The organism is Paenibacillus ginsengarvi, from assembly GCF_003626695.1.
GTDB classification, from domain to species: Bacteria; Bacillota; Bacilli; order Paenibacillales; family NBRC-103111; genus Paenibacillus_AB; species Paenibacillus_AB ginsengarvi.
On record NZ_RBAH01000002.1, the window covers coordinates 403,701 to 446,938 of the forward strand.

Annotated in this window: 29 protein-coding genes and 3 pseudogenes (1 of these 32 only partly in view); 25 read left to right on the forward strand and 7 right to left on the reverse strand. The window is 52.3% G+C overall.

The window, feature by feature from the left end; all coding sequences use genetic code 11:
- Positions 1-319 carry the start of a Delta(5) desaturase DesA gene (gene desA, locus D7M11_RS04870; protein WP_120746040.1) on the reverse strand. Its footprint begins 710 nt before the window's first position, so only the first 319 of its 1,029 coding nucleotides appear in the window; its start codon is at positions 317-319; the stop codon falls past the left edge of the window.
- A 510-nt stretch (positions 320-829) separates the two neighbouring features.
- Between desA and D7M11_RS04875 the strand changes: the two genes are divergently transcribed.
- The 10 genes and pseudogenes from D7M11_RS04875 (at position 830) to D7M11_RS04920 (ending at position 16,468) form a co-directional block, all read left to right on the forward strand.
- Positions 830-2,275, forward strand: a complete 1,446-nt coding sequence (locus D7M11_RS04875; RefSeq protein ID WP_158606438.1) for an extracellular solute-binding protein — start codon at positions 830-832, stop codon at positions 2,273-2,275.
- Between the two features lie 202 nt (positions 2,276-2,477).
- Positions 2,478-3,815 (forward strand): ABC transporter substrate-binding protein, encoded by a 1,338-nt coding sequence (locus D7M11_RS04880; RefSeq protein ID WP_158606439.1) that lies wholly within the window; start codon positions 2,478-2,480, stop codon positions 3,813-3,815.
- A 132-nt stretch (positions 3,816-3,947) separates the two neighbouring features.
- Positions 3,948-5,828, forward strand: coding sequence for a histidine kinase (locus tag D7M11_RS04885; RefSeq protein ID WP_147433398.1), 1,881 nt, complete (start codon positions 3,948-3,950; stop codon positions 5,826-5,828).
- A complete protein-coding gene (locus tag D7M11_RS04890) occupies positions 5,825-7,438 on the forward strand; it encodes a response regulator (protein ID WP_120746044.1) in 1,614 nt (537 codons plus the stop codon). Before D7M11_RS04885 ends, D7M11_RS04890 begins: the two co-directional genes overlap by 4 nt.
- Positions 7,439-7,591: 153 nt before the next feature.
- Positions 7,592-8,614 carry an alpha/beta hydrolase family protein gene (locus D7M11_RS04895; RefSeq protein WP_120746045.1) on the forward strand — a complete coding sequence of 341 codons (1,023 nt, stop codon included), beginning with the start codon at positions 7,592-7,594 and terminating at the stop codon, positions 8,612-8,614.
- A 63-nt stretch (positions 8,615-8,677) separates the two neighbouring features.
- Positions 8,678-11,746, forward strand: coding sequence for a DUF4838 domain-containing protein (locus D7M11_RS04900; RefSeq protein ID WP_120746046.1), 3,069 nt, complete (start codon positions 8,678-8,680; stop codon positions 11,744-11,746).
- A gap of 128 nt (positions 11,747-11,874) precedes the next feature.
- A pseudogene (locus D7M11_RS04905) lies at positions 11,875-12,081 on the forward strand (hypothetical protein); the annotation flags it as partial.
- 40 nt (positions 12,082-12,121) lie between these two features.
- A complete protein-coding gene (locus tag D7M11_RS04910; protein WP_120746048.1) occupies positions 12,122-12,385 on the forward strand; it encodes a hypothetical protein in 264 nt (87 codons plus the stop codon).
- Positions 12,386-12,851: 466 nt separating this feature from the next.
- Positions 12,852-13,964, forward strand: a complete 1,113-nt coding sequence (locus D7M11_RS04915; protein ID WP_193556112.1) for an ABC transporter substrate-binding protein — start codon at positions 12,852-12,854, stop codon at positions 13,962-13,964.
- 77 nt (positions 13,965-14,041) lie between these two features.
- Positions 14,042-16,468 (forward strand): family 78 glycoside hydrolase catalytic domain, encoded by a 2,427-nt coding sequence (locus tag D7M11_RS04920; RefSeq protein ID WP_158606440.1) that lies wholly within the window; start codon positions 14,042-14,044, stop codon positions 16,466-16,468.
- Between the two features lie 191 nt (positions 16,469-16,659).
- Here the strand turns inward: D7M11_RS04920 and D7M11_RS04925 are convergent, their stop codons facing one another.
- Positions 16,660-17,442: a helix-turn-helix domain-containing protein gene (locus D7M11_RS04925; protein ID WP_193556113.1), complete on the reverse strand. Its 783-nt coding sequence runs from the start codon at positions 17,440-17,442 to the stop codon at positions 16,660-16,662.
- A gap of 863 nt (positions 17,443-18,305) precedes the next feature.
- On the opposite strand from D7M11_RS04925, the gene D7M11_RS36295 reads away from it, so the two are divergent.
- A complete protein-coding gene (locus D7M11_RS36295; protein WP_158606442.1) occupies positions 18,306-18,482 on the forward strand; it encodes a hypothetical protein in 177 nt (58 codons plus the stop codon).
- Between the two features lie 268 nt (positions 18,483-18,750).
- Complete coding sequence (locus D7M11_RS04930; RefSeq protein ID WP_193556114.1) at positions 18,751-22,029, forward strand: DUF4838 domain-containing protein; 3,279 nt, start codon at positions 18,751-18,753, stop codon at positions 22,027-22,029.
- A gap of 148 nt (positions 22,030-22,177) precedes the next feature.
- Here D7M11_RS04930 and D7M11_RS04935 read toward each other — a convergent pair whose 3' ends face one another.
- Both D7M11_RS04935 and D7M11_RS38010 read right to left on the reverse strand, forming a co-directional pair.
- Positions 22,178-22,444 (reverse strand): S-layer homology domain-containing protein, encoded by a 267-nt coding sequence (locus D7M11_RS04935; RefSeq protein ID WP_120746053.1) that lies wholly within the window; start codon positions 22,442-22,444, stop codon positions 22,178-22,180.
- Positions 22,445-22,450: 6 nt separating this feature from the next.
- Positions 22,451-22,513, reverse strand: a pseudogene (locus tag D7M11_RS38010) (S-layer homology domain-containing protein); the annotation flags it as partial.
- Between the two features lie 235 nt (positions 22,514-22,748).
- Between D7M11_RS38010 and D7M11_RS04945 the strand changes: the two are divergent.
- Positions 22,749-23,177, forward strand: coding sequence for an SRPBCC family protein (locus tag D7M11_RS04945; protein WP_120746054.1), 429 nt, complete (start codon positions 22,749-22,751; stop codon positions 23,175-23,177).
- A 213-nt stretch (positions 23,178-23,390) separates the two neighbouring features.
- Here D7M11_RS04945 and D7M11_RS04950 read toward each other — a convergent pair whose 3' ends face one another.
- On the reverse strand, positions 23,391-24,710 hold the full coding sequence (locus D7M11_RS04950) for an ABC transporter substrate-binding protein (RefSeq protein WP_120746055.1): 1,320 nt from the start codon (positions 24,708-24,710) through the stop codon (positions 23,391-23,393).
- Positions 24,711-24,870: 160 nt separating this feature from the next.
- Here D7M11_RS04950 and D7M11_RS04955 point away from each other — a divergent pair, with 160 nt between their 5' ends.
- Together D7M11_RS04955 and D7M11_RS04960 are read left to right on the forward strand one after the other, a co-directional pair.
- Positions 24,871-25,926 (forward strand): LacI family DNA-binding transcriptional regulator, encoded by a 1,056-nt coding sequence (locus D7M11_RS04955; protein ID WP_158606443.1) that lies wholly within the window; start codon positions 24,871-24,873, stop codon positions 25,924-25,926.
- A 281-nt stretch (positions 25,927-26,207) separates the two neighbouring features.
- Positions 26,208-26,849, forward strand: coding sequence for an HAD family hydrolase (locus D7M11_RS04960; RefSeq protein ID WP_120746057.1), 642 nt, complete (start codon positions 26,208-26,210; stop codon positions 26,847-26,849).
- Positions 26,850-26,950: 101 nt separating this feature from the next.
- Here the strand turns inward: D7M11_RS04960 and D7M11_RS04965 are convergent, their stop codons facing one another.
- Positions 26,951-28,339, reverse strand: coding sequence for a carboxylesterase/lipase family protein (locus D7M11_RS04965; RefSeq protein ID WP_158606444.1), 1,389 nt, complete (start codon positions 28,337-28,339; stop codon positions 26,951-26,953).
- Between the two features lie 132 nt (positions 28,340-28,471).
- On the opposite strand from D7M11_RS04965, the gene D7M11_RS04970 reads away from it, so the two are divergent.
- The 10 genes and pseudogenes from D7M11_RS04970 (at position 28,472) to D7M11_RS05015 (ending at position 42,980) form a co-directional block, all read left to right on the forward strand.
- Positions 28,472-29,563, forward strand: coding sequence for a GntR family transcriptional regulator (locus D7M11_RS04970; RefSeq protein WP_120746059.1), 1,092 nt, complete (start codon positions 28,472-28,474; stop codon positions 29,561-29,563).
- A 112-nt stretch (positions 29,564-29,675) separates the two neighbouring features.
- On the forward strand, positions 29,676-30,998 hold the full coding sequence (locus tag D7M11_RS04975; RefSeq protein ID WP_158606445.1) for an ABC transporter substrate-binding protein: 1,323 nt from the start codon (positions 29,676-29,678) through the stop codon (positions 30,996-30,998).
- Positions 30,999-31,058: 60 nt separating this feature from the next.
- Positions 31,059-33,620: a family 43 glycosylhydrolase gene (locus D7M11_RS04980; protein WP_158606446.1), complete on the forward strand. Its 2,562-nt coding sequence runs from the start codon at positions 31,059-31,061 to the stop codon at positions 33,618-33,620.
- A gap of 84 nt (positions 33,621-33,704) precedes the next feature.
- Complete coding sequence (locus D7M11_RS04985; RefSeq protein WP_120746081.1) at positions 33,705-35,720, forward strand: alpha-L-arabinofuranosidase C-terminal domain-containing protein; 2,016 nt, start codon at positions 33,705-33,707, stop codon at positions 35,718-35,720.
- Positions 35,721-35,782: 62 nt separating this feature from the next.
- Positions 35,783-37,546, forward strand: coding sequence for a glycoside hydrolase family 2 protein (locus D7M11_RS04990; protein WP_120746062.1), 1,764 nt, complete (start codon positions 35,783-35,785; stop codon positions 37,544-37,546).
- Entirely contained in the window at positions 37,539-39,074 is a 1,536-nt protein-coding gene (locus D7M11_RS04995; RefSeq protein ID WP_120746063.1) for a sulfatase family protein, read from the forward strand. Before D7M11_RS04990 ends, D7M11_RS04995 begins: the two co-directional genes overlap by 8 nt.
- Positions 39,075-39,254: 180 nt before the next feature.
- Positions 39,255-40,112, forward strand: a complete 858-nt coding sequence (locus D7M11_RS05000) for an alpha/beta fold hydrolase (protein ID WP_240040953.1) — start codon at positions 39,255-39,257, stop codon at positions 40,110-40,112.
- A 901-nt stretch (positions 40,113-41,013) separates the two neighbouring features.
- Positions 41,014-41,934 (forward strand): Gmad2 immunoglobulin-like domain-containing protein, encoded by a 921-nt coding sequence (locus D7M11_RS05005; RefSeq protein ID WP_158606447.1) that lies wholly within the window; start codon positions 41,014-41,016, stop codon positions 41,932-41,934.
- Between the two features lie 223 nt (positions 41,935-42,157).
- Positions 42,158-42,343 (forward strand): annotated as a pseudogene (locus D7M11_RS37230) (LysR substrate-binding domain-containing protein); the annotation flags it as partial.
- Between the two features lie 88 nt (positions 42,344-42,431).
- Entirely contained in the window at positions 42,432-42,980 is a 549-nt protein-coding gene (locus tag D7M11_RS05015; RefSeq protein ID WP_120746066.1) for a tail fiber domain-containing protein, read from the forward strand.
- A 176-nt stretch (positions 42,981-43,156) separates the two neighbouring features.
- Here the strand turns inward: D7M11_RS05015 and D7M11_RS38015 are convergent, their stop codons facing one another.
- Positions 43,157-43,237, reverse strand: coding sequence for an IS3 family transposase (locus D7M11_RS38015; protein ID WP_420817643.1), 81 nt, complete (start codon positions 43,235-43,237; stop codon positions 43,157-43,159).
- Position 43,238 lies beyond the last annotated feature (1 nt).

Here is a 43,238-nt window from a genome sequence, read left to right on the forward strand (position 1 = left end):
TGTGGCGCCATTGGTAGAACGGACAAAAAGTCAGTATGCCGGTTATCGTCCCGACAATCTCATTGGCCAGCTTATTTTTGAAAAAAGATTTGTGGCAGCAATCATGAAAAATAATAAATATCCGTACGAGAAATAATCCTGCAACGATGGTTAGCGGCAACGAAAGCCAATAGGAAATCGATAAACTCGCATAGGCAAAGTACCAAAGCAATAAAAAAGGGATAACCGTATTCGTAATCTGCCACATACTATGCCTCAGATGTGGTCTTTCGTAAGGTGCGATGTCTTTCCGCCAACCGCTTGTCTGCTCATGGGGCATTTCTTAGAACTTCCTCTCCGGATCATCTCGCAATCTAATTTTCACATCCATGGTAATACGTTTAAAAATGAAAAAGGTTCCTGCTACTTCGGAAAATGTTGCGAAAATAGGCTCTCCAAATAATGGATCTCCCGTTCTGAACAAAACAGCATCCTCGGAAGCTCGAGTGATTGTTCCAGCCCGGGGATCGTCCCGCTTTCCCCGACATACCCCGGAGGTGGACGAGATGGCTACGAAAGACTTCCGCACCGTCAACCTGTCATGAAAGTCCATGATGATGTCATATCGGTCATATGGCGGCCGCTTACCCGCTCTTCTACAATTATGTTATCCGGCGACATATGCCAAATTTGCGGCACACTGATATAGTAAGGGCATACGGCAAAGGGAGATGATCGGCATATGGATGCTTTCGTTCGACGCATGACAGAGATTCGGAGAGCTTCGGCACTCGTGACCCTGCTAGGAACATGTCTGGTAGCGGGATGCCGCGCGGAGGGGGATGCTGGATTGGCGGGAGGGAAGGCGACGGGACCTGGAAATGAGGGGCGCCCGATGGTACGCATCGTCACCAACGGCCTGAACGCCATATATCCCGAAGGAATGGATATCAACAGCAATCCGTATATCGAGAGCATCCGCAAGCACACGAACCTCGACATTCGGTTCACGATTCCGCCGAGCGAAGGGTTCGATACGAAGCTTAACGTCATTATGGCATCCGACGACATTCCCGATCTGATCAGCACCAGCAACACGAACTGGTTCGTCCATTATGTGAACCGGCAAGCGCTCATGCCGCTGGACGAGTTGATCGACCGGCACGCTCCCGGTCTACGCAAACGTTTCCCGCAAGAGGCGTGGGACCAAGTAACGGTGGACGGGCGCATCTACGCGATACCGAGCCTGAACGAAGCACCCGGCGGATATTTGATGTACGCGCGCAAAGATTGGCTGGACCGTCTCGGTCTACAGCCCCCTACGACGCTTGACGAATACTATGCGGTCATGAAGGCGTTCGCGGAACAAGATCCGGACGGCAATGGAAAAGACGACACGGCCGGCATATCGATCCGCGAAAATATGGGAGGAGCGTCGCCACTGTTCGGCGCATTCGGAACGCAAGTGTCGATCTTGGCGTGGCACGAACGGGACGGCCGGCTTGTAAACGGAACCGTGCTGCCGGAGACGAAGGAAGCTCTCGCTTTCATGGCCAAGCTATACAAGGAGAAGCTGCTGGACCAGCAGTTCATGCTGAATAAGACGGCCGTATTCAACGAGAAAATCGCCAATGGCAAAATCGGGCTGTACGCCGCATCATGGTCCGATACGCGCGGACCGATCTTGGATAACCGTCTGAACGATCCGAAGGCGGAATGGATTCCGCTCGATTACCCTGTCGGCAAGGACGGCCGCAAAGGCACGAGCGCTTCCCAGCCGGTGCGCTATTACAGCGTCGTTCCGGCAGCCGCCGTCAATGCGGCAGGCGCGATGAAGCTGCTCGATTTTTTGTCCGGAGAAGGATACCGCGACATCAAGCTGGGCTTCGAGAATGAAATATGGACCAGAACCGACGGTAAAATGGTCATCAATTTCGCGGAGCACAACAAACATTTTTACCGCGGCGTCTATTCCAATTTGGCGGACATCGCAGAACCCGGGGTTACGAAGGATAGGCTGGACGGGCTCGGCATGCCGTTCCGTTTGAACGAGAATCTAAGCCGGATCGGCCAAAACTTGATCAAAAGCGCTTTTACCGGAACGACGGTGCCGGCTATGGGCCTATACGGGGCGAATCTGGAGAAAGACATGCAGGAAACATTCACCAAAATTGTCGCGGGGGCACTACCCTTGTCCGAGTTCGATGCGTTTGTCGAACGATGGTATAAAGCGGGCGGCGAACAAATGACCGCCGAAGTGAATGCTTGGTACGAGAGCAAGAACCGGGAAAAATGACGTAGGCAAGCCGCAAGAAACGCGAATAAGCGGTCTTGCGACGATAGTTAGAAATCGATTTCCGAAATGAAAGGGGTGATGCTGAAGCACGAATCGAGCCCTTGCGCGCCTGATGACCGGGCGAGATCGTAAGTATGGGCGCGGTAACGACTGCAGGACTGAATCGGAACGCACAACGAAAAATCGGAAAGGGGCATTCAACATGCAACGGAGAACATGGACGACCGGTTTGCTCGTACTGTCGATCGCTTTCGTAAGCGCTTGCAGTGGAGCGAAGACAGGGGGGGATAACGAGAAAGGAACGGCGGTGCAGCCGAAGCAGGCCGAAACGCCGGCAAATCCGTATTCGAAGCTCGATCAGCCGATCGAACTGACGTATTACTTAAATGCAGGGGGCTACTCTCAGGAATCTTTCATGAAAGGGGTCGGCAAGTCGCTCAAGGAAAAATTCCCGAACGTCACGTTCAAAGTGTATTGGCGCGACAAAGGGACGATGCTGGCCGATCTGATCGCGTCCGGCACAAGCATCGATATAATCAGCGCCTCCTCGGGAACGATAGCGGACATCGTTGAGCTCGGACTCGGCCAAGATATTACCGATCTGATCCAACAAAACAAGTTCGATTTAAACAAGCTCGAGCCTACGGCCGTTGATGGGATGCGCAAGCTTTCCGGCGGCAAGCTGTATGGGCTGCCGGTGCAAGTTTCGACGACGGCGCTATTTTACAACAAAGACTTATTCGACAAGTTCGGTGTCGCCTACCCGAAAGACAACATGGCCTGGGATGAAATATATGAGCTGGCCAAGAAGATGACGCGGACGGACGGCAGTGCGAAATACAAAGGCTTCGGCGTCTCGTTCAGCCATCTCGCGCTCATGAACCAATATTCGCAGGAATTGGTCGACCCGAAGACGGAGAAAGCGGTTCTGAACAGCGACAACTGGAAAAAAATATTCAACAACATGGTCCGGTTTTACCAAATCCCGGGCAACGAAACGACGATCGACGAATTAAACAGCCCATCCACCGCGTTTAACAAAAACAAAAACGTGGCGATGATGGCGATGATCGGCGGCTCGTCGTTCCCGCCGGAGACAACAAACTGGGATGTCGTGTCGCTGCCGCTGCTGCCCGAAGTGAAGGGAGTCGGCTCCGCTCCTTATTCGACCTATTATGCCGTGCCGAACAACAGCAAAAACCGGGAAGCGGCGTTCCAAGTCATCGCTTGGCTGACGTCGGAGGAGTACCAGAAGACGCTGATCGACCAAGGCTTTATTCCGGTATTGAAAGATAAGCAATACAAAGACCAGATGGGGAAGAACATTCCGGCTCTCGCGGGCAAAAACGTCAAAGGGGTCGTACCCGATCAATACGCCTCGCCGATCACGCTGAGCCCGTATATGAATATGGCGACCGCTCCATTGTACGCGGCGTTCAATTCGGTCGCGCTCGGAGAAAAAGATGTCAGTACCGCTCTACGGGAAGCCGATGAAAAAGCCAATATCGACATAGCGGCAAAGAAAGCTTCCATCAAGTAACAGCTCCGTAACGGCGCTTCATGAGCAAAACGGCTGTCCGCCACGCTGCGATCTCCTTTACAATGAAAGAAAGGATTGCCGGCGCGCTGCCGCGAAGGACGGCAGCCGGCAAACGCGGAAGGAGTAGCCGGCGTGAAGAGATGGGGACAATGGTTGTACGATAAATTTTCGCGGCATATTCAAGTCAGGCTGACTTGTTACTTTTTGCTCATTTTGCTGCCGCTTGTCGCGGTCAGCTTGTATGCCAACATGCGGTCGCAGACGATCTTGGAGGAGCAGATTGCGCTTCGGACGAAGGGGGCCCTCGATTCGGCGATCGGCTATATCGATCTTGCGCTGCGGAACGTGGAGGAGCTCGCGGAGCTCGTCTCGACCGATCCTCAGACGGTATCAACGATCGAGAGGGCGGGGGAGCGGCCTTCGGCCGGAACGCTGCTCGAATTTGCGCAGCTGCTGAAGACGATGACCAATTTCTCGACAGTCAATCCGCTGTTGACCAACTTGTCGATGCTGTTGTCTCCGTCGAGGACGCTGCTGTCCACCAATTACGGCGGCAAACGGTTCGAGGATGCCGAACGATATGACCGGATCGCCGGATGGCTCGGCCAATCGGGCAACAAGCTGACTGTCGCGGCTGTGCCGGGCGATGCGTTTCCGACGGGAGAACGCGACGAATGGAACGGCATGTTCGATCCGTCGTACATTTCGATGGTGCGTTCGATGGACATGGTGCCCCGGCGGAGCATGCCGAATCTGCTCGTCGTTACGATCAAGAAGCAGACGCTGCTCGAGCTGATAGTGCCGCTCGTATCGAGCCGGGATGCGCAGATTTATTTGTACGCCGCAGGCGGCTCGCTCGTTACGCAAACCGGCGCTGCGGGGATACCGGAATGGGACGATGAAGCCAAGGACGCCATTATTAGGCCGTCCGCCGATACGGGCGAGCCGCTGCTCATGATCCGGGCGAAGTCGAAAGCTACCGGCTGGTCCATCGTTATGACGCAGCCGGTATCGGAGCTGAACCGTCCGGCTACGCCCGTACGGTGGAGCACGTACATGATTATCGCGATCAGCGTCATACTCGCGCTGTGGATTTCGTGGGTCGTCTACCGCAGCATATCTTCCCCGCTGGAGAAGCTTGCTTACGGCATGAGACAGCTCGGGATGGGCAATTTGCAAATACGTCTTGCGAGCAAAAGGCGCGACGAGCTCGGCTATTTGATCGCGTCGTTCAACCGGACGGTGGAAGACCAGCGCCGGTTGATTCAAGGCCATTACGAGCAGCAGCTGCTGCTGTCCAAAACCGAGCTGAAGTTTTTGCAATCGCAGATCAATCCGCATTTTCTATACAATACGCTCGATTCGATCTATTGGTCGGCCAAAGAGCATCATGCCGAAGAAATAAGCGAGATGGTGCTTCATTTGTCGAAGTTTTTCCGTTTGAGCCTGAACAAAGGGCAGGAGACGTTTACACTCGAGGAAACGGTTCATCATCTCCATTACTATATCCGGGTGCAGCAAATCCGCTTCTCCGAGCAGTTTTTCGTCGAATATGACATCTCGGACGACAGCCGGGACTTGCACCTGCTCAAGCTGCTGCTTCAGCCATTGGTGGAAAATGCGATTTTGCACGGCTTCGCCGATTTGGATCATACCGGCATGCTTCGCGTCGCGAGCATGGTCAGGGACGGCATGCTCGTCATCGCGGTGGAGGATACCGGCTGCGGCATACCGGCCGATCGTCTTGGGACGATCCGGGAGCGGCTCGCCCGCCATGCGTGTACGGAGCGGGTGATGTCATTTGCCGAATCGGACAACGGACCGGGACGGGACGATTTTTTCGGCTTGCGCAACGTAGTCGCCCGAATGAAGCTGTATTATGGGGAAAGCTCGGAAATGCTGCTCGATAGCGTGGAACATGCAGGGACGAAAGTGACGCTACGCATTCCGCTCGATCGCGTCCGGGACGAAGGCGAAGAGGCGGATGATTTTACATCGGAGGTACAGTCATGAAGCTGCTCATTGTGGAGGACGAGAAGAAGCTGCGGATCAGCTTGGCGAACAATATTCCGTGGGAGAAGCACGGCATCGAGGTCGTAGGTTTGGCGGCGAACGGACGCGAAGCGCTGCAATGGATCGAATCGCGCAGACCGCAGCTCGTGCTGCTGGACATCCAGATGCCGAAGATGAACGGCTTGGAGCTGGCCGAAGCGGCGCGCCGGATCGATCCGGACATTCGCTGCATCGTCTTGAGCGGACACGACAATTTCGGCTACGCCCGGCAGGCGATGGAGCTCGGCATCAGTCGGTATTTGCTGAAGCCGGCCGGAGATACGGACATATTGAACGCCGTGCTCGAAGCCGCGGATCGCGTTCGCAGCGAGCTTTCGCGGCGTCATAATATGGCCGAGCTGCACGGCCGTTGGAAGCAGCACTTGCCTCATTTGCAGGAGCTGTTTATGCAGCAATGGATCTCCGGAACGTTCGGCGATGACGAGCTCGCCCGGCGAGGGCAGGAGCTGCAAATCGGTTGGCCGGAGTCGGATGCATTTGCCGTGGCGGTCATCGATATCGACGCAGCCGGCGGGACCGGGACGGCGTCTTGCCCGGGCGTGGACGACTATCCGCTGCTGCAGTTTTCGCTGACGGATATAGCGAAGGAATCGCTCGGCAGCTTGGTTTGGCGCGTTTTCAGGGACGGGTCGGGAGCGACTGTTGCGGTATTCGCGGCGCCGGAAGGCGTCCATCCGAATCAACTGCTGCTGCACATTCATACGGCGGCGGTCAAGCTGACCGATACCGCAAAGGAATGCCTGAAGACGACTGCAAGCGCCGGCATAAGCGGCACGGCTCATGGTCTGGGGCAGTTGGCCTTGCTGTACCGCCAAGCCCGCAAGTCGCTCGAAGAACGGATCGTGCACGGCACTGACATCGTCATTCCTTACCGGGACACTGGAGCGGCGGAACGGGGGATGCTCCCTCCGGTTTCGCTTGAGAAGAAGTTTGAGTCGAGTGTGGAGACGGGACATGCGGATAAAGCCGCGGAACTGGTAAAGGAGCTGCTCGAGCTCGGCGCAACTGCGACCGCTTCGGCGGAAGACGTCCAGGAGCGGCTGATCGCGCTCGGCGGAACCGTCGCCAGACTGATCCACCAGCAAGGGTGGACAATCCGCGAAGTGGCGGAAGACGACTTCGATATATACGCCCATCTGAGCAGGCTGAAGACGAGGGAGCAAGCTCTCGACTGGCTGCTGCGGCTCGTGAACCGGTATTGCGCTTATTTGCAGAAGGAGCGGAGCGGCACAGTCCACGAGACGGTCCGGCAAATGCTTGCGATCGTCGACGAGCAAATCGGCAAAGACATATCGCTACACGACGTCGCGGAGCGGCTGTTCGTCAACTCCTCCTATTTGAGCCGCCTGTTCAAGCAGGAGGTCGGAAAGCCTTTCTCCAATTACCTCATCGATAAAAAGATGGAGCGCGCCAAGAGGTTGCTTCAGGAAGGCTGCAAAGTGTACGATACCGCCGAACGAGTCGGCTATAAGGACGTCGGCTATTTCTCGCGATTATTTCACAAATATTGGGGCGTCACGCCCGGCGAGGTCAAAGACAGCTCCAGATAAGCCGCAATCCGGGAAAGGAACTGCTTGACGATTTTTGCAAACGGCTCATCCGTCAAGGCATCGAGCTGAATGGCCGTTTTATGCCGGCATAAAACCATCTATTAGATACCGATTTCTGTTTATTCGCCCGATTCCGCGTCAAGGAGGTCTAATATGGCTTATACATCTTACGACGACCACGAACGGCCAAGCAAACTGAAAGACGGCCGGGAAGCCCAATATTCCCCGTACTGCGATCTCGTCTATTATGAATCTTCCCGCGAAGCCGGGCTGATGCTGGCTGCCCGAATCGTAAAGCCGGCGCAGCCGTCCTACATCGTCGTCGGGACGCACGGCTGGCATGCCAGTTTGTCACGATACCGGCCGATGGAGGAGCCGGACCCGAACAACCGCTATTTGCGCATCGAGGTAGATATGAGGGGAAGGGCGTTCTCCGACGGAGCGGCGGACTGCAACGGCTGGGAGTTGCTGGACGTGATCGATGCCGTGGAATATGCCAGGGAGCAGTACAAAGAATTCATCGTCGATCCGGATGTCGTCTACTTCGAGAGCGGCAGCGGCGGCGGGGGCAACGGCATGGCGATCGTGGGCAAATTCCCCGACTATTTCGCCGCGGCGACGGCGTTCTGCGGCATTTCCGATTACGGATTGTGGTACGACAACGATTCGGTCGGCGAATTTCGCGACGACATGGACGTTTGGATGGGCTGCACGCCGCAGAGCAATGCGGAGGCTTACCGCGCGAGAAGCGGCCTTCATTTGATCGGCAATTTGCATACGCCTATCTATTTGGCGCATGGCGACCGGGACGTGCGCGTTCCGGCCGAGCATTCCCGCCTGTTCGCGGCGAAGGCGAAGGAAGCGGGGAAAGGCCGTCTGGTCCGGTACGACGAGCTTCCGGGAGTAGGGGCGGCCAACCATTGGGATCAGGCGTCCGACGAGCAGCTCGCTTACATTTTCGGACAAAGCGAAGCCAACCGTAGCCTGCATAGGGAACCGGTCCGGCTTGCGCCAAAAGGGCGGCTGGTTGTCGGCGGGTATGTGATCACGAAGCATTTCGAGGTCGTACTCGATTCACCCGACCGTACGGCGACCGTCGATTACGACCTGCATGTCGGTACGTTTGCCGTAACGTGCGACAGTCCGGGCGGATATACGATCCGGAGATTCGGTTGAGCTGCCGCGGAGAGAGAGCCAGTACAAGGAAGCCCATTCCATGGAAAAGGTGTGTTATCTTCGATGAACCATTTTATCGCATTGTACATGGCGTTTCGGATGTGTGCAGCGGCACTGATCCTCTTGCTTTTCACTTTCGGCACTTTGGCTGCCGCGAAACAATCGGACGGGCAGTTGGACATCGTGATCGGCGGTCAACCGCGCGCCGTCGTTCTCATCCCTGAGCCCGACAGCTTTGCCGGTCCGATCCCAGGCTGGTCCCCCGCCGCGGCGAGCAACGGCAAAATTGCATTGTCGAACGCAAAGAAGCATGGCGGGGCATACAGTTTGCAAATCAACGATAATGACGCCAAATCGTACGCCATGCAAAGCGGCTACGTCGGTATAACAGCCGGAGCGAGCTACACGTTAACTGGATCGGTTTACCTGGAATCGGGTACGCAGCCTCTAGTATTTATCCGTTATTACGATGCCGATAAAACGATGCTGTCGCAAAGCTCGGTCAGCGTCGGCACGACCGGCGGCTGGGCCGGCTTTACGCTGACGAAGGCGGCTCCGGCATCGGCTGCCTACGCCGCGGTGCTGCTGCATGCCGATACTACCGGCATACGGAACGTTTACTTCGACGATTTCCGTTTGATCGGCCCGTCCGGCGTCCTAGTACCGCTGGAAAACCCCGGCTTCGAGCAGTTGTCGAATTCCGCTTCCGATCTACTGGTGGAATACGTGAAGAAGTCCACCGGCGCGGCGCTTCCGGTTATGACGGAAGCGGGATGGAACGCTCAAGGACAGACGTACCAGGGGTACGTCAAGCTCTATGTCGGGACGAAAGCTTCCGCTGAAGATTCCCGTATCGACCAAGACCTAGCGGATTTGGACGAACAAGGGTTTCTTATTCACCCGCGCGAAGACAGCGTGACCATCATCGGTCCGACCGAGTATGGCTCCTTGAACGGGGTGTCGGAATTTCTCGAGCGTTATGTCGGCGTACGGTGGCTCATGCCGGGACCGAACGGGGAAGACGTTCCGCGTCTCAATGATTTGTCCGTTCCGATGAAGAATGTGCAGGAGCAGCCCGTTTTCGCGAACCGCGTCATATCTCCGGCATGGGGGAACCCCGCGACACCGGGAAGAACGCAGGCGATCAACGTGTGGGCGCAGCGGAACAAGCTGCAGGGGCTGCATAACCAGGCGTATGAGTACAAAGAAAACTTACATCAGCTTTTCCCGGTGGAGAAATACGGGACGACCCACCCGGAATATTATCCGAACGGGCTGCCTCCCGCAGCCGGCGTCCGTACCGGCTGGCAGCCGTGCTTCTCCGTGCCGGGGACGATCGATGCGGCGGCAAGCGGCATTATCGAGTATTTTCGCAACAATCCGGAGAAGAAGTCGTATTCGCTTGGCGTGAACGACATCGGCGGGTTTTGCGAAGCGAATCCGTCCCACCCGCTATATCCGAACGCGAAAAACTCGATGGGATTTGTGAATATGTCGGACATTTACTATGGCTGGGTGAACGAAGTCGTCGCAAGGGTGCTGCAGATGTATCCGGATAAATGGTTCGGTCTGATAGCCTACCGGGAAGTGGCGGACCCGCCATCGTTCTCACTGAACTCGCGCGTCGTTCCATTTCTTACGAAAGACCGGATGGCTTGGATCGACAAGGACGTCGAGAAGGCAGAACATCGGATGATGGAAAAATGGAACGCCGCCGCCGCCCAAATCGGTTGGTACGATTACATGTACGGCGCGCAATATTTACTGCCCCGCATCTATTCCGGCCAAACGATCGAAAATTGGGAGTACGCGGCCGACCATGAGGTTGTCGGAACATATACGGAAATGAACCTGAACGCGGGGGACGGTCCGAAGGCCTGGTTGCTCGCCAAGCTTCTCTGGAATCCGGACCCGGACGCGGAGAAACATAAAGAAAAACACGCGAAGGGACCGAAACAAAACAAAACCGATCGCAAATTCAAAGTGAAAACGCTTCTTGACGAGTGGTACGAACGGTCGGTAGGACCTGCCGCCGCGGCCGATTTGAAAGCGTATTACGAGTTCTGGGAGCAATTCTGGACCGAGCGCGTGAAAGGTACGGCTTGGTTTGAGAAGGCGAAATCAAACGTATATTTCGACTTTCTGAATCATTCCTACTTGAATTTGGTGACTGAGCAGGATTTGCAGTCCACGAAAGCGTTGATGGATTCGGTTGTCGCCAAAGCGGTCACCGAACCGCAAAAAGCGAGGGCGCAAATCTTGCACAGCGCCTTCGATTATTACGAAATGACGGTGCGGAGCTTCCCGCGCAAAGGGGAGCCGATTGCAAGCGAAGCGGCCGCTATCGGTCTCGCGAACGGCCTCGGGAGCGCGATCGGCGAACGGCTCGAGTTGGCGCAGGAGCGCAAGGAGCTGATGAACGAATTCGAAAGCGAGCCTGCGCTGCGGATGATCGCGAAGCCGGCGGCGGAATGGTCCGGCTGGAACGGCTTCGAATTCGCCGATTTGGCCGACTACATGGCGCTGCACGAGCCATCGGGCGGTTCGGTGACGAATACGGTATACAGGTTGGCGGGCAGCGGTGTTTCATCCGATGTACGCGACTATGCGGAGCTGCTGCTTAAGGTTGGTACCGGGTTGTCCGCATCGCTGACGGCCAATTCGTCCTTCGAGTCCGGCAGCGGAACGACGGCAACGTCTTGGCAGCCGTGGATCGAAGCGGCCGGAACAACCGTGGAGCGCGTCATCGGCGCGGCAGCTCGCACCGGCACGGCCAGCTTGAAAGTCGCCGGACTGAAGGCCGGCGGCAAACGGGGAGGCGCGATCCAAATATTTTCCGCCCAATCGGGACTTACCGCGGGTATCGTGCATTACTACACGCCGGCCGGAACCCAAGAAGGCAACATTCAACTGATAATGTATCCGAGGGATTCGCAGGGCAAAAGGCTGGCCACGTATCAGACGATCCGGGTCGATCTGGCGGACACGGCAGGCAAGTGGTCTTCCGTCGGACTTCTGGAGAACATTCCGTCAGCGATTGGCGGCAAGCCGGTCAAGGACGTACAGTTGATTATCGCCATTGACGAATGCGACGAAATTTATTTGGACGATGCGGTCGTTTTCCAACGATAAATCCGAGGGGCCGAATGGGACAACACCGTTATCCCATTCGGCAATCTTATACGAGAGAGAACGGGAGAAGATGGTTTATGAAACAAATTATACTAGAACTAAAGATTTAAAATGGTGTTGTCGAATCGAGCCGGTTTCACGGTACGCGCGGGATTTTATCGCAACAAACGACAGATGTCCGAATAAGCGGCAAATGGTTCGATACCCCTGCTCCGTGCGTCGATATGAATAAAAGCAGCAACCATATCGTCGAAGGCAACCGAATTCACAACTGCTTGTATTGGGGGATCGATGTGAGAACCTCCTCCTCCATCGTGATATCGAACAACCATTGACGAAAGCGGTAACGCATCCAATAGCGGCGATATCCTTGTAATGTCCTCTTCCAGCTATACTACCATTCAGGGCAATACGATCCGCAATCGACTGAAGCATATCGGCAAAGCGATATCGGCAAGCGGTACAACGATCCGGTACGGATCGCAGAATGCGATCCACATTACGTCGGCGGCGGAAAAGTACAACACGATTCACGGCAATCAGCTGTTGTTCGGAACGATCCTTCCCGAATCAAGCGGAATAAACGACGAGGGTACCGGGACGTCGGCCCACAATAACGTCGCTTTCGAGACGATATAAGGAATGGACTGGTAAGGCGATGTTTTCAGCATCGCCTTTTTCCCATTTGCAGCCCGCACGGAATTTTCCAAAACGATTACCGTCGACAGTTTGTATATAATTTCAAAATAGAAAATGCATTTTTATTGGTATTGTTTAATTCTATAATGCAAATGAAGAACAGGTTGGGGAGGCGCCCCCTAAATACCGATTTTTCGTGGATGAATCGAAACGCGGAATTTGCTCAAAAGAAAAAGATAGCGAATGTTGTGAACGGCTTTACCGTTGTGATGCTGTCCAAAAAGTTGCGAAGAAGAGGGAGTCGATGAAAAAGATGAAGAGATTCTGGAAGTATTCATTAGTAAGCGCTTTCGCCGTGTTTTCGTTGGCCGCATGCGGCAAGCCAAGTGATCCGTCAGCAACAGGTGCATCTGTCCCGGATGCTGCAAAACCGAAAACCAATGAGCCTGTCACGCTCGTTTTCGGAATGACGGGGACGGAAGAGCAGTTTAAGCTGAAAATATCGGAAAATCCGCAGGTGAAGGCGAAATTCCCGTATGTCACGTTCGAATACAGAAGCGTGAACGTGGGACTGGAGAAGCTGCTGTCTTCCAACGATATGCCGGATTTGATCAATGTGGTGTACAGAAAGCTTCCCGAAGTACAGGAGTTGAAGCTGGGCACCGACTTAAGTCCGATGGTCTCTGCGAACCAATTCGATCTAAACAAGTTTCGCCCGGAAAATTTGGAATCGATCCGACGCTACAGCGGCAACGGACAACTGATGGCTCTGCCCGATTCCACGAACAAAACATACTCGACCTATGCGCTCGCTTACAATAAAGATCTATTCGATAAATTCGGTGTTTCGTACCCGAAGGACGGGATGACGTGGGATGAAGCGATCGATCTCGGCAAAAAACTGACGCGGATGGATGGCGGCCAAGCCTATTACGGGCTGCATGTGAACAATCCGTCTGGCGTCCTGACTTGGCAGCAGGGACTCAATTACGTCAACCAGCAGGGAAAGGTCGATTTGTCCGGGCAGAAATGGGTGGAACTATTTCGCGTGAATAAACGGCTCTATGACGAACAAAACAGGGTAGCGCCGCCAAACGGCATCACGACGTTCACGAACGACAAAAATTTTGCCATGTGGGCGGGATCGGTGCGAGAGCTGTTCTTGAACGCAGAGAAATACGATAAGGAATTTCGCTGGGATATTGCGACCTTTCCTTCCTTTCAAGATGCTCCAGGTATAGTGCCGCCTGAAGGAGGCGTATTCGTTCTTACCTCGACCAGCAAGAAGAAGGAAACGGCGTTTGAGGTGCTCTCTTATTTGCTCAGCGGAGAACTGCAGGAGGATACGGTCGCAATCTTCGAGAAAGGAGAGAAACTCGGCAAGCATGTGGACGCGGTCAAGAACCGCAAGGCATCGATTTACGTCACAGACAAAATTACAGAGCAAGGTGACGCCGTGCTTTCCGCCCAGATCAAGGCAATGAACACCAATCAACTGGACATCAATACCGCGAATCGCAATGCACAGGAAGCGATTCAGAAAAAATATAACGAAGTGCAAGAACAACCAGCCCGATAACAAGTGAAAGGATGATTGTTTCGATGATTACCGAAGAGTTGCAACCCGTTAAAGGGGGTCAAGCCGAGGGAAGTCGGATGCATCGTTTTTTCCGTAAGCGTCCGGTACATGAAAAAATACAATGGGATCGTCGGACGTCGATCATCTGGCATCCGTCCGAGGTCGAGACGCATTACGAACAGCCTAAAAATTCGTTTTGTCGGTTCCGCCGCGAATTCGAACTGCCTGAGGCGGCCGCCAAACGAAGCGAGCTTCGGATTTTTGCGGACTCCCGGTACATGCTGTACATCAACGGCCATTACGTGGGCAGGGGGCCGTGCCGGAGTGATCCGCGCTGGCAATATTACGACGTATGGGAGATCGGCACCAGGCTTATACCGGGTCGAAATACGATTGCCGTTCTCGCTCTCCACTTCGGTTACGGCACGGGACAATCCGTTCACCGGATTCCGGCGCTGTTGGTGGAATGTACTGTCGATCATGAGGACGGGAGCTGTATGCGGATCGCAAGCGACGCAAGCTGGAAATGCAGCCTGCATCCCGCCTATGAACGGAATGCACCACGTATTAACGGCTGTCAAGGACCGGTGGAAGTTTACGATGCTCGGCTCGAGGATGGGCAGTGGCAGCAGCCTGGATACGACGATGGGGATTGGATGCAGGCCAAAGCGCGGAACCGTCAATTGTCGCCGTTCTGGAACCTCGTCCCGCGGGACATTCCGCTTCTCGAAGAAGATGAGGTTACAGCTTGCCGTATCGCGGGGGTTGGCGAGTTGGTCGAACGGCCGGATGCAGTGGTACGGCTGCATAAGCAGATCATTGAAGAGGAAGCCGGCCTGACCGTTTCTCCATTGGACCGTGTTGGGACGGCCGATTATACCGTACAGCGAACAGAGCATGGTAAGGCATCCGTTGTCACCTTTGATTTCGGCCGTATGGAAGTTGGCTTCCTGCAGTTGGACGTGACCGGAACGGAAGGGGATATTCTCGATGTGGTCTATGCCGAAGAATTATGGGAAGGTAAAGCGCTGCTGAATATGAACAACAACCGCTCCTTCGACCGGTTCGTTCTTGTAGGTGGACGCAACGAATTGGAGATTGTCTTCGGCTGGAAGGCGTTCCGTTACGTGCAGATTCGCGTACGGAATCATAAGGGGCCGCTCACGTTCCATCGTGTCGGCATCCGGACGAGGTATTACCCCGTATCCCGAACCTCGGGTTTTGCGTGTCCGGATCACGAGCTGGAGCGCATATGGACGATATCGGCCCATACGCTGCGCTGCTGCATGCAGGACGGTTTTCTGGACTCGTCCAGCCGCGAACAACAGCAGTGGATGGGGGACGGACGCGTACAGTCTATTTACAACTATTACTTTACTGGCGACAGCCGGCTGCACGCGAAGCTGCTCATGCAGGTCGGGCAATCTCAGGATGAGTCGGGGATGACGAAGTCGCGGTATCCGGACGGCCATCATAACTTTCCACCGATCCCGTCTTTTTGCCTGCAGTGGATATGTTCATTCAGCGACTACGAGTTCTATACGGCCGACAACAGCCCGATCGCAGAATGGTGGCCAAACATCGTCCTGGCGTTGCGCTGGTTTACTGCGTATATAAACGAGGAAGGCGTGCTTGAGGATGTTCCATACTGGTCGTTTATCGATTGGGGGGAACTGCCGGCAGGATCGGCCCCAGATGTAGCGAGGGGCGGTATAATCGGTGCGCTCAACCTGCAATATTTGGAAGCTTTGCGTGTCGCGGTCCATTTCGCCTATCAAGAAAACGATGCGGAAGCTGCTGCCGTCTTCGGAGGGTTGGCTGATCGTGTGGAGGGCGGCATCAAACGGCTTTTATGGAATGAAGCTGCAGGGGGTTACGCCGATTGCATCGTGGACGGCAAAACAAGCGAAAAGGTCAGTGAGATAACGAACAGTCTCGCGCTGCTTCATCTGCACCGCCCGGGAGAGGAACGAGCGGACTGTATCGTCCGGAACGTATTTTTCCGGGAAGGCGGCTATCCGGTTCTTAAAGCCAGTCCTTACTTTATGCTGAGCGTATACCAGGCGCTTTCCATGCATGGGCAATCGGGTCTCGTCCTGCAGATGATTCGCGAAAGGTACGGCGCCATGGTGAAGGCAGGGGCTACGACGACATGGGAGAACTGGGAAGTATTTTACCGAACTGCACAAGGGGACGTGCGGTATCAAAGCGCGAGCCATGCTTGGGCAGCGATGCCGATCGTATTTATGGCGGAGCAGGTTCTTGGGGTAAGTCCGGCGGCCCCGGGCTTCAAGCGGGTGCATGTGGCTCCCCGGCTGTTCGGCATGGCGCATGCCAAGGGAACGGTCGCCACTCCTGCCGGGGAAATCCATATCGATGTGCGCAGGCAGGAAGAGCGGATCAGCTTGGAGCTAGTTGTACCCGAAGGCTGCGAAGCAATCGTCAGAGGACGGCTTTGTCCCGCAGGTAGTCATGCTCTCGAATGGACGGAGCAAGAAACATAGGGTTAATACGTAACTGCGTTTCTTACACAAAAAAGTTCATCGGACTTAAACCTAAAAACGTGGTGAACAACGAAGGCAAAGGGAGGGGGCAGCTTCAGCGTTTGCTTTTGTTCCCGAATTTTAATCCGGTAGCAGCAGCGTTGGTGCCCCTTCTGCTTCCTGCAGCGGCGGAGTAGTTCTCCTTTCCAGAATCAAATCTGATGCAATTTCCTGTATTTTCCCGGAGTTATACCCATTTCTTTGGTGAACACCCGATTCAGATAATACCCGTTCTGGTAGCCGCAGCATTCTGAAATCTGATTCAAATTCATCTGTGTTTCCAGCAGCAGGGTACAGGCTTTCTCCACCCTTAATGACGTCATGTATTTATGGGGCGTGGTATGGTAGACCTTTTTGAATCGAATTGTAAATTGGGTATGCGTCAATCCAAGCGCCGTGGCAAGCTGTTTGATTTGCAGTTCTTCGAAAGCTTGCCGTTTCATTTCTTGCGCTGCCCAGGTCATCTCGGGATCATCCGCTGTATGCGGCATTCCATGCGCCAATGTCTGATTATCATGGTCCCATTCCTCACAGATCAAGTACCAGATATCCAAAATATGGTGACTTATTTTTCGGCGTCCGGATGATGTCGCTCTTAACTTGGGAAATTTCAAACGGTCAAAATTGAATCGCAGACGTTCCAAATCGACGATGCTGACTTTCCGTCCTGGAAACAATGGATCTTCGTGCTGTTCCGGCTGTGTTGCCCGATCAGGACGACGTAATTCGATTTTTATATTATGAAAGGATAGAGGGGAAATCACGACTCGTTTAAAAGGGGTTTTAGGAGGACAAATCACAATGTCGCCCAAAGAAGCTGTTCCCTGCTCTTCCCCGATTTCATAGTAAAACGACCCGTTCTCTACAGCAAACATTGTCCAGTTCTCATCGATATCTTCATACAGCAAAAATTTTTCCTTCCGTTCCCAATACATATAATACATATCGTGCGGGACATAAGTGGATAGTCTCGACAAGGGCGTTCCCTCGCTTTTTTGTAATCGTTAAAGAAAGTTTAAGTTCAGTAAAGCGTTAAAGCGAAACGAAATACGACTTTCTTTGCCAAGAATAAACTTCCGCTAAACCACGGTCGCTCATCTTTGGAATACGTCGATAGACGTTTTTCTTATAACATAAGAATGTATAAGTTTTGAGCGAAGCTCAAGATTCTGATGTTGCAAGAAAAGCTACCCCTTACGCCGGGGCATTCGTCGTGGAAAAGGCTTCGTTTAGAAGCTTTTCTTATATTATGTATATGCGATCAGAAAAGATCTTCATTTTTCCTTAATCATATCATCGATCTACGATGATAAAAAGTATATTGCTGCAGAAAGGGTGCCGAAAATGAGAGCACGTTGTATTCATATAGCTGTGTTGCTGTTTCTCCTAGTGACCGGGAGCGGATATGAAGCAGTAGCTGGAGAGGGCCTTCTCTCCGGGGACTTATGACATCTCTCCTCCCGAAGATGTCTGGACCTTCAAAGAGGAGGCCGATTTGTCGGCGTGGCCTGCCTCCGGTGCCGTGTCCGACGTCGTCAGTGGAGGGGTGAGGCAGCTTACGGCAGGCCAGCAACCAAGGATTTGAATAACAGGCAGTTGCTATCTTGCAAAGCTTGGTCAGCGGGAAGGATGTACGTGGTGGGCCGACAGTTATCGATATTTTATCGATGTAGAATAACTATGATTTCAGCTTTATAACAAAAGGAGCATAAGACTAGGGAGCTTCCAAGTCTTATGCTCCTTTCATTTACAATGCAAATTACCGTTTGCTTCCATGTTATCGTTGAGGAGGAAAAATATGAAAGTCTGTTTGCTACTAGTCGATGACGAGCCGCTGATTCGTAAAAATTTGATGTCCTCCGTCGATTGGCAGAAGCACGATCCAGCTTTGGAGACGACAGGCGTGTATTTGGACAAATGGGTCATGAAAAAAGCAGGCAAGCTCCGTGTCGCCTTAAGTGTCGCCTTACCATAATTTAAAACAAAAATGGAACTAAAAATGAAACATCATTGGATGTATACTGTAAGTGTTGTAAACGCTTCCTATAAGGTTTTTTAATTTCATTCTTTCCGGTATGCCACAAAAAAGAACCGAAAGAGGTGATCCCAGTCCGAACATCGCGCCGTTGACGCGGTTGTCCATGCATACGGTATATGTTGCAAAGCATGTTGCAAAAATGTTCAATTAATCGAAACTAGAGGAGAATGCGCTGAAGATGGAATCCATAGTGAAAATGTTGCGAATGTCAATTTTGTTCGTGTTCGTTACCGTCATTTTCACGGCGGCACCGGCGGTTTTATTTGCAGACGACGCCACCAAGTACCTCGTTCAAGATGGTGTGGCACGCAGTGTCATCGTCCGCCAAGTGCCTGGTACGAATGTTTCCGAGGCGGTTGCGGAATTGCAGAACGACGTCCGCCGTGCAACAGGAGCGACCTTGCCAATTGTTGATGTGGATGATTTGGCCGGCTTACCTGCGGACACAATGCACATTGTGATCGGCCCCGGTCCGTACGCCCAATCGTTGGGTTTTACGCCGGGCGCGCTTGACGAAGAGGAGTATCGGGTCGTTACTACCGGCAATAACCTGGTCTTTATGGGGAGCTTTTCCGACGCCGACCTATGGGCTGTCACTTACTTTCTCGATCATGTCATGGGCGTACGCTGGCTGTGGCCGGGGGAAACAGGTACTTACGTTCCGAAGACCGACACCATTGCCGTACCTGAGCTGGATGTGACAACCCGCCCTCCGCTGGAGTGGCGAAAACTGCGCATTCCCACCGGCGCGCCGGAAGAGGGAGCCTATTGGCTTCGTTTGCATCAGATGGGCAGCCGCACTACATACGAATTCGGTCATTCTTTTACGAAATGGTGGAACAAATATGGAGCCGCACATCCGGAATATTTTGCGGTACCGCCGGCGGGGCAGCAGCAAGTATCTCCCGGAAATATCAAGCTGGATATCGGCAATCCGGCCGTCGACGATGTGATCATTCAGGAATGGCAGGCAGCGGGTGCCCCGGCAAGCTGGAACGTGTCGCCCAATGACAGCACCGGCTTCTGCGTAAGTGCGGCGTGTTTGGCGATGGATACGCCAAGCGGACAGTCGGTTATAGATATTTGGCGAGGGAATGCAAATTTGACCGCGCGTTATGTCCGCTTCTGGAACCGGCTGCTGGATAAGATGCGCCTCATCCGTCCTGATGTGGAACTGACCGCTTACGCCTACAGCGCCTACAAAGAACCGCCTCCGCCGGGCGTGGAGCTGAACGACGGCATGGTGCTCGGGGTTGTCAATTCGTTCTCGAACTATGATGCCTGGGATGGGTGGTCCGATGCGGGAGCGTCGCTGTTCCTGCGTCCGAATTGGTGGTACTCCGGCTTTGTAGCTCCCTATATGCCGCTCCATGGGCAGGGTAACTATTTCAAGTACGCCCAGGCAAACGGGATAAAAGGTTTCGATTTTGATTCGTTGTTTGGCAACTGGGGGACCCAAGGGCCGTCGTATTACGTAATCGGGAGACTTACGGCTCGTCCGGATCTTTCTGTAGACGATATAATCGGCGAGTACGCTTCGGCCTTCGGGAATGCCGCGCCAGCGATTGAGAATTATCTGGATTACTGGGAGCAATTTGCCGAGGAAGCGATATATCCGGACGCAAATAGCGACCGCAATGGTCCCGGATGGTACGCGTCATTGTCCAGAGAGAAAGGATTTTCCTACAGTTCGTACTTGGGAAGCTATTATATTTTGCCTTATTTGTACACAGACACGGTACTTGGGAATGCGCGAGCCTTTCTGGATCAGGCGGAACAGCTGGCGACAGGCGACGACGAGGCATTGGCAAGGATCGCTTTTTTGCGCGATGGGCTGCAGCATCTGGAGCTGTTAAGAGAAGTCGTCCGGTACGGGTATGAAAAGACACGTCCAGCCGATGCGACATGGGAACAGTTCGATCTGCTGCGCCAACAGCTGGAGACATTCCGGCAAAATATTTCTGATCGGCATGTTGTTTGGGGGGGAGTGCTGGATGCGTTCGAGGAGAACCGAAATTTGCCCACCGTCGATAGCCGGACGCAAGGATGGACGGATCGGCCGAAGCTGACGAATGTGACCCCCGGCCCGCTGGCGGCAGGAGAGCCGGTAACGGCGACCAGTTCGGTGTACGGCACGTTGTATCTGGTGCCGAGCGCTACGGCGGCGACCCGGGCGGCCATAGAATCAGTTGGAGCATCAGTGTACGGACGGATGGCGGCTGTATCTGCGAACATTCCCGCGACGCTCGATACAACCGGTTTGGCCACAAATTTGTACTACATGTATGTCATTACTCCACTCGGCAGCATCGCGCCACCGTCCGACGGCATAGCCGTACTGGACTCGCACATGGTGCTGGTCGATAACCGAGATGCGATTGTCCGCAGCTCAGGAGGATGGACCTTTGAGTCGGATGCCGGCTTTATCGGGAACACCAAGCAGACGAGCCAGGTTCAAGGGTCTTATGTGGACATTCCGTTTCGCGGGAAAATGGCGAAAGTCATCAGTCTCAAAAGCCCCACGCAAGGAAATGCGGCGGTTTATGTAGATGGGCAGCATCGCGGAACAATCAGCTTCTACAGTTCGACAAGGGCATTTCAGCAAGAGATTTTTTCCACCGGATTGCTGCCGGAAGGGGTGCATGTCATACGCATTGAAGTATTGGGACAGGCGACTCCGCCCGGGACTGGCAAATATGTTTCGTTTGATGCGCTGCAAGTTTTGTCACCCGCTCCCCTTATCACTGGGGTTACGGATGGCGGGTTGTATGCCGATCCCGTTACCGTCACGTTTGGCAGCCCCATACCGGGACTGACCTATACCGCAACATGGAACGGGACACCGTTTGCGAGCGGCGGGACCATCAGCGCCGAAGGTCAACACTCTTTGACCGTACGGGATATGGCAGGAAATGTAACGACAGTTGCGTTTCGCATCGACCGGACAGCTCCGCTGCTGGAGCTCGGCACCAACGCAGCGCCGCTCAACTGGAGCGATGCGAGTTTGTATCTTCATGCATCCGCCCAAGATAGTCCAGGTTCGGGAGTCGTGTCCATTACGGTCAACAATGCCGTATATGGCAGTCAGCCGATCGTGTTGAACACTGCCTTAGGACAGCATGTGTATGAAGTAAAGGCGAGGGACGCCGCAGGCCATTCATCGGTACAGACGCTTGCGTATGCGATCTATCAGTACGAGGACTTGACCAAAGAGCTGGTAGGCGACATAGCCCCTGCGGCGAACAGTACGATTCCGCTGAAGTTCAGAATCATCGGCGGGAACGGGACCGTCACCAATGCGGCTGCAACGGTTGTTCTAGAAGGAGCGTCATCGGAGGTGGGGGAGTTTACATGGCGAGGCAACCATTATCAGTACAACCTGAATACCCAAGGTTTTGCTCCCGGCGATTATAGCCTCCAACTCCGTATCAGCTTGAACGGTGTGCAGTTTCCTATACGTTCCATCCCGCTTCAGCTCCGCTGAAACGCGATGCTGAACAAATAGAGGTGAATGTTTCCTTCCTGATGAAGCAATGAAGCAATGAGTTGAAAGAGGCCATGAAAAAGGGCTATTCCATAAACCGACTTTGACGATCACAATGGAATAGCCCTAATAACTATTCGTACTATTTTCAGTTAATCAATTGCGACTTTTGCAGCAGCCGCTCTACAAGTACCGTAATCTCCGCACGGGTTACCGTATCTTTCGGCGCCAGCTTGCTGCCGTTGCGGCCTGTTACGAGTCCGACTTTCAAGACGTCCTCGATGCTTGCCGTCGACCAATCCGCAATCGCTGCACGGTCCGTGAAGTCACTGATCGAAGGCGTCCACGCTTGCGGAGCTTTTGCTTGCTTGCTCTGCAGCTGCGTAATCTTCATCGCCTTGGCGATGATGACCATCGCCTGCTCGCGCGTAATACTCTCCTGCGGACGGAACGTGCCGTCTTCAAAGCCGCTGATCAGACCGATCGTGTTCTACATAGGCGTTGAACTTGTTGATTTCAAATGTTTTGCCGTTGTACATCCCGCGTACCGTAAATTCCAGCGGGGCTTGGCGATTTCAATCTGGATTTTGATGTTGAAGCGGGCCGGTACTGGCATAAGAGGGATGAATTGCTTTTTTAATACAAAGTGTGTTCGCCAATCAAATTAACTGTATAATAAACTATGAAACTAACTATTAGGTAGAGAGGCGGTAAATCATATGGAGACAGGCAATCCTACGAAAGTAACGGTAGAAGCAACCGTTCGTAAACCGGTTGAAAAAGTATGGGAGTATTGGACAGAGCCGCAGCATATAACCAAGTGGAGCTTTGCTTCAGATGACTGGCACGCGCCATTTGCCGAAAATGATCTAAGGGTTGGCGGCAAATTCGTTTCCAGAATGGAAGCGAAAGACGGCAGTTTTGGATTTGATTTCGGCGGGGTTTACGATGAAGTAAGAACCAATGAGTTGATTTCTTATACGCTCGGAGATGGGAGAACAGTTAGTATTACGTTTACTTCCCTTGGAAACGAAACAAAGGTAAGCGAAACGTTTGACGCGGAAAACAGCAATCCGGTTGAGATGCAAAAAGCCGGATGGCAGGCGATTATGGACAATTTTAAAAAATATGCCGAACGATCCAATTGAACGATAACTGGAAACCAGATTTAATCAAGATGAACAGTGAAAAAACCTCCTTCCCCATCACTCGGAGCGGAGGTTTTTTCATTATTTAAGTAAATTATGCGCATTAGCATTAAGGTTTAAACAGAAAAATAAAGCTAAACAAAAAGCAATTTTCTTCGAATGGTGTAGTATAAGTGAAGCTAAAAGTAACTACACAGATAGGAAGGATACAGGCTAACGACTCAATTCCTCTTTGATGACTTTCGCCGCTTCTTCATTCATCAGACGCAGCGCCGTGTTAAGATCGGCTTCGCCCGCCATCAGAGTGTTCAAATGGGTCGTATAGACGTTGCGCACCTTGTTGTCGAACTTGGTCAGGGGTGCAAGCGGGGTGAAGGGATAACGTGTAATCGCTCCCCAGTTTTTGCCTGCGAATACCGATTCGGAACCGAGCGCCCCAGTGACATCTTTGGATTTGGATGCCATCAGCTTGCCTTTCTTCGACATTTCCATCTGGTATTCGTTCGATGTCCAGAACTTGATGGCTTCCATTGCCGCATCCGGATGTTTGGAGAGCGAGGTGACGCCGAAGTAGATCGGATTAGCGCGTGAGCCTGCATTCGGTGCTTGTTTAAATACCGGCAATGCGGTCATATCCCAGTCCAGTGTCTTCAGTTCTTCCTCAAAGGCGTTTGGAACCGATGCCGTATACAAAATCATCGCCAAGTTGCGATCCTTGCTAAACGACGCCCAGTTTGGAAGTTTTTTGGCGGACGCGAACGTTTCCGTCATGACGGGATTTAGAAATACGGTTTGAAACAGCGTTTTCCATCGCTCGTCCGACAGGATGGTCGGTTGATTCGTTTTGCCGTCCACGAAAGGAATCGACAGCGAGTTCATACCTGCAAATTGCGCAGTGCCGTTCATGCTGAACCCATAATACTGGCGTTGACCGTCCGAGCGCGTCATCCGTTTGGCCAGCTCGAACATCTCTTCCCACGTCAAGCCGTCTTTCGGATAGGGCACGCCGAATAAATCGAAGATCGTTTTGTTGTAAAAGACAACCAGGCTGTTCAAGGTGACGGGAATCCCGTACAGTTTACCTGCAAACGCCTCCTTTATGGAATCGACCGCAGTCGGCTCCAACTGGCCGAGATCGATATTATTCTTGCGGGCAAGCTCCGTCATGTCGAACATCAGATTGAATTCCTGCAGCTTTTCCTCGTAGGGGCCTCTGCCATGATAAAAAATATCGAACTTGGCGCTACTCCCCAGCATATCCGCCATTGTCGTGCCGACAGCGGACCGGACGTACTTCATTTTAATATGCGGGTACTTCTTTTGCAGCGGCTCGATATAAACGCGGTTCACTTCGTCTTCGGGATCTCCTACGTCCGAATACAAGGTAAGCTCCACTTCCTTTGGCGAATCAAGCTGCTGTTGGGCGACTTCTTGTCCTTTCGGATTCGCGTTACCGTTGCTGCAGGCTGTCATAGATACCGCAGTCGCTGCGGCAATAAAGATAAGACCAAGTCGTTTGCCGGAATTCGGCATGTCCTAACCTCCTCTTGAATAGTAAACATTTTTTCACGGCAATGACCCCACTGACACCATTTATTGTAGGTGAAACGAAAGCTTCCGTTCCAGTTGAACATTAGTTTCACTTTTTATAAAATGAAGTTAATGTGTAACTGCGGAAATGGGGGACTGCAAGATGCGGAAGAAAAAAAGCATTACATTAAGAGAATTGGCGAAACAACTGGATTTGTCCGTGCACACGGTATCCAAAGCACTGCGTGGGTTGCCAGGCATGTCGGAGGAGACCCGGAGTGAAGTAATCCGTAAAGCACAAGAAGGCGGATACCGAACGAAAGACCAGGAGCGTGTACATGCGGTGGAGCGCATCCCGTTATATTCGGCGGGAAAACCGTACAGGTTCGGGCTAGTTATCTCCGACCAAAGTGCAGCGATGGAATTGAATCAGCTTATTATGAGCGGCTTGCAGAGCAAGTTGTCAGAGTATGGCCATACGGTCGAGATCCTCATCGTTCCTAATATAGTCGAACAAGGGAAAACGTTTGACCATTGGCTGGCGCTGCATCCGCTGGAATATTTAGACGGGATTTTCATCGGACCGATGGTGGGTGTCGAGCAGGAGGCGCGGCTGCTGCAGTACCGAATTCCTCGCATTTTGATTAATTTTCCGGGCCATGCGGCGGAAGTAGACAGCATAACTTGGGATGTCGGCACAGCCATTCACCAGTCGATGCGTTACTTGTTTGCAAAAGGGCATCGCAACATCATTTACGTGGGAAGGAGGGAGAAGCACCGGGGCTTCATCATTCGCTGGCAGGCGTTTGAACAGGCGTGTGCAGCGGCGGGACTGGCATGTCTGCCGGAGGACCATATGCTGGATTACGAAAACCAGCAGCACTGGAACGAACAGTTTATAGAGAAGCTGCGGCGCTTGCAGCCGACGGCGATTCTGTGCGGGGTGAAGACTGATCTTGCCTGGATCTATAACGCGTGCAGTGTGCTGGGCAAGCGTATTCCCGAGGACATCTCGCTAATAAGCATGATGCATATAGAGGACCAACACGTTCCCGAACTATCACGTCCGGTCATCCGCATTCGTGAAAGCGGGGTAAGGGCGGCGGAGCGGATGTTGTGGCGGCTCGCTAATCCCAATCATCCTTACGAGCATATTTTGTTGCAAGGCGTTTTATTTGAGGGGGCAACGGTGCGGGTGGCACCAACTCGCACGGATTGATAGGGCTATTAGCAATCCATAGGAGGGCCGCAGAGATCAATCCGACTCCATGCCCTCGATCCATCACAATTACATCCGTGAAGCTGAAAAGGGAAGGAGGAGGGAGGCAGCATGTGGGCAATATGGGGACGTTACCAGAAAGAGCGAATGTTCTGGGGCGAGGAGTCAGTTGGAGGAAGCCACCACCGACAACGCGAATATCAGTGACACGTCTACTTATGAGTGATTAACGGCGCGGATGGAACACATGGTTACCGCAGCTGACAAGGGAGAACGAAACAATGAAAAAGTACATACTCTTTGATCATGATGGTGTTCTGGTAGATACTGAATTCTGGTATTACAAATCGGGTGAACGCGCTCTGTCTGATATTGGATTTACCTTGGATAAAGAGCAATACCTCCGCGACATGACCCAGTCATTTGGCACTTGGTCCCAAGCTAGGGCGGCAGGTATTGATGAACAGACCATCAGCAAGCAGCGCGAGGTCCGCAACGCCTATTATCAGGAATATCTAAGAACAGAAGCCATAGAGATTGAAGGCGTAGTTGAAACGCTAGCCGAACTGTCAAAGTACGTCCGCATGGCCATCGTGACGACTGCAAAACGTGCGGATTTTCAACTTATTCATGAAAAACGTCAGATTATACCATTCATGGATTTCGTTCTTGTTCACGAAGACTACGAGCACACCAAGCCGCACCCGGAACCATACTTGACCGGCCTAAAGCGCTTCGGAGCTACGAAAGAAGAAACCCTGGTCGTAGAAGATTCAAACAGAGGGTTGAGCTCAGCTGTGGCGGCTGGTATCGACTGCGCTATTGTACTTAACGAATTCACAAAATCACATGACTTCTCACAGGCCAGCTATCGAATCAAGACTCTAAATGAACTAAAGGACATTATCCTGAATGCAACCTGATCCTTTCGAATCTTCTTCTTCGGCTACCTGCGAGCGATTACAGGCAAAATGAAACGGCCTCAGTCCCATGGAGGGCTGAGACCGTGTATGATAGTTCGAGTTTAGAGCTTTATGACCTGCATAGGGAAATGGTTCTCTCTCAAGTCGGCTTCTTGTTCCAGCCTGCACTCCTCATTCAGAATCATCATCGAACGTTCCGTTAAGTTGAACTTAGGCCATTCGGGCAGCCCCTCAGCTTCAGGCTTGCCTGAACGAATAAAAGCGGCCCATGCCGCATGCATCCGACCTGCAAGCTTCATTCCTTCCACTGTGTGATCCTCGTTGACATATGGACTTTCCGCCCCGTGAACCGCCCCCTGCGTACCCGCATACTCGAAACGGTAAAGCCAGACAGATTGCCCCTGTTGTGCCGCCATCTCGGCGAGGCGAACTGTTGCAATCCGATAGAAGCAGTCCGTCAGCGTGTCTTTCCATGCTTCTTCGGCAGGCTTCTGGAGAGCGGCCCTGCGATAGGCATCCAGGACGAGTCCGCTGTTGTTTCCAAATAAGGTTTGCAGCTTCTCTTCGTTCCGTGCTTTCAGTCCCGGCGAGTCCGAGAGGAAGGATGCGGCTTCATCTTTATTCGTCCCTATAAGCAGTGGAACTTTGCAGGCAAGCTTTCCGAGAACCTCGGAAACAGGCTCCATTGGGATCGTGATCCCGTCGCGTACAGGACCAAAAGTATGAAGGCTGTTATCTTGAGCTTCCATAATCGTTTGTGCAGGAAGAGTCAGCAACCGGTACGCTTCCTTATGCGGAATGCCCAGCTTATCCAGTAGCCCGAGCGAAATCCGGGTCGCCGTTTGCGTATCGCGGATTGCTTGCATCGCGCCGCTTCGGGCGATAAGCCGGTGAAATAATCGCTCCGCGGCAGGTACAGTCAAGAGTGTGCTTGCGCATTTGGCTCCGGCCGACGCGCCTGAGACGGTAATACGGTTAGAGTCGCCTCCAAAGTATGCTATATTTTCTTTCACCCACTTTAGCGCAGCGACGATATCCAGTATCCCGTTGTTTCCGGAGGTCTGGTAAGCCTCGCCCAACAAATCGCCCAAATACAAAAAGCCGAGCGCCCCCAGCCTGTAGTTAAGGGACACGCATACGATATTATCCCGCTTGGCAAAAGTGAATCCGGCAAAATCAGCGCCGGCTCCATTCACAAATCCGCCTCCATGGATGTTGACCAGAACGGGGCGGTTCGCTTGCTCTACGCCAGGCGTCCAAATGTTGAGACTTAAGCAATCCTCGGATTGTCCCTTTAGCATCCCGTTTGGCTGATACGACTTGGGACCGAACCGGTTAGCCTCATAGATTCCATTCCACGGCTGCTTGGGAAGCGGCGGCAAAAATCGGCGTTCGGCGATGGGCGCCTCGGCATATGGAATTCCGCGAAACATATACAGGTTGCCTTCCTTTACGCCTCGTACCGTGCCAGATTTGGTATGAATAATCAACCGAAAAGCCTCCCGTCTATGTTGTTTAAAGCATCCAAATCTTTTCATATCGGCATAGATAAGTTATACTTAATTTATTATAAATAATATAATAATATCGTCAATAGTATATTGACTAAGGATGGGTGTGCCATGACTAGCTTGCCTTTATACAAACAAATACAAAACGATATTAAGAACATGTATGCGGAAGGGAAACTTCGCGATGGCGACCGCATCCCTTCCGAGAAAGAACTCGCCGATCAATACAACGTAAGCCAGATTACGAGCAAGAACGCCTTGATCGGTCTTATGGAGGAAGGTTTTGTCGTGCGCATCAAAGGAAAGGGCACCTTCATAAAGGGCGACGGAGCCTATCAGCAGAAATTGCTTGCCGGTAACAGCGCCGGGCAGCCGCAGGGAAGAGGAACCATAGGGCTCATCATGCCGCTGCTGGGCAACAGGGTAGGGCTTCAGTTTGTGAATTGGATCGAGTACTATTCGAACGAGGCCGGCTACGACCTCATGTTAAGAATTACGAGGGAGTCCGCGGAAGAAGAGACGAAAGCAATCGAAGCCTTCTTGCGCAAAGGGGTTCAAGGCATGATTATCTTCCCTGTGGAGCAGGAAAACTATAACGAGTCGATTTTGCGCTTATCTCTGGAAAAGAAGCCTCTGGTGCTGCTGGATCGATACTTGAAAGAAATTCGCACGTACAGCGTAAGCTCCGATAATGTTAACGGCGCCTGTGCCGCTGTAGATGAGCTGTTGGAGGAAGGACACCGGGCTATCGCCTATATAACCCTGGAAAATACGAACAGCGCGACGGACGAACGAGCGCAAGGATTTGAAAAAGCGTTTCAGACGAGGGGAATCCCGATTCATAAAAAATTATGGTGCGTCATCCCGCTGCGAACGTTTTATTCCGAAGAAGCCTACGAGCAAATCTTTGAATTTTTGCAGCAAAATTCTGAAATTACGGCCGTGTTTACCGTTAATACCGTGCTTGCGCAGCTTACGTACAAGGCGCTGAAACGGCTGGGGCGGACCGTTCCCGACTCCGTTAAACTGGTCACGTTCGATTTCCCGGATCTGGATCACGTCTCCTGGGTCCAGCAAAATGAACAGGAAATGTGCAGGCAAACGCTTCAGCTTCTTCTCGAACAAATGCAGGGCGTTTATGAACCGCGAAGAGAAGTCGTGCCGGTTAAGCTGATCCGGGGAACTCAAGCCTCATCAGAATAAGTTTTTTATACTAGATCAAGTATTTATACTAAATTAAGTATATTAATATATATTTTCGTGCGATATAATTTGTGAGGTAACAGGCTAACCAAATCTTAAGGGGGTCATGAATATGAAAAAGTTCCCGGATATGGAACGGTCCAGGAAACATTTGCTGGTTTATCCTTTATTGCTGTCGCTCGCGGCAGGTTGTTCAAGCGGTGGAGGCCAGCCGTCTGCAGCAGACCCGGTAAAAGACAATAAGCCAAAAACTCCGGTCACGCTGAAAGTGCTTTTCGCCAACCCTGGGATGACAAAGGAGATTTTTCAGGAGCTCATCGCCGAGCCGGTTAAAAAGCTGCATCCGCATATCTCTTTTGATATGGTCGAATTTCAAACGACCTACGGGCTAAAGGAAATGATCGCCGCCGGGGATCTTCCCGACTTCATTTATACCACTCCGTATATTCAGGACATGCTCGATAGCGATATTGCGCTTGATCTGACAGAGGCGCTGAAGAAACATCAAATCGATACCGCCCGGTTTAATCCGGTCGTGATGAACGCGATCAAAGGCTTCGGCTCGAAAGGAGAAATTTATTCCGTTCCGTATATGAGCCAATCGTTTGCCATGTGGTACAACAAAAGTTTATTCGATCGCTTTGGCAGCGCTTACCCGACGGACGGCATGACCTGGGATCAGGCGATCGAGCTGAGTAAAAAGCTGGCCCGGCAGGAAAACGGCGTGCAGTATCGAGGGCTGGTCGCTACCCACGGCGGAATTTCGACCTTTGCTTCTTCGCTGTCCCTCGAGCTTGTCGATTCGAAATCTTTATCAGCGCTTATTTCGGATAAATGGAATGACGTTTTCGCCAAAGGGAAAGCGCTTTACGATATTGTCGATAATCGCCCGACCAAGTTGAATGCAAGCAATGTACAGCTGTTCGTAAGGGATCAGACACTTGCCATGGCGCCGTATTGGACCGGGGGCATGCTCGGAAATTTGAAAGATGCGAAGGATCTGAACTGGGATGTGGTGCAAGTACCGTACTTTGCAGAAGCGCCTAATAAATATTATCAGGTCGATTATCATCAATTTGTCGTCAGTAAAACAACCAAACATCTCGATGATGTCATGGAAGTGTTGAAGGTGACCGTATCGGACGAAGTTCAGGCAAAGGCTGCCCGGCAGGGGAAAGAAACCATACTTGCGAATCAGAGCATTATCGATCAGTTCGCGCAAGATCTTGATTTTGTCAAAGGCAAAAACCTGAAAGGTATTTTTAAGGGTCAGGCTTCCAACATGATTTTCCAATCCAAATATAACGGCTCGGTTTCGACGGCGATTAACGCGGCGTTTAACGATGTATTCGAAGGCAAATCGGATATCAATACGGCGCTGCGGAAAGCCAAAGAAGATGCAGACAAAAAAATCGCCGAGTTGAAACAACAATAAACGGATCGGCACGAGTGATCCTGCTGCGGGATCATGCCGATGCGGCAAGGGGCTATTCGCGTGAACAAAGCACGTTTCGTATGGATGGGTTTATCGATCACAGTCCTTGTCGGTATTGTTTATGCGGTGTTGTTTCGAGAGACGAACGATAGGGAGGCCATCAATATGGAGGGAACCGGGTTGACACAGAAATGGCAAGACCGGGACATCTATAAAAACTGGATGAGCTTGACCGTGGAGAAAAAAGCAGGCTACGAGAACGACGCTCTCAATGGAAAAAATTATCCGGGTGGCGATCCGTTCGTCATGAAACATAACGGTATTTATTACTTATATCCGAGTACGCATTTCAATTTATCCGACATCAGGGCATGGAGCTCGGAGGATTTGATCCATTGGAACTATGAAGGAGTCGTAGCGCAGGACGATCGCTTGAAGATGGCCTACGCCCCTGAGGTTACTTATTGGAACGGTTATTTTTATATGGTTACCTCGCCGGGAGGGAACGGGCATTATGTTTTGAAAAGCGATCGTCCCACAGGTCCCTTCACCGTGGAGACCACTAATGTGGGCATGAGTATCGACGGTTCCATTTTTATCGATGATGACGGCAAATGGTACTTTTATTATGCGGGTCATAACGGCATTCGCGGGCGGGAAATGCCTACCCCGCTAACGTTCGGAGCAGAACGCATTTTGCCGGGAACAAGCATGAATCATTGGACAGAAGGGCCTTTCCTGCTCAAAAGAAACGGTACTTATTTCATGACGCAAACCGGCAATCATCTGATGAGCGCAGGGTACCGGATCAATTATTCCATATCGAAGGATGGACCGCTCGGCAAATTCGTCACGCCTTACAATAATCCGCTAATCATTAACACGGATAACGGGTTTCACGGCTTAGGGCATAGCTCCACCGTATTGGGTCCCGATCTGGACTCGTATTATGTCGTGTACCACAATAACAAAAATCCCGTAGCGCCGGGAATTGGTCATGACAGGTACTTTAATATCGACAAGCTTGTGTTTAACGGGGATAAAATGGACGTTCTCGGGCCGACAAATTTCCCGCAAGTTGTGCCGAACCGGGCATCCTTTTATACGTGGATCGAGCGGGACGGGATTGAACGGCATTTTGACAAGCTGGCGCAAGGAAAATCGACCAGGATCGTCAGCAAAACGGGAACGCAGGAAAGCTACACAGCAGAGTTCAACTTTAAGGCGGATTGGGAAGCTAAGCCTAATGAGGGCGGGAAACCGCTTGCGGGCGTCATCTTTTCTTATGAGAATAACTCCCATTATGGCAAAGTCTCCGTCGATGTGCTCGAAAAGAAGCTGGAGCTTGCAAGCGTAAGCCATAACGAAAGTCGTTCCACTGCATTCGCATCGTTGCCTGAAGATATGGACCTGACCAAGCTGCATACGATTCGGATTGAAAAGGATCGTCAGAAGGTAACCGTTTATTTTGACGGCATGCACAAACTGGATGCCGAAATGAACGACTTGGCCGCAGGCCGGATCGGATATGTTTACGAAGATTGCGATTTGATCGCGGACTATACCGCCTTCAGCGGTGAGGTAAACGGTTCAAGCGATTTCGACGCCTATAAGCCTGTTCCGGGAAGCATCGAGGCGGTCCATTATTTGAAAGGTTCCGGGCGCGGCTACTCCGCGAAGCAGAAACCGCAAGCCGAAAATCCTTTCCGTCCGGAAGATGGCATCCGAATCGCTCAAACGGACGGCAACAGCTACCTGGTTCATCTGGATCATAAAGGAGATTGGCTGCAATACAACATCAACGTTAAAGAAGATGCGACCTACGGGATCGATCTCAGAGTTAGCGGTCAGAAAAAAGCTGCGGAATTGGAAGTGTATGCGGACGATAAGCGGATCGCCACGATTGTAGTCCCTGCAACTGAAGATGATCCCCGGAACGGCTGGGTGAAAGTGAAAGGAAGCGGAAGCGTTCCTCTACAGGCCGATTTGCACACCATGAAGCTTAGGGTGAAAAGCGGCGAAATCCAGTTATTGGATTTTAACCTTTATAAGCTGGGCATGGAGGGGCTGAATCGGTCTGTCGACCTGACCAAAACCGGGGATCGCGCCGACGGACTGTATAGCGATTGGACTTATATCGGCAAGTGGTCCATATCGGATCAAGGGTTAACCTCCGCCCCCGGTGTTAGCAGCATGGCCTTCACAGGAGAAACGTCCTGGAGCGATTATACGGTCGAGGCGGATCTAATCGTAAACAAAGCCTCCTCGCAGGACGATGCCGGTATTGTAATCCGCGCTTCCAATGAATCGACGCATAAAGACCAGGTAGCAGATGCTTTAATGGGATATTATATTTCATTTGCATCCGGCTCGGTTGCTCTGAAAAAATTAAACTATAACGCGATAGTGCTTGAACGGGCCAATTTTAGCTTTCCAAAAGATCAAAAGGTCCACGTCAAGATTGAAGCGGAAGGAAGCACGATTCTGGTTTATCTCGAAAACAGCCCGAAACCGATCCTTCAGTATACGGACAGCGATGCGTTTACTACCGGTAAAGTCGGCGTCAGATCGACGGCGAATGCCAGTATGTTTTTCGAGAGGTTCATTATTAAATCGTTATAACGAATGTTTCTGGGGCTGCACGCAGGCCCCAATTTTATGGAGTGGAGTGGGAACGCCTCCGGAAAAGAAAGGATCGTGATTGCGATGACATCATCCAGGGCGAAGGTGCAAGTAAAAACGGAACGAGTGGGCAAAGGCCAAATACAACCTTATTTGTTCGGACATTTCGTAGAAGACATTCGCGACCATATGTCTGCAATGTTAGCCTATCCGCTGACGGATATGGATTTTGAAAGCATGGACCATACGTATCGCGGGCTTTCCGGAAGCTGGCGGCCTTATACGAACGGGAAAAGCACGACTTACGTCCTAGAGCCTGCGGCGGCCAGACATTCCGGACATAGCCAGCTGGTGCGGATCGCAAGCGATGACGAAGCCTATGCAGGTATAAGTCAAATCATTGCCGTAAAGTGGGACCAGATCGGCTATGCTTTGAAGCTATACGCGAGAGCTTCGGTTGAGATCAAGTTTGTTATCGCTGAAATTGTTGATCGCAGGAGCAACGAGGTGCTCGGTTCCACAAGGATCGACCTGGTCAGCCACGACTGGAGGCCATACGAGTCTCGTCTTGTCCTGCAACGGGATTGCGAGGAGGCGGAGTTCCGCATATACGTGCCTTCCGAGCATGAGCGCTGGCTGGATCATGTATCTACGGGGATGCTCTGGCTGGACCACATTTCCTTGCTGCCTTCGGATAGCGCGGGTAATGTCCGCAAAGAAGTGATGGATCTGACCAAAGACTTAAACGCCGGCATGATGCGGCTGGCGGGAAATTATATCAGCGCCTACCATTGGCGGCAAGCGATCGGGCCCGTTCTGGAGCGGCCCTGTATCGTGAATGAAGCATGGGGCGGATGGACGAGCAAATATTTCGGCACGGACGAATATATTCGCTTTTGCCGCGAATTGCAGGTGGAGCCGCTGATTTGTGTCAACGACGGCTCGGGAACGCCGGAGGAGGCCGCCGAGTGGGTGGAATATTGCAACGGCGACGCGAATACGCCGATGGGCAAACTGCGGGCCGCGAACGGGCATGCCGAGCCCTATAACGTAAAGTATTGGGAGATCGGTAACGAGGTTTGGGGGCCGTGGCAGGTCGGCCATTGCAGCGCCGAACAATTCGCAGAACGTTATGTGCGATTCGCCCAAGCTCTGAAACGTACCGATCCTGGTATCGTGCTGCTCGCATGCGGGGACGTTCGTATGGAATGGAACAAAGCGCTGCTGGAGCGAGCCGCCGAGCATATCGATTATGTCACCTTGCATCTGTATCACGGCTATGCCCGCTTTGGCATGAACCGTCAGACGCCGAAGGAAGAGCGCTTTAAGGCGATCGTCTCTTACCCGGAATGGACGAGAAAATCGATCGGTCAGATGAGGGAGCTGTTCGGCTCATCCGAGCGTTACGCCCACCTGAAGCTGGCCGTTACGGAGTACAACACGATGTACTTGCCGAATACGATCCGCAAAGGGCTCCCAAACGAGCATACCTTGGAAGCGGCTGTCGCGAACGCAGCCAACTTAAATGAATTTATTCGCAATTGCGATTTGCTCGAGATCGGCAGCTTCTCCGATCTGGTTAACGGCTGGCTCGGCGGATGTATCCGGGTAGGGGATTTCCTTGCGGATCAGTTTCGCGGCTTAGTCCCGGGCGGTAGCGGCAACTCCTCAACGGTGTACGGCACCCCTTCCTATCACGTCATGAAGCTGTATGCGAACAAAGACTTGAGTCATGTGGTGGAAAGTCTTACGGAGTGCGGCAGCTTCTCGGTCAACAGTCCGATGCCTAATGCGCCACAGCTGCATGACCTGCCTAATCTGGACGTCGTCGCTTGCCTGAACGCCGATGGAAATACATTGACGCTGTTTATCGTGAACCGGAGCCTGGAAGCAACAGATATCGAGATCGATCTGGACGGCTTCGCCGTGTCGGGGAGCGCTCGTTTGCAGGAAATTACGGCGGACCATTTGGAGTGCATCAATAGCGCCAATCATCCGAATAACGTCGGGTGCGAAACCCGCACGGTTTCGTTTTTGGACAGTCTTGTGATCGGTCATCTGCAAGCCTCGTCCATTTACGCATTGGAAATCAGCCGCTGACGAGGGCAAGTCGCCCCACATAAACAGCCAAAAAAACAGCATGAAATAGGAGTGGGAACCGTATGACAACCAGAAAATATATAAAAAACTACCCGAGACCGCAGTTTGTGAGAGACCACTGGGTTGATTTAAACGGAGAGTGGGGCTTCGCTTTCGACGATGCCAACGCCGGAGAAGCCGCAGGGTGGCAGCGAAGCTTTAAAGGAGACCGCACCATTGTCGTTCCTTTTACTTATGAAACGAAGAAAAGCGGGATCGGCGAGGAAGCTCACCATCCATGCGTTTGGTATAACCGTAAGCTGGACATTCCCGCGGAAGCCCGGGGCAAACGTGTTCTTCTGCATTTTCAAGCAGTCGACTATATCGCGAAGGTATGGGTCAACGGCGAATATGTCGGAAGCCATCAGGGCGGCTATTCGGCTTTTTCGTTCGATATTGCGCCATACGTACGGTTCGAGTCCGCGAACGAGCTTACCGTTCAAGTGATCGACAGTAAAGACGCTACGCAGCCGCGCGGCAAGCAGCGCTGGGTAGATGACAACTTCGAATGCTTTTATGTGCAGACGACAGGCATTTGGCAGTCCGTGTGGCTCGAATATGTCGAGCGGGACTATGTGGACGCCGTCAAAATAACGCCGGATCTCGATGCCTCGACCGTTCGCTTTGAATACCAGGTGAAAGGCGAGGTTCACGCGGACAGCAATCTTCGTCTGGAGACGATCATTACGATGAAGGGCCGTCAGGTCAAGCAGGCGAGTCTGAAAATCGATCGCCCTTGGCTGCGGCTGGAAGTCGATCTCGTTCACGAAATGAACGGACCGTGGAAGCGCCGCTACTGGGCGCCCGGACACCCGAACCTTTACGATGTGGAGTTCAGGCTGTACCGTGACGATGTCTTGATCGATCAGGTGTACTCCTACTTCGGCATGAGGAAAATTTCGATCGAAAAAGGCCAAGTGCTGCTTAACAATATGCCGATCTACCAGCGTTTGATTCTGGATCAAGGCTATTGGCCGGAGAGCCATTTGACCCCTCCATCAGAGGAAGCGCTGATCGAGGATATCGATCTTATGATGCAGATGGGGTATAACGGCGTACGGAAGCATATGAAGATTGAGGACGCGCGATTTCTGTATTGGTGCGATGTAAAAGGCGTGCTCGTCTGGTCCGAAATGGCGGCTACGTTCGAGTTCAACGATCGGGCGATTGAGCAATTCACAGCGGAATGGATGGAGATTGTCCGGCAGCAGTATAATCATCCTTCCATCATTACGTGGGTTCCGTTCAACGAATCGTGGGGCCTTATGAACATTTTCAAGGACGGCCGGCAGCAGCAATGGACCGAATCGATTTATCATTTGACGAAGGCGTTCGATCCGAATCGTCCGGTCGTAACGAACGACGGCTGGGAGCATACGGTGTCGGATATTTTGACGCTGCACGATTATGCCGAGACAAAGGATGTGCTGCTCAATCATTTAGCCAGCAAGGACGAAGTCGTAAACAACGAAAAGGCGTTCAACGGGCGGAAATATGCATTCGCAGACGGCTACGGCTACAAAGGACAGCCGATCATCGTGAGCGAGTTCGGCGGCATCGCCTTCGAGTCCGAAAAAGGCTGGGGCTACGGTAAGCAAGTCGTCTCGGAGCAAGATTTCGTGGAACGGTTTCGCGGTATCCATGAAGCGATCAAGATGACCAAGTACATTGTAGGGTATTGCTATACACAGTTAACGGACGTTCAGCAAGAGGTGAACGGTCTGCTCACCGAGGAGCGAAAACCGAAAATTCCGATCTCGACCATTCAGGAGATTAATCTTGGATAAAAAGCCGAATATTTTAATCATTACGACCGATCAGCAGCATTTTAATACGATTCATGCTCTTGGCAACGAAACAATCCGCACCCCCAATCTCGATCAAATCGTGCAGGACGGCATCGCCTTCGAACGGGCCTATGTCGCGAATCCGGTCTGCTCGCCCAGCCGGTCGACGATCATTACCGGGGAATATCCGTCCCGGCACGGCTGCTGGAATATCGGAGTTGCTCTTGACTCTAATCGTACAACCATAGGCCAATTGCTGAAGGAGCAGGGCTACGCGACAGGACTGTTCGGGAAGGCGCATTTCCAGCCGGTCTTGAAAAGCGGAAGCTTCGAGGCGCCGCCGCATATCCATAATCGCGAGTTTTGGCGGGAGTGGAGCGGTCCTTACTACGGCTTCGATCAGGTTGCGATGGTGCATGGGCACGCCGACGAGGATTCCTCCCACGGCATGCATTACGGAGCGTGGCTTGTCGATCAGGGGATTGATCCGGCCCTGTATTTCGGCCCCAAAGGTGGACACCGCGAAGGCTCGTGGGAGTTGCCCGAGCATCTGCATTATACTCAGTGGACTGCCGATCGCACGATCGACTTTATCGAGGCCGCAGCGAAAGGCGGGCGGGATTCGCAGGAGCAGGACCAGCCGTTTTTGGCCTGGTGCAGCTTTCAGGACCCGCACAATGCCTTTTTATGCCCCGAGCCCTGGAATAGCATGTATGATCCCGACGAAATGCCTCCCTTCCACGAACGTGAAGGTGAAATGGCCGACAAACCCCGCATTCATCAGTGCTTGATAGAGGACCGGATGAAGGAGCTGGATGTTAACGTAACGGCAGATCCGGGCCATGATACGGGCGGCATTCAATGTCTCGGCCTTACGAATGAAAAGATCGGTCGGGAACGCGCGCGTAAATGGCTATCCTCTTACTATGCGATGGTCAGCCTTATCGACCACCATATCGGACGGATTATGGAAAAGCTGGAGCAACTGAATATCGCCGACGACACCTTGATCATCTTCACTTCGGATCACGGCGACTACGCGGGGAATCATGGGTTATGGCTGAAAGGTCCTATCCACTATGAAGACATTATACGCGTGCCTTTTCTCGTTCGCTGGAAGGGGACGCTGCCGGCAGGGGTCAGGACGAATTCGTTAATGAGTCTCGTCGATCTCGCTCCGACCATCCTGGAGGCGTGCGGAATCGAAGCCCCCGGGTCGATGCAGGGCGTAAGCCAATGGGCGACGTTGCAACAGCCGCATTCGTCCAAACGGGATTGGTGCCTTGTGGAAAACAGGGCGGAACCGACCTTTTATGTGAAGACGCTGATTACGGAGCGTTATAAATTGAATTATTTCCTTGCCCGTAGGGAAGGCGAGCTGTACGATTTGGCGGAAGATCCGCATGAATTTGTCAATCTTTACGACCATCCGGAATATGCAGACTTGAAAACCGAGCTGCTGATGAAGCTGGTTGACGTGTATGGCGAGCTGGAGCGGCCGTATCCTCCCCGTCAAAGCTTTGCGTAATGTGAGAGGGCCCATGTGCTTTAGCATGGGCCTTTTTGGGTACTAGGCCAAGTACGTTCAAAATTTCATTCATGCCAAATTTTTTCCCCGCTTGGGCTGCTGGAACAACAAATACACCGATGAATTTCTCCATCCGAGTTCGTCTAAATCAATGAAGAACAAAAGTGATTCAAGCGCCAGTTGAAACCGGTCTATGAATGGTTTCGGCAAGCATTCGCGTTCTTAACTCCAATTTCAAACAAGGAAGTAGGCATATGCATGAACTCGACGCGGTCAAAAGATGGCACCATCCTAGCGTATGACGTCTATGGCAGCGGTCCGGCACTCCTATACATCACGGGAGCCTCCTGTTACCGTTCTTTTAAGCCGATCGTGGATGACGCGAAAGTATTTGCCACCTGTTTTACGGTTTACAATTACGATCGTCGCGGACGCGGCGAAAGCGGGAATACGCTGCCTTATTCAATGGAACGTGAGATCGAAGACGTTGAAGCGATGATTGATGTAGCCGGCGGCAGCGCGTATGTGTACGGCCATTCTTCAGGCGCCGTGTTGGCGCTTGAGGCTGCGTTTCGGCTTGGCGGCAAAGTACGAAAGGTAGCGTTATACGATGCGCCCTATGTACACGACGAGAAAGAAAAGGCCGAGTATCGTCAATTAAGCAAGAGTGTACAAGAACTTCTCGACGACGGCAGAAACGCGGCGGCCATGCGCACCTTTCTGAAGGGAATTGGGATGCCGCGAGTGTTCGTCTCGTTATTGCCGCTATTTCCCGGCTGGCAGAAGATGAAGGCACTTGCGCCAACCTTAGCTTACGATATTGCGCTTACGCAGGATCAGGCTCCCGTCGAAAGAGCAGCTGAAGTAACCGTTCCGGCGTTAATCGGCGTTGGCGAGAAGAGTCCTGGAGGCTTACACGATGTGGCCAGGCAATTAGCGAAAGCAATTCCAAATGCAAAGTTCTCACAGCTTACCGGCCAAAACCACATGGTTAGCGCCAAGAAGCTGCTGCCGCTGCTTTCGGATTTTTTTAGATAGGCTGGCCGGAGCGATAATGGATCCCGGCGATGCTTTTTAACTTGCTTGCCAAGGGCTATAGTTTTGTTTGTGAACAAGATGAGAATATCGGCGTGCCCGAATTTTCATGTAAAAGTCAAAAATGTGGTACTTCATTATTTGTTTTGTATAGCTAATTCAGGCCCGTCATCCGCTCTCTTTACTTTCGCGCACAACTTACAGGCGTGCAGCGCTACACATCACTTACGTTGCTTCGGGCAGCTGGTCGATCAAACTTTCGTGATAACCGGTGTTTCAACTTGCTTCGAGCAGGGTAATGATAACCAAGTGGGAAATGGTGATTATACGATTCAAACGGCGGAAAACAGATCCGAATAAAGGATCCGGCTATCCGAAAGGTTGATGGTAACCATGTTATCCCTTATGAGAAGGAAACGCTCGAAATGGTTTCGAGTCGTAACCGGTAAAGTACCCTAGCATTTGGAAGAAGATTGCTTCTTAAACTGATGCAAGTCCTGATAATCACGCATTCCCACATTGAAGGCCCCTCGATCCGAGATCGATGGGCCTTCGCTAGTTTATGTTCTTTACTCTATGCCTGCCTGGATTCTGTCATCGATTGTTGCCAGGGCAAAGGTGTTTGTAAAAAATAACTCAACTTCCGCAGCCTGAAATCGGCAGGTAAGACCTGATATAACTGGGCAAAGCGGCAAACCATTGCTGGAGTTGACGTTGAATCAGGGACGAAAGCTTTTTACCCACTTAAGTTGGTCGTCCGCGCTGAACTACCCTAAGAATAATTCACATAGCATATGTCCAAAAAATCGTCGTTCGCGACATAGGTAGGTTTTGGGAAATAATGGACGACAAGCTGCAACCTTTCAAGTCCAAACCGCGTCTAGCATGCAAAGGAGATGACGGCATGGGACAACAGAAAAGTATGCTTTTTCTCATTTCGTTGTGCATAGTGATCATGCTCAGCGCATGTGCGGACTTCACAGGCTCCGCATCGAAGCAGCCGACAAAGCTGTTTGCTCCTGCGGGTAAAGGATATATCGTGCAAAAGGGCGGTAACCATCTGCTTGTTACGGCGTACATCGACCGAGCGGAAGGCGTGGGCATCGATGCGTACTCGGTTACGGTGGGTGAGAAGACAGTGCTGCAAAATAGCAAAGGCCAAAGCATCTCTTTGGCCGAGCTGGAAGTCGGTTCGCAGGCGGAGGTCTGGATTACCGGGCCGGTTCGCGAATCTTATCCGGCCCAAGCGGATGCTGCGAAAATCGTCTTATCTGAGGACCCGCAGTCTGCTTCGGCAACCGGGGTTGGGCGGGCGGCCGCCGTACTAGCCGCGCTGCAATCCAAAGAGATGCAGACGCCGACCGTGGCCAATGCGATCAAGTCCGCTACACTGGATGCCGAGCACGGTTTTTGGAGCTTGGAGTTAGTTCGTCAGGAACACATCGGTCAGCCGATCGCGTTTCGCATTGACGCACGCACGGGCGGTATCATCCTTGTGCCTGTCGCGCAAAATGACGCTTTCCGCCTATTCTCGCCAAAGCCCGGAACGGAAATCGGCTCCACGCTGATCGTCGAGGGCGAAGCCAGAGTGTTCGAGGCCTCCTTCAGTTGGTCGCTGGAGGATGGACATAACATTTTGGCGGAGGGGCATGAGATGGCCGCCGGCGGCGCTCCCGCTTGGGGCCGCTTCAGCTTTACGATAAATGTTCCGCCGGCTTCACAACCGAACGTAACGCTGCTGTTGTTTGTCCATAGCGCCAAAGACGGCAGCGTGCAGCAGCAGTTGGTTGTTCCGCTCAAGGTCGCCGGGGATCGCGCACGGTAAAACGTTTCGCTTTTTTGCATATTCCGGCAAAAGCTCGAATCTGAACAAAGATGTGAGTTTTTTCTGTTTTTGCGACAAATAAAAATTTAAAAATGGGTGAAACAGGAGATATTCGCATAGGGGTCACGGAGCCGACTGCAAGTTATCGCCTACCTGGTATTCTGAAGGAATTTATGTCCATATACCCGAACAACCGCATTTCTGTTAATTTGCAAACACTCCGTTGCTGAGCGAGCAAATCCGTAGAGGAGATCTTGATTTTACGCTGTGCTCACCACCGGATTTAGTGACCGACCTGTATTTTGAATTACTATTTAAGGAAGAGTTCGTAGTCTTAATGCCTCAAAACCATCCGTTAGCGCTGAAAGAGGTACTCGCACCGGAGGATATTGGAGAGTTTCGCCTGCTCATTACATCGGCGACCTGTCCGTATCGCAGGAAACTAGAGATGGTTATGAAGGAAATGGGAAGCCTGAAGCAAATACCGCAAAGGTACCATGTGGTCGGAAAATGTGATCGAGTTCCTCTCCACGGGCAGGGTGCGCGAAACCAAATTGTGGGTGGACGGCGTACCGATAATCCGCACGATGCTGTCGGGCACGGACAAATTCCTCGCGCCCGCAAGCGATGGGGACGTTCATCTCGGCGCTTCTTATGCGCGATGGTCTGACGTGTACGCTGCTAGCGGCGTCATCAACACTTCGGATCGGAACGAAAAACAGGACATTCAGCCGATCCCCGACGCCGTTCTCGACGCGTGGGCCAGTGTGCAATACCGGATGTTTCGTTTCAAGGACGCCGTGGCGAAGAAGGGGGACGGGGCCCGCTTGCATATCGGACTCGTCGCCCAAGACATCGAGGAGGCTTTTCGCCGACGCGGGCTGGATGCCTTCGCTTACGGCTTGTTGTGCCGGGATGAGGTCAACGACGAGAAGAACGGCAGCCGGCGGGAAATCTGGGGCATAAGGCCCGATGAATGCCAGTTTCTCGAGTCCGCCTTGCAACGCAGGGAATGGAATCGAAAGGGGAAACAAGCGAGCGAATAATCCCGAAAAGGCGCGTTTTGTCCGAATTTGAACAGCTTGGCAATTGACACACGATCCAATCGTTAGGACCCGGAAAATGTAAACTTGGTCAAGTCGCTGCAAAAAAAGGGGCTGTCACAGGTCTTAAAGTGTGAACTGCACCCCGTCAAGTAGACAGTATAAATAATAAAAGCTCTTTAAACGGCCTTTGTCCGGAATTCCATGGGACTGAGACCGTTTAATTTTGCTTGTAATCGCTCGTAATTGTAAAAATGGATG

What these genes read in the sequence shown, in the direction of transcription:
- D7M11_RS04880 (WP_158606439.1), top strand. Translation starts at nt 2,478, where the DNA reads ATGCAACGGAGAACATGGACGACCGGTTTGCTCGTACTGTCGATCGCT.
- D7M11_RS04890 (WP_120746044.1), top strand. Translation starts at nt 5,825, where the DNA reads ATGAAGCTGCTCATTGTGGAGGACGAGAAGAAGCTGCGGATCAGCTTG.
- D7M11_RS04895 (WP_120746045.1), top strand. Translation starts at nt 7,592, where the DNA reads ATGGCTTATACATCTTACGACGACCACGAACGGCCAAGCAAACTGAAA.
- D7M11_RS04900 (WP_120746046.1), top strand. Translation starts at nt 8,678, where the DNA reads ATGAACCATTTTATCGCATTGTACATGGCGTTTCGGATGTGTGCAGCG.
- D7M11_RS04910 (WP_120746048.1), top strand. Translation starts at nt 12,122, where the DNA reads ATGTCCTCTTCCAGCTATACTACCATTCAGGGCAATACGATCCGCAAT.
- D7M11_RS04915 (WP_193556112.1), top strand. Translation starts at nt 12,852, where the DNA reads ATGACGGGGACGGAAGAGCAGTTTAAGCTGAAAATATCGGAAAATCCG.
- D7M11_RS04920 (WP_158606440.1), top strand. Translation starts at nt 14,042, where the DNA reads ATGCATCGTTTTTTCCGTAAGCGTCCGGTACATGAAAAAATACAATGG.
- D7M11_RS04925 (WP_193556113.1), bottom strand. Translation starts at nt 17,442, where the DNA reads ATGTATTGGGAACGGAAGGAAAAATTTTTGCTGTATGAAGATATCGAT.
- D7M11_RS36295 (WP_158606442.1), top strand. Translation starts at nt 18,306, where the DNA reads ATGAAAGTCTGTTTGCTACTAGTCGATGACGAGCCGCTGATTCGTAAA.
- D7M11_RS04930 (WP_193556114.1), top strand. Translation starts at nt 18,751, where the DNA reads ATGTCAATTTTGTTCGTGTTCGTTACCGTCATTTTCACGGCGGCACCG.
- D7M11_RS04935 (WP_120746053.1), bottom strand. Translation starts at nt 22,444, where the DNA reads ATGGTCATCATCGCCAAGGCGATGAAGATTACGCAGCTGCAGAGCAAG.
- D7M11_RS04945 (WP_120746054.1), top strand. Translation starts at nt 22,749, where the DNA reads ATGGAGACAGGCAATCCTACGAAAGTAACGGTAGAAGCAACCGTTCGT.
- D7M11_RS04950 (WP_120746055.1), bottom strand. Translation starts at nt 24,710, where the DNA reads ATGCCGAATTCCGGCAAACGACTTGGTCTTATCTTTATTGCCGCAGCG.
- D7M11_RS04955 (WP_158606443.1), top strand. Translation starts at nt 24,871, where the DNA reads ATGCGGAAGAAAAAAAGCATTACATTAAGAGAATTGGCGAAACAACTG.
- D7M11_RS04960 (WP_120746057.1), top strand. Translation starts at nt 26,208, where the DNA reads ATGAAAAAGTACATACTCTTTGATCATGATGGTGTTCTGGTAGATACT.
- D7M11_RS04970 (WP_120746059.1), top strand. Translation starts at nt 28,472, where the DNA reads ATGACTAGCTTGCCTTTATACAAACAAATACAAAACGATATTAAGAAC.
- D7M11_RS04975 (WP_158606445.1), top strand. Translation starts at nt 29,676, where the DNA reads ATGAAAAAGTTCCCGGATATGGAACGGTCCAGGAAACATTTGCTGGTT.
- D7M11_RS04985 (WP_120746081.1), top strand. Translation starts at nt 33,705, where the DNA reads ATGACATCATCCAGGGCGAAGGTGCAAGTAAAAACGGAACGAGTGGGC.
- D7M11_RS04990 (WP_120746062.1), top strand. Translation starts at nt 35,783, where the DNA reads ATGACAACCAGAAAATATATAAAAAACTACCCGAGACCGCAGTTTGTG.
- D7M11_RS05005 (WP_158606447.1), top strand. Translation starts at nt 41,014, where the DNA reads ATGGGACAACAGAAAAGTATGCTTTTTCTCATTTCGTTGTGCATAGTG.
- D7M11_RS05015 (WP_120746066.1), top strand. Translation starts at nt 42,432, where the DNA reads ATGTGGTCGGAAAATGTGATCGAGTTCCTCTCCACGGGCAGGGTGCGC.